This window comes from Aerosakkonema sp. BLCC-F183, from assembly GCF_041929145.1.
Classification (GTDB): domain Bacteria; phylum Cyanobacteriota; class Cyanobacteriia; order Cyanobacteriales; family Aerosakkonemataceae; genus Aerosakkonema.
In genome coordinates this window covers 1-57671 of the sequence record NZ_JBHFNU010000018.1, presented here as the reverse complement: position 1 = coordinate 57671, position 57671 = coordinate 1, and the positions used below count along the sequence as shown (strand labels likewise).

At 44.3% G+C, this 57671-nt stretch carries 52 protein-coding genes and 1 riboswitch; of the genes, 22 read left to right on the top strand and 30 right to left on the bottom strand.

The window, feature by feature from the left end; all coding sequences use genetic code 11:
• Positions 1-574: 574 nt before the first annotated feature.
• Both ACE1CD_RS05025 and ACE1CD_RS05020 read left to right on the top strand, forming a co-directional pair.
• The gene (locus ACE1CD_RS05025; RefSeq protein ID WP_374822045.1) at positions 575-1540 is read left to right on the top strand and encodes a glutathione S-transferase family protein; all 966 of its coding nucleotides are present in this window, start codon (positions 575-577) and stop codon (positions 1538-1540) included.
• Positions 1541-1824: 284 nt separating this feature from the next.
• On the top strand, positions 1825-2487 hold the full coding sequence (locus ACE1CD_RS05020; RefSeq protein WP_374800557.1) for a DUF3318 domain-containing protein: 663 nt from the start codon (positions 1825-1827) through the stop codon (positions 2485-2487).
• Between the two features lie 90 nt (positions 2488-2577).
• On the opposite strand, the gene ACE1CD_RS05015 is transcribed toward ACE1CD_RS05020, so the two are convergent.
• The 7 genes from ACE1CD_RS05015 to ACE1CD_RS04985 form a co-directional block, all read right to left on the bottom strand.
• Positions 2578-2727: a hypothetical protein gene (locus tag ACE1CD_RS05015; RefSeq protein ID WP_374822042.1), complete on the bottom strand. Its 150-nt coding sequence runs from the start codon at positions 2725-2727 to the stop codon at positions 2578-2580.
• A gap of 92 nt (positions 2728-2819) precedes the next feature.
• The gene (locus tag ACE1CD_RS05010; RefSeq protein ID WP_374822039.1) at positions 2820-3068 is read right to left on the bottom strand and encodes a type II toxin-antitoxin system Phd/YefM family antitoxin; all 249 of its coding nucleotides are present in this window, start codon (positions 3066-3068) and stop codon (positions 2820-2822) included.
• Positions 3046-3357 carry a type II toxin-antitoxin system RelE/ParE family toxin gene (locus ACE1CD_RS05005; RefSeq protein ID WP_374822036.1) on the bottom strand — a complete coding sequence of 104 codons (312 nt, stop codon included), beginning with the start codon at positions 3355-3357 and terminating at the stop codon, positions 3046-3048. Before ACE1CD_RS05005 ends, ACE1CD_RS05010 begins: the two co-directional genes overlap by 23 nt.
• A gap of 75 nt (positions 3358-3432) precedes the next feature.
• Entirely contained in the window at positions 3433-4215 is a 783-nt protein-coding gene (locus tag ACE1CD_RS05000; RefSeq protein ID WP_374822033.1) for a 7-carboxy-7-deazaguanine synthase QueE, read from the bottom strand.
• A gap of 11 nt (positions 4216-4226) precedes the next feature.
• Entirely contained in the window at positions 4227-5120 is an 894-nt protein-coding gene (locus ACE1CD_RS04995; protein ID WP_374822030.1) for a hypothetical protein, read from the bottom strand.
• Positions 5121-5297: 177 nt separating this feature from the next.
• On the bottom strand, positions 5298-6185 hold the full coding sequence (locus ACE1CD_RS04990) for a hypothetical protein (RefSeq protein ID WP_374822027.1): 888 nt from the start codon (positions 6183-6185) through the stop codon (positions 5298-5300).
• Between the two features lie 50 nt (positions 6186-6235).
• Positions 6236-6754 carry a hypothetical protein gene (locus ACE1CD_RS04985; protein ID WP_374822024.1) on the bottom strand — a complete coding sequence of 173 codons (519 nt, stop codon included), beginning with the start codon at positions 6752-6754 and terminating at the stop codon, positions 6236-6238.
• Between the two features lie 372 nt (positions 6755-7126).
• On the opposite strand from ACE1CD_RS04985, the gene ACE1CD_RS04980 reads away from it, so the two are divergent.
• Positions 7127-8083, top strand: a complete 957-nt coding sequence (locus ACE1CD_RS04980; protein WP_374822021.1) for an exopolysaccharide biosynthesis polyprenyl glycosylphosphotransferase — start codon at positions 7127-7129, stop codon at positions 8081-8083.
• Positions 8084-8217: 134 nt separating this feature from the next.
• Here ACE1CD_RS04980 and ACE1CD_RS04975 read toward each other — a convergent pair whose 3' ends face one another.
• Together ACE1CD_RS04975 and ppsA are read right to left on the bottom strand one after the other, a co-directional pair.
• Positions 8218-8805: a universal stress protein gene (locus tag ACE1CD_RS04975; RefSeq protein ID WP_374800543.1), complete on the bottom strand. Its 588-nt coding sequence runs from the start codon at positions 8803-8805 to the stop codon at positions 8218-8220.
• Positions 8806-9233: 428 nt separating this feature from the next.
• Entirely contained in the window at positions 9234-11735 is a 2502-nt protein-coding gene (gene ppsA, locus ACE1CD_RS04970) for a phosphoenolpyruvate synthase (protein WP_374822018.1), read from the bottom strand.
• Positions 11736-12924: 1189 nt separating this feature from the next.
• Between ppsA and ACE1CD_RS04965 the strand changes: the two genes are divergently transcribed.
• Positions 12925-13107, top strand: coding sequence for a hypothetical protein (locus ACE1CD_RS04965; RefSeq protein ID WP_190463883.1), 183 nt, complete (start codon positions 12925-12927; stop codon positions 13105-13107).
• Between the two features lie 233 nt (positions 13108-13340).
• Here ACE1CD_RS04965 and ACE1CD_RS04960 read toward each other — a convergent pair whose 3' ends face one another.
• Entirely contained in the window at positions 13341-13559 is a 219-nt protein-coding gene (locus ACE1CD_RS04960) for a hypothetical protein (RefSeq protein ID WP_374800539.1), read from the bottom strand.
• A 137-nt stretch (positions 13560-13696) separates the two neighbouring features.
• Positions 13697-13864 (bottom strand): hypothetical protein, encoded by a 168-nt coding sequence (locus tag ACE1CD_RS04955; protein WP_374800537.1) that lies wholly within the window; start codon positions 13862-13864, stop codon positions 13697-13699.
• 49 nt (positions 13865-13913) lie between these two features.
• Between ACE1CD_RS04955 and ACE1CD_RS04950 the strand changes: the two genes are divergently transcribed.
• Positions 13914-14354 carry a nucleoside deaminase gene (locus tag ACE1CD_RS04950; protein ID WP_374800535.1) on the top strand — a complete coding sequence of 147 codons (441 nt, stop codon included), beginning with the start codon at positions 13914-13916 and terminating at the stop codon, positions 14352-14354.
• 116 nt (positions 14355-14470) lie between these two features.
• On the opposite strand, the gene ACE1CD_RS04945 is transcribed toward ACE1CD_RS04950, so the two are convergent.
• Positions 14471-15061, bottom strand: coding sequence for an alpha-ketoglutarate-dependent dioxygenase AlkB (locus ACE1CD_RS04945; RefSeq protein WP_374800533.1), 591 nt, complete (start codon positions 15059-15061; stop codon positions 14471-14473).
• 436 nt (positions 15062-15497) lie between these two features.
• A riboswitch (cobalamin riboswitch) is annotated at positions 15498-15633 on the top strand.
• Between the two features lie 32 nt (positions 15634-15665).
• On the opposite strand from ACE1CD_RS04945, the gene ACE1CD_RS04940 reads away from it, so the two are divergent.
• Positions 15666-16769 carry a sirohydrochlorin chelatase gene (locus tag ACE1CD_RS04940; RefSeq protein WP_374822015.1) on the top strand — a complete coding sequence of 368 codons (1104 nt, stop codon included), beginning with the start codon at positions 15666-15668 and terminating at the stop codon, positions 16767-16769.
• Between the two features lie 106 nt (positions 16770-16875).
• Entirely contained in the window at positions 16876-17118 is a 243-nt protein-coding gene (sipA, locus tag ACE1CD_RS04935) for a regulatory protein SipA (RefSeq protein WP_374822013.1), read from the top strand.
• Here the strand turns inward: sipA and ACE1CD_RS04930 are convergent.
• Positions 17107-17865 (bottom strand): HEAT repeat domain-containing protein, encoded by a 759-nt coding sequence (locus tag ACE1CD_RS04930; RefSeq protein WP_374800527.1) that lies wholly within the window; start codon positions 17863-17865, stop codon positions 17107-17109. The two genes, sipA and ACE1CD_RS04930, sit on opposite strands and share 12 nt — an antisense overlap.
• Positions 17866-18082: 217 nt before the next feature.
• On the opposite strand from ACE1CD_RS04930, the gene ACE1CD_RS04925 reads away from it, so the two are divergent.
• A complete protein-coding gene (locus ACE1CD_RS04925) occupies positions 18083-19678 on the top strand; it encodes an IS1 family transposase (RefSeq protein ID WP_374822011.1) in 1596 nt (531 codons plus the stop codon).
• Between the two features lie 191 nt (positions 19679-19869).
• Here ACE1CD_RS04925 and ACE1CD_RS04920 read toward each other — a convergent pair whose 3' ends face one another.
• The 5 genes from ACE1CD_RS04920 to argF form a co-directional block, all read right to left on the bottom strand.
• Positions 19870-20427: a GNAT family N-acetyltransferase gene (locus ACE1CD_RS04920; RefSeq protein ID WP_374822008.1), complete on the bottom strand. Its 558-nt coding sequence runs from the start codon at positions 20425-20427 to the stop codon at positions 19870-19872.
• Positions 20428-20610: a hypothetical protein gene (locus ACE1CD_RS04915; RefSeq protein WP_374800521.1), complete on the bottom strand. Its 183-nt coding sequence runs from the start codon at positions 20608-20610 to the stop codon at positions 20428-20430.
• Positions 20611-20693: 83 nt separating this feature from the next.
• Positions 20694-21935, bottom strand: coding sequence for an AmpG family muropeptide MFS transporter (locus ACE1CD_RS04910; protein ID WP_374822005.1), 1242 nt, complete (start codon positions 21933-21935; stop codon positions 20694-20696).
• Positions 21936-22051: 116 nt separating this feature from the next.
• On the bottom strand, positions 22052-22687 hold the full coding sequence (gene lexA / locus ACE1CD_RS04905; protein WP_374800517.1) for a transcriptional repressor LexA: 636 nt from the start codon (positions 22685-22687) through the stop codon (positions 22052-22054).
• 305 nt (positions 22688-22992) lie between these two features.
• Positions 22993-23916, bottom strand: coding sequence for an ornithine carbamoyltransferase (argF, locus tag ACE1CD_RS04900; protein ID WP_374822054.1), 924 nt, complete (start codon positions 23914-23916; stop codon positions 22993-22995).
• Between the two features lie 77 nt (positions 23917-23993).
• Between argF and ACE1CD_RS04895 the strand changes: the two genes are divergently transcribed.
• Together ACE1CD_RS04895 and ACE1CD_RS04890 are read left to right on the top strand one after the other, a co-directional pair.
• On the top strand, positions 23994-24257 hold the full coding sequence (locus ACE1CD_RS04895; RefSeq protein ID WP_374822003.1) for a hypothetical protein: 264 nt from the start codon (positions 23994-23996) through the stop codon (positions 24255-24257).
• Between the two features lie 571 nt (positions 24258-24828).
• A complete protein-coding gene (locus ACE1CD_RS04890) occupies positions 24829-27177 on the top strand; it encodes an ATP-binding protein (RefSeq protein ID WP_374822001.1) in 2349 nt (782 codons plus the stop codon).
• A 175-nt stretch (positions 27178-27352) separates the two neighbouring features.
• Here the strand turns inward: ACE1CD_RS04890 and ACE1CD_RS04885 are convergent, their stop codons facing one another.
• Both ACE1CD_RS04885 and ACE1CD_RS04880 read right to left on the bottom strand, forming a co-directional pair.
• Positions 27353-27772, bottom strand: coding sequence for a hypothetical protein (locus ACE1CD_RS04885; protein WP_374821998.1), 420 nt, complete (start codon positions 27770-27772; stop codon positions 27353-27355).
• 268 nt (positions 27773-28040) lie between these two features.
• Positions 28041-28922 (bottom strand): FAD-binding domain-containing protein, encoded by an 882-nt coding sequence (locus tag ACE1CD_RS04880; RefSeq protein WP_374821995.1) that lies wholly within the window; start codon positions 28920-28922, stop codon positions 28041-28043.
• 94 nt (positions 28923-29016) lie between these two features.
• Here ACE1CD_RS04880 and ACE1CD_RS04875 point away from each other — a divergent pair, with 94 nt between their 5' ends.
• From ACE1CD_RS04875 to ACE1CD_RS04860, 4 genes are all read left to right on the top strand, one after another.
• A complete protein-coding gene (locus ACE1CD_RS04875; RefSeq protein ID WP_374821992.1) occupies positions 29017-30090 on the top strand; it encodes a WD40 repeat domain-containing protein in 1074 nt (357 codons plus the stop codon).
• A 489-nt stretch (positions 30091-30579) separates the two neighbouring features.
• The gene (locus ACE1CD_RS04870) at positions 30580-31749 is read left to right on the top strand and encodes an IscS subfamily cysteine desulfurase (protein WP_374821989.1); all 1170 of its coding nucleotides are present in this window, start codon (positions 30580-30582) and stop codon (positions 31747-31749) included.
• 400 nt (positions 31750-32149) lie between these two features.
• Positions 32150-32662: an ankyrin repeat domain-containing protein gene (locus tag ACE1CD_RS04865; RefSeq protein WP_374800502.1), complete on the top strand. Its 513-nt coding sequence runs from the start codon at positions 32150-32152 to the stop codon at positions 32660-32662.
• A 155-nt stretch (positions 32663-32817) separates the two neighbouring features.
• Entirely contained in the window at positions 32818-33132 is a 315-nt protein-coding gene (locus ACE1CD_RS04860; RefSeq protein WP_374800500.1) for a hypothetical protein, read from the top strand.
• Between the two features lie 248 nt (positions 33133-33380).
• Here the strand turns inward: ACE1CD_RS04860 and ACE1CD_RS04855 are convergent, their stop codons facing one another.
• Positions 33381-34571: a glycosyltransferase family 4 protein gene (locus tag ACE1CD_RS04855; RefSeq protein WP_374800498.1), complete on the bottom strand. Its 1191-nt coding sequence runs from the start codon at positions 34569-34571 to the stop codon at positions 33381-33383.
• 136 nt (positions 34572-34707) lie between these two features.
• Entirely contained in the window at positions 34708-36324 is a 1617-nt protein-coding gene (locus ACE1CD_RS04850) for a DUF2079 domain-containing protein (protein WP_374821986.1), read from the bottom strand.
• Between the two features lie 269 nt (positions 36325-36593).
• Here ACE1CD_RS04850 and ACE1CD_RS04845 point away from each other — a divergent pair, with 269 nt between their 5' ends.
• Positions 36594-37757 carry a histidine kinase gene (locus ACE1CD_RS04845; protein ID WP_374800712.1) on the top strand — a complete coding sequence of 388 codons (1164 nt, stop codon included), beginning with the start codon at positions 36594-36596 and terminating at the stop codon, positions 37755-37757.
• A gap of 74 nt (positions 37758-37831) precedes the next feature.
• On the opposite strand, the gene mutT is transcribed toward ACE1CD_RS04845, so the two are convergent.
• The 3 genes from mutT to ACE1CD_RS04830 form a co-directional block, all read right to left on the bottom strand.
• On the bottom strand, positions 37832-38236 hold the full coding sequence (gene mutT, locus ACE1CD_RS04840; RefSeq protein ID WP_374800494.1) for an 8-oxo-dGTP diphosphatase MutT: 405 nt from the start codon (positions 38234-38236) through the stop codon (positions 37832-37834).
• Between the two features lie 233 nt (positions 38237-38469).
• Positions 38470-38817: a DUF760 domain-containing protein gene (locus ACE1CD_RS04835; RefSeq protein WP_374800492.1), complete on the bottom strand. Its 348-nt coding sequence runs from the start codon at positions 38815-38817 to the stop codon at positions 38470-38472.
• A 237-nt stretch (positions 38818-39054) separates the two neighbouring features.
• Positions 39055-40011, bottom strand: coding sequence for an RNA polymerase sigma factor, RpoD/SigA family (locus ACE1CD_RS04830; protein ID WP_374821983.1), 957 nt, complete (start codon positions 40009-40011; stop codon positions 39055-39057).
• Between the two features lie 488 nt (positions 40012-40499).
• On the opposite strand from ACE1CD_RS04830, the gene ACE1CD_RS04825 reads away from it, so the two are divergent.
• The gene (locus tag ACE1CD_RS04825) at positions 40500-41249 is read left to right on the top strand and encodes a DUF561 domain-containing protein (RefSeq protein WP_374821980.1); all 750 of its coding nucleotides are present in this window, start codon (positions 40500-40502) and stop codon (positions 41247-41249) included.
• 80 nt (positions 41250-41329) lie between these two features.
• On the opposite strand, the gene ACE1CD_RS04820 is transcribed toward ACE1CD_RS04825, so the two are convergent.
• Entirely contained in the window at positions 41330-42565 is a 1236-nt protein-coding gene (locus tag ACE1CD_RS04820; protein WP_374821977.1) for a DegT/DnrJ/EryC1/StrS family aminotransferase, read from the bottom strand.
• Between the two features lie 311 nt (positions 42566-42876).
• On the opposite strand from ACE1CD_RS04820, the gene fetB reads away from it, so the two are divergent.
• Positions 42877-43650: an iron export ABC transporter permease subunit FetB gene (fetB, locus tag ACE1CD_RS04815; protein ID WP_374800485.1), complete on the top strand. Its 774-nt coding sequence runs from the start codon at positions 42877-42879 to the stop codon at positions 43648-43650.
• A 510-nt stretch (positions 43651-44160) separates the two neighbouring features.
• Here the strand turns inward: fetB and ACE1CD_RS04810 are convergent.
• The gene (locus tag ACE1CD_RS04810) at positions 44161-46341 is read right to left on the bottom strand and encodes a hypothetical protein (RefSeq protein ID WP_374800483.1); all 2181 of its coding nucleotides are present in this window, start codon (positions 46339-46341) and stop codon (positions 44161-44163) included.
• 589 nt (positions 46342-46930) lie between these two features.
• Between ACE1CD_RS04810 and ACE1CD_RS04805 the strand changes: the two genes are divergently transcribed.
• From ACE1CD_RS04805 to ACE1CD_RS04790, 4 genes are all read left to right on the top strand, one after another.
• Complete coding sequence (locus ACE1CD_RS04805; protein ID WP_374821974.1) at positions 46931-47848, top strand: SDR family oxidoreductase; 918 nt, start codon at positions 46931-46933, stop codon at positions 47846-47848.
• 113 nt (positions 47849-47961) lie between these two features.
• Positions 47962-49203: an ATP-grasp domain-containing protein gene (locus ACE1CD_RS04800; RefSeq protein WP_374800479.1), complete on the top strand. Its 1242-nt coding sequence runs from the start codon at positions 47962-47964 to the stop codon at positions 49201-49203.
• A 114-nt stretch (positions 49204-49317) separates the two neighbouring features.
• Positions 49318-49959, top strand: coding sequence for a Uma2 family endonuclease (locus ACE1CD_RS04795; RefSeq protein WP_374800477.1), 642 nt, complete (start codon positions 49318-49320; stop codon positions 49957-49959).
• Positions 49960-50327: 368 nt separating this feature from the next.
• Entirely contained in the window at positions 50328-51215 is an 888-nt protein-coding gene (locus ACE1CD_RS04790; protein ID WP_374800475.1) for a CoA-binding protein, read from the top strand.
• Between the two features lie 84 nt (positions 51216-51299).
• Here ACE1CD_RS04790 and ACE1CD_RS04785 read toward each other — a convergent pair whose 3' ends face one another.
• The 3 genes from ACE1CD_RS04785 to ACE1CD_RS04775 form a co-directional block, all read right to left on the bottom strand.
• Positions 51300-52934, bottom strand: a complete 1635-nt coding sequence (locus tag ACE1CD_RS04785; RefSeq protein ID WP_374800473.1) for a hypothetical protein — start codon at positions 52932-52934, stop codon at positions 51300-51302.
• Between the two features lie 221 nt (positions 52935-53155).
• The gene (locus ACE1CD_RS04780; RefSeq protein ID WP_374800471.1) at positions 53156-54862 is read right to left on the bottom strand and encodes a hypothetical protein; all 1707 of its coding nucleotides are present in this window, start codon (positions 54860-54862) and stop codon (positions 53156-53158) included.
• A gap of 172 nt (positions 54863-55034) precedes the next feature.
• Complete coding sequence (locus ACE1CD_RS04775; protein ID WP_374821971.1) at positions 55035-55985, bottom strand: ABC transporter ATP-binding protein; 951 nt, start codon at positions 55983-55985, stop codon at positions 55035-55037.
• A gap of 678 nt (positions 55986-56663) precedes the next feature.
• Between ACE1CD_RS04775 and ACE1CD_RS04770 the strand changes: the two genes are divergently transcribed.
• Positions 56664-57458, top strand: a complete 795-nt coding sequence (locus tag ACE1CD_RS04770; protein ID WP_374821968.1) for a DUF2993 domain-containing protein — start codon at positions 56664-56666, stop codon at positions 57456-57458.
• Positions 57459-57671 lie beyond the last annotated feature (213 nt).

Below are 57671 nucleotides of genomic sequence, written 5' to 3'. Positions count from 1 at the left end.
CACATACCTAAGTAGGTGCAGGTAAATAAAGTCAAAATAACTTAATGTTCAAACAAATATTATACTCCTTTAGGTAGGTGCTTTGGCAATAAAACTATGATAACCCTCGTCAAGCTTGTCCTTACGTACTTCCCAGGCAAGGGACGAAGCTGCCCATATATAAAATTTACTTAAAGAAAGAGTCGGATGGGGAAGATAGGGAAGTAAAATTTCATATTTTTCATATTTTGCAGCATTATCAACAAGACCTGAGAAACCGGGTTGCTTAACTAAAAATCTAGGCTCTTGACTTCAATTTGCAATAACCTCGGTGTATTGGCTTGCTGAAATATCTGAAATTTGCATCGTGTGCGAGTAATTATTAATTTTTTGGTGGCTACTATAAATTGTGTCTAAAATGAACAATACCGTGCGTAAAATTGATAGCCTATTGTAGAGGGCGTGAAATATTCAAGTTTTCCAAGCATTTTAAGCGTTCTGTGTGACTCACCGTACACCGATAATAAGTAGTTTAAATACCGAACAGCTTATCGCTACCAGTTATAATTATCCATAGCAACTCAAAGGAGTTATTATGGGTTTAGGTCTTCTTGCTGATGGCAGGTGGGTATCGGAACGGGAACAAGAAGATTCCCAAGGCAGATTTATTCGTCCAGTTACCAGTTTTCGTAACAAAATTACGGCTGATGGTTCTAGCGGTTTTAAAGCGGAAGCGGGGCGCTATCATCTTTATATTTCTTGGGCTTGTCCTTGGGCGCACCGCACCGCAATTATGCGAAAATTGAAGGGTTTAGAGGATGCGATCGGCCTTTCAGTTGTCCATCCCGTAATCGACCAAAACGGCTGGGAATTCTCCGACGAACCCGGTTGCATTCCCGATGCGGTTAATGGTGCGAATTATCTTTGGGAAACCTATCTCAAGGCAGATGCAAAATATGAAGGAAGGGTAACCGTTCCGGTACTTTGGGATAAAGAAACTGGGACGATCGTCAATAACGAATCCCGCGAAATTATCCGGATGTTGGATACCGAATTTCAGGATTTCGCGAAGTCAGATTGGCACTTTTTACCTGACGATTTAGTGGAAAAGGTTGACAAAACGATCGACCTCATTTATCAACCGATTAATAATGGTGTTTATCGAGCCGGATTCGCTACGACTCAGACAGCTTATGAAGAAGGCGTGACAGATTTATTCAACGCTTTGCAACATTGGAATGAAGTGTTAGGTAAACAGTGTTATTTATGTGGCGATCGCATCACCGAAGCAGATTGGTGTATGTTCACAACCCTCCTGCGTTTCGACCCAGTTTATTACGGTCATTTCAAATGCAACCTGCATCATATTTGGGATTATCCAAATCTTTGGAATTACCTCAAAGAACTTTATCAAATTCCCGGAGTTAAAGAAACCTGCAACCTCGACCACATCAAGCGGCATTACTATGTCAGCCATAACAAAATCAATCCCACTCGCATCGTTCCCAAAGGGCCAATAATGGACCTGGAATCACCGCCCGATCGCAAAATAGCCTCTTAGTTCACGGAGTCATTGACACTCTGCGGTCTCTCATACACGCAGATTCATTAAACCTCTCCTCCAAAAGAATAAAAAAGGCAGGCAAGATGCCTACCCCACAAGAATTTTTGGAGAGTTACGGGCAGCTGGAATTGAGCCAGAGGAATGATTGACCCACAGGGGAACCTTCGCGCCTGCATTTTATCCCCATTCACCACAGACCCTTGTGTTAAGCCGTACAATTGTCAATGTATACTCCAAAAAAGACGTTTTTTGTCTGCTGCTAACTTGCTGGGGCTGGAAATATGACATCCTATGCAACTTCCTCTGCTAGATCGGAAATGAGCGAACTGCGGCGTTTAAAAGGATTACTGCCGCCAGAAATGCAGAGTTGGGTCACGGTTGAAGGCACAACCGAGGTGAATCCACCCCTGATTCGCTGTGAAGAAATTGGCAAAGACCAGGTGGAAATCCAAATTGACCTGGTGAAATGGGATCAATTGGCAATGGATCAGCGCAATTTGCTGTTCTGGCACGAAGTCGCCCGCATTCAAAACGATACAATTCCCAGAGATGGTTGGGAAATGGCAGCGCTAGCGATCGGCTTGGGTGGCGCTGTGGGAGAATTGTGGGTGCAAGATGGTTTGTTGCTGCTGTTGGCGCTGGGACTTTGCGGCGTGTCAGGTTGGCGACTTTATCAAAAGAATAACGGCGAACGCACGCTCAAGGAAGCGATCGACGCCGACGAAAAAGCGATCGCACTCGCCACCCGTTTCGGTTATTCTCTCCCCAATGCCTACAAAAGTCTCGGTAGCGCTTTGAAAGCGATGATCGAATTATCCCCCGCCAAACGTCAGCGCAGCAAATACGAAGCGCGACTGCAAGCGCTCAAACGTAGTGCTAACAAGGCAAAAGCCAAAATGAAAGCTTCTCGCGAAGATTACCAATCGGAAGATATTTACGGTTAGGCGATCGGTTTTGCAAAAGAAACCCGGTTTCTTGAAGAAACCGGGTTTCTGAATTCAAATTAAAATTTAACCGCTTATTTTTAATCCCGTTTATTTATGACCGCTCTTACTCTTATCCTCAAACCTGTTAGCCAGATAAAATGGTTCTGCATCCGATTTGGGTATTATGCCGTTTTTGGAAATCGGCGCTCGATCGAAAACAAACTCATTCCCTGGTTTCATAAACACGAGGGAACTCATGTTCTTCCAGATGTTTGGAAATGGGTTCTTACTCCGGATAGTGGAGGAGACTTCGATGATTTCGGAAAGTCGTAAAATTTTTGCCAAACCTCCTATTCCCATTTAATATCTTCTAAACGAATTCCCTCGCCGGATCGCAGACGTTTTCTTGCTGCTGCAATTCGTTTCAAAAAGCGAGGGTCGTTTTCTAATTGATAGTCTGCTAAATCTTCTTCAGACTGCAAACCAAGTAATATTCCCACAGGTTTTCCTTGATGGGTAATGAGGATACCTTCTTGTTCTGCTATTTGTAAATATTCAAGTAGGCTCTCCTGTACCTCAGCCATCGTTACTTCCTTCATCAATTTCTCCCTCCTTTTCCAGCCAAGCCTCTGCTTCTGATTTTGCCACAACTGCTAAAACTTCAACGACTCCTTCCGCCACGTCGTAGAAGACTCGAATATCATCAACCCTAAGTCTATATTGAGGTCGTAAAAAGTCACGTAAGCGTTTAATGCGACTTTTACTGATTTTGGTCGGTTCGTATCGCAAGTAGGTTTCTATAGCATCTCGTATTGTACCTCGAAGATCTGCTCTGAAATTTTTTATATCTTTGACCGCCTCTGGATCGAAAATGATTTCATACCGCATATACATCCTAAGTTTTACTCAAAAGGCAAAAGCCCAAATAGAAGCTAGTCGCTCAGTTTTGCGATCGCAAGATGTTTACAATTGATTCATCATCTTGTGAGTCTGCGGTATTACTCGCACTTGCTTGACAAAACGCTTCATCAGTGCTTGCCATGACAAAACGCGATCGGGTGCAGGAACAACTACCGAATCTTCACCCGGTAGTGCCGTTACAGGTTGCAAAAATACTGGAATTGCGGGATTTACAGAAGCTACCAACTCACCAGCTTGTTCTAATTCGGCTGGATTGGTTTGACTGGAAATAATTATCTTGACAAATACTTCTACTTGTGAATTGCCACAAAGTTGCAAAAACTCCTGATGAGCTTGCCAGCGATTTTCGCCGCTAACACTGGGTAGTTTGATATCCATACCGATCGAATCCAAGTAAGGCAAAACCTGGGATAATTGCTCTGGACGATGACCGCCAGTTTCCAAGTATATTGGCAAACCAGAGATCGATCGCACTTCTGGTAAAAATTGCACCAAAAACGGCGCAGAAAGAAGCGGTTCGCCACCAGTTAAACTAATGCTATCGTGCAATCCCGGTTGATTTTGCCTCGCCACCCATGACAGCAAATCTGTTAGCATTACCGGATTGGTATGAGTTTCAAAATCGCGCCATCCCGGTGTTTTTTCGATTTTACAAACTTCTGGAACACTCCAAGTATGAGCGCTATCGCAAAAATGGCACCGCAAATCGCACAACGCAAAACGAATAAAAATTTGGCGCGTACCCACATTCAATCCTTCGCCTTGAATGGCGGAGAACACTTCAATTAAACGCGCTTTTCGTGGTGTGGCGATTTGCGTTGCCATAATTATCATCTCTAAATTTCAGAAGCAGCTCGTTCGATTAACCGTCGCGCCACAGTTTGAGTACCTGTGTGTTCAAAATAGTTGGTTGTCATGTCCAGAAATGCGGCGACATAATCCAGTTTATCATCAGCGATATCTACATATTTTTTGAGATTGCCAAGAAATATTTGTGGTGTCAGATGATGAGAACCTACAAAATTATTCATCCACCCTTGCACTGAGGCGAAACTTGCGCCAATAAAGCCTAATTTATCTCCCGTACTACCTCCCGGAATGAAGTTGCTCAAGCTTTGGAAGGTGGAATTTTGTTGTAAAAGAGATGGATTAAGACCACCTAAAGTTGATTGTACCCTGGAAACAAAATCCGGGCCAAGGGGAACCAGACCATCAACGCAAACTAAAGCAGCCATTCTAATGAGAGATTCATGATGATAACTGCTTAAGGCCGCTTTAAAATCATTAACTTCGATCGCAGGCGAGCCGTTCATCTTTGAAAAAGCGATTAGCTCTGCCACTAATTTTATCGCTAAATCGATAGTTTGTACTGTATCAGCCTTGGGAGTTAGCTTGTTTAAGAAAGACAAAAAACCGACTTTTTCGCCAATTTTGTTAGCCATTGCGGCTGCACCCAGCGCCGTATCCGCGTTATCTACAGTTTGGTATATCCACAAAGCTTGCTGGTATCCTTGAGAGCGATCGCTATACAAATCGATCGTGCGATCGCGTATTTTTTTCACTGTTTTATTATTGGTTTCCCCTGTCACAGCGCGAATAGTATTTTCAAACCCGACTAAATTTTGCCATTCACCTGGAACAACCGAATCCAAAGCTCGCAGCAAATAAACGGTTACATTGCTTGTCGGGAGATTATCGAGCAATTCATTAATAGGTTTAGTCTGACTCATCGCGATTTAGAATTTGTAATTTTAGATGGGAGATTGCTTGTGTATTTAGAATGAACCCTGCTTTTTTATGATTCCTTGTGGGTGCATCTCAGTTTGACACAACTACTATTATCTACAATTTTCAATAGCAGCTTTTCGGATTCTCACAAAGAGATGCACCCTGAAGACAACTTTTTTCTAAATTTCGGCAACAGCTCGTTCGATTAGCCGACGAGCTAAAGTTTGAATGCCAGTATGTTCGTAATAATTGGTTGACACATCCAGGAAAGCACCGAGATAATCCAGCTTATCATCGCTAAATTCGATAAAGTTGGATAGGTTATGGGCAACGTTTTGCGGTGTCAAACCGCGAGAGTTGACGAAATCACCCATCCATCCAGAAACAGAAGCAAAGCTTTCGTTAATGAAGCCGAGTTTACCAGAAGAACTACCGCCAGGAATTTGATCTTGAACGCCTTGGAAACTTTGATTTTGTTCCAATTCTTGCGGACTCATACTGTTGAATTTCGACAGAACCATTTGGATAAAGTCCGGGCCAAGGGGAATCAGACCATCAAAGCAAACTAGCGCCGCCATCCGCATCAAAGATTCGCCGCTGTAGTCCCCTAAAGATGCTAAGAAATCGCCAATGCTGTCGCCGGGAATACCGTTAATTTGACAGAAGGCAACCAATTCAACGACTAACTTAACAGCTAGGTCGATCGTTTGCGCTTTTTCTGCTTTGGGAGTAATGTTGCCGAGAAAACCCAGCAGAGGCACTTTCTCACCAACTTTGTTGGCTAAAGCAGCTGCACCCAACGCAGAAGAAGCTCGATCGACTGTTTGATACAGCCATAAAGCTGTTTGGTATCCCTGCGATTTGTCGTTGAACAAATAGACGGCGCGTTCGCCAATTTGTTTGATAAAATCTGGGTCTGTTTCGCCTGTGACGGCGCGAATTGTATTATCGAAACCAACCAAATTTTGCCACTCGCCCGGAACAACAAAATCGAGCGAGCGCAACGCCATTACAGTCATACCGCCAGTGGGCAGTTCATCAACTAATTGATAAATCGTTTTGCTCACAAAAAATCCTTGTTTGATGGTTGTTATCGGAAACGTTACTGCATGAAAATTTACTTGAGTTGGGCAATTCCGCTCAAGTTAAATTTTTGCAGCCAAGTGACGCGATCGTTCTTGGTAAAAGATTTATCGCGGGATGCCACTTTTACTTGGTAGCGATTATTGACGAGGACGCCTGTAGCGTTACCGGGAGCCTCCGCAGCTGGATAACCGCCAATTTTTTCGGTACTTTGCTGGTATTTCTTCTGAGCGTCTGGAGTGCTTACCGTATCGTTAATAGACATCACGGCAACATTCTTGCCATCTTTATTCAACTTATACTCAGCAAATCCTTTCTTTTCCTGTGCTGGTACTACTTGGTAGCCGTCAGCAGACTTAGGAAAGAATTTGTTAAAGCTGCTACCTTGTTCGGCATTCTTGGCAACTGCCGGAGTAGCGCCTCTTTGGGTGCTTTCCTTTTGTGCTTGGGCATATGGGGACTTATCCTGGGCCTGACAGGAGGTGGAAGTGACGAGCAGCAACACAGCCAGTAATAAGGCTGGTATAATTCTACGCAAACGATTGAAATTCATCGTATTCTCCAGATGACTGGGGTTACAGTTCCAATTTTGGCTTAAGGTTGGGCTGTTTGTGTGGGGAGTTCTCGATCGGGGGCTGGTGACTGCGGATATTCGATCGCTAATCCCTATAAGCATTAAAAATAGAATCTGTCAATATGTAGAAAGTTAGTTTCTTGTATAGTATGGCATGATTATTTTGGATGAATGCTGTCAGCCACTGTAAAGAAGTAGTTTTGGAAACAGCAGCATCATATTTTCACTATTGAGGTAAAATCTCAAGCTTGCTAAGACCGAGATATTTGTCTATCGTTTTAGTAGCTATGATGTTTTTATATTGTTTCCATAATTGGCTAAATTCCGGCGGTAGATTTTCGGGTTAAATTCTTGGAAGAGAGTCCTCAAATTCAAGCTCCCCCTCGTTTAAGCGTGCTGGAGGCAGTCGCCTTCAAGCAAAACTTTCAACAGCTTTGCCAGGGAAGTCCGCTTCCCAGCCAAATTATCGTTGATTTCAGCCAAACCACTTTTATGGATAGTAGTGGTTTGGGTGCCCTTGTCAGCAATCTAAAAACCGCCCAGCAGCAAGAAATTCAATTAGTACTCCGGAATGTGCGACCTCAAGTTATGGCAGTGCTGTCCCTGACGGGATTAAACCAAGTCTTTGCGATCGAGGAAATCAGCGAAATCAATCCTCCCACCGTAACCCGTCGCCAAGAATTTCAGCCACCAGTTACCCATCCTTCTGTCCGTTCCTGGGTAAAACGTGTCATAGACATTGTGGGGGCGTTGGTAGGTTTGCTAATTACTGCTCTTTTGTTTATTCCCATCGCTGTTGCTATTAAGCTGAATAGTCCAGGGCCAATTTTCTTCGGCCAAATTCGCTGCGGTTGGATGGGAAAGCGCTTTCGGATGTGGAAGTTTCGATCGATGTGCGTTAATGCAGAAGCACTCAAGTCAACCGTTAAAAACCAAATATCCGGCCCACTATTCAAAAATGATAATGACCCTCGCATTACAAAAGTTGGCCGCTTTTTACGGCGCACAAGTTTTGATGAATTACCTCAATTTTGGAATGTGCTAAAAGGCGAAATGAGTTTAGTTGGCACTCGTCCGCCCACACCAGATGAAGTGGAAAAGTACGAGGTTCCAGAATGGCAGCGTTTGGATGTCAAACCGGGTATGACTGGGGAATGGCAGGTGAGCGGGCGCTCTCAAATTCGCAGTTTTGAGGATGTGATTCTTTTGGATTTGAAATATCAAAAAAACTGGAGTCTCATGTATGATATGAAGCTCATTTTAAAAACTATTGTGGTTGTGTTTATAAAAAAAAGTGGCGCAGTTTAAGCAATTGAAATTTTTAGATTTTAAAATCTTTACGTAAAGAAACCGGGTTTCTTAAAAAAATCGTTGCTTTCTCAATTAGATATCGACTCAGAAACCCGGTTTCTGGCTTCGGCGTGCGTAACGTCCTGCTAAAATTACCCGTTATCTTGTACAATCAACACCGAGCAATGCGCGTTGTGGGTGACGTAGTTGCTGACGCTACCCAGTCCCATCTCTTTCAATCTAATCCGATCGCGATGCCCCATAACAATGAGGTCAGCATCCCAAGTCCGAGCTAAGTCGCAAATGCTCCACCTGGGGTTGCCCGTATTTTGGCAAAACTCGGCTTTTACCCCCGCTGTAGTGGCTTTGGCTGAGCGCGATCGCAATATTTCTATACCTCGCTCTTCAAACTCTTTCAGCCTCTTTAAATAACTATCGATCTGTTCGTGTCTGCCTGCATAATAACTCAAGCTAGGCTGCAATTCCATGTTTGGATAACCTTCATCTTCGGGAGATAAAACGTGCAGCAACATAAGATGAGCGTTGGTTAGTTTCGCCAAGGATAGAGCTTTCTCAAAAATATGCTTGCTGTCTTCAGAGTTATCCATTGCTACCAGTATTTTGCGGAACATATAAACTTTTTCTTCAAAGTAAGTTAAATGGCAGGACTTATCGCAAATCCGTTTTAATTGCTTTTTCTCATTGAAAGTTAATATCTGTAGAAAGGTTCGATCGAACATCTCTACCGCAGGGAAAAACGGAGGACTTGTACAAGCCGATCGCCTCTTGTCCCTAGTAGTTTACCGAATTAATTTTGACCTAGAAATAGAATTTTTCCTTTCTTTACAGTCCAAAAAAATTATCAAAATTAGTCTGGTGGACTACTAGCCAAACCTTTTTATATAACGGCTTGCCCTTGTCTGAGTACACCCCAGAAACCCGCTAAGTTCTGCGAAACCGGATTTCTTGTACCGCACTCGCCTGCAAGCTGCTGTATAGAAAATCTGCATAAGTCCTTAGTGATTTAAGCATAAATCAACTTTTGTCATTAGTCACGAGTTATAAACAAAAAAATATCAAAACAGCAAGATGAGTAGTTAGCGGTGTTTCCGCTAACTACTCACTCCTAACAGCTAACAGCCCAAATTAAACTCGCCCAACTGATGCTTCAGCTGACGCCTTCCACCTGCGCGATGTCTAGCAGAGTTTTCATCACTGAATCGGGGTTCAGACTGATCGAATCAATGCCCAGTTCGACTAAGAAACGAGCGAATTCGGGATAGTCAGAAGGTGCTTGACCGCAGATACCGATCTTGCGATTATTCTTCTTCGCTTTTTCGATCGCCAACCGCACCATTTCCTTCACGCCTTCGTTGCGTTCGTCGAAAATGTGGGCCACTAAAGCCGAGTCGCGATCGAGCCCCAAAGTCAGCTGCGTCAAGTCATTAGAACCGATCGAAAAGCCGTCAAACACTTCACTGAATCGATCGGCCATAATCACGTTATTGGGAATTTCGCACATCACGTAGACTTGCAGATCGTTTTCGCCGCGCTTGAGGCCATATTTTTCCATTTCCGCCAGCACCTTGCGACCTTCATCGGGAGTGCGGCAAAAAGGAATCATCGGGATAACATTAACCAAACCCATTTCATTCCGTACCCGCTTCAGCGCTTGACATTCCAAACCATACGCATCGCGATATTTTTCATCGTAGTAACGAGAAGCACCGCGCCAACCGATCATCGGGTTTTCTTCTTTCGGTTCAAACTGTTTGCCACCCAACAAGTTGGCGTATTCGTTGCTCTTGAAATCCGACATCCGCACTACTACCGGGTTGGGATAGAATGCAGCTGCGATCGTACCGATTCCGTGCGCCAACTTATCCACAAAGAAATCCGGCTTACTATTATATAGTGCAGTTAGCTCGCCAATTTCTCGCTTCACCGATTCATCTTCCAGTTTGTCGAAATGAATCAGCGCCAAAGGATGGCATTTAATATGGTTGGCAATGATAAATTCCAAGCGTGCCAATCCTACACCATCGCAAGGAATCGAAGCTAAACCGAAAGCTTCTTCTGGATTACCCACATTCATCAAAATCTTAGTGCGGGTGCGCGGTAAATTATCTAATTGGGTTTCTTGGACTTCAAACGGCAGCAGACCTTGATAAACCCGTCCTTCTTCCCCTTCCGCACAGCAGACGGTAACTTCTTGACCGTTAGTCAAAACACCCGTAGCATTACTGCAACCGACAATTGCCGGAATGCCCATTTCGCGAGCGATAATTGCGGCGTGGCAGGTACGTCCGCCTTGATTGGTGACGATCGCACTCGCTTTCTTCATGATCGGTTCCCAATCCGGGTCAGTCTTGTTTGTTACCAACACTTCACCGGCTTGGAATTGATCGATTTTGTGAACGTCAAGAATGACGCGAGCTTTGCCTTGACCGATCATTTCGCCCACAGCACGACCGGTTACCAGTACTTCGCTCTTGCCTTTGAGTTGATAGCTACGCAGAACGCTGCTGGATTTTTGAGATTGCACCGTTTCCGGACGCGCTTGCACAATGAACAATTCGCCGGTTAAGCCGTCTTTGGCCCACTCTATGTCCATCGGGCTGTAGCTACCCCGCAGTTCGGAATAGTGATCTTCAATGATGCAAGCCCATTTTGCTAATGTCAGAATTTCCTCGTCGTTGAGGGCGTATTTCCCCCGTTCTGATTCTGGTACGGATACGTTTTTGGTTTGTTTACCGCCGCCAACGTCATAAATCATTTTGATTTCTTTACTGCCGAGGCGTTTTTCCAGGATGGGGCGGTAGCCTTGTTTGAGAGTGGGTTTAAAGACGAAGTATTCGTCGGGGTTAACTGCGCCTTGGACTACGTTTTCGCCCAAACCATAAGCGGCGGTAACTAAGGCGGCGTTCTTGAAGCCGGTTTCTGTGTCGATCGAGAACATAACGCCGGAAGAAGCTAAGTCGGAACGTATCATTTTTTGCACGCCGACGGAAAGGGCGACTTCAAAGTGATCGAAGCCTTTGATGGTGCGATAGGAGATGGCGCGATCGGTAAAGATGGAGGCAAAGCATTTATGGCAAGCTTCCAACACTGCTTCTACGCCGTAAACGTTCAGGTAGGTTTCTTGTTGACCGGCAAAACTGGCATCGGGCAAATCTTCTGCTGTGGCGCTGGAACGAACGGCAACATCGAGATCGAGACTGTATTTTTCGCAGGCTTCTTTATCGTTGGGGTCAAGTTCTTGGCAAGATTCTCCTGTGCCGTATCGATCGCATAACTTTTTATATGCCTCAGCGATCGCTTCTTCTAAATCTTCCGGAAAAGGTGTGTTCAGAATTAAAGCACGAGCTTGCTTACCCTTCATCCGCAAGTTCTTTACATCATCTACATTTAGGTCGGAAAATAGCTGGCGCAGCGTTTTTTCTAAACCCGCTTGTTCGATGAAGTACCGATAAGCATAAGCTGTCGTGGCAAATCCAGTCGGAACTTGCACTCCTGTAGAAGATAGCTGTTGAATCATTTCTCCTAAAGAAGCATTTTTGCCGCCGACCAAAGGAACGTCGCTGAGGCGAATTTCTTCAAAAGTCAGCACTAAAGATTTTTCTCTTTCCAGCCGCGATTGTTCTTGTGAATATAGTTCTGTTTGCAACATTTATTTATCTCCCGTAATAAATCTCTTCAATCGTTACTGCTGTTTAGCAGAGGGAGCCTTTTGCAATGCTCGATTTTCTTTCTAATTGCATCCTATCGCTTTCTCTAGCCAACACAAAGAACATTCTTTTTGTTTCCTTACTTACCAAAAGTAAAAAATGTCTCTCTGCTTGTATTAGGGTATTTCTTAAGAAAAATAAATTGTTATGTTGCTAATTTCAAAAAAAACAGTTTATCCAACAATTGTTTCAATAAAAATATAAGTTTTTAAGGCAACGACAAGTGATAAAATATAAAAGCTATAAGTAGATTTTTTATGACTGAATGTTAAATTTCATTACTTGTAAAGCAAAGTTACATTTATAGAACTAACTGTCTTTGCCGCTCTTCCCGTCCCCCTGTCTCCGTTTTTTCGGCCATAGGGTATGGGGCGATGTAGTGTAGGGTGTTGGTAATGATTTTACGGCAAGCGTTTCATAAAATCGATCGGCTTTACTTATGGCATTATCTACCGGATAGCCAATCCAAAAAGGCACTTATACAATGTCGGCGTAAATAAGCGCATTTTTGTAATAATTCTTAATTTTAGCCAGCGATTAACTTGTTACACAGCGAAACAAAATCTACGCTCCAGAGTAACTGTTTGCCGATTTCGTCTAAACCTCAGCACTTCGATCGAACTTTTGGACGAGCAATTTTGTTTTTCAGATTTTTTTTAATAAATTGTGATCTTTTTAACAGAAAAATCTCAGCTAGCGTGGTTTGATATTTAATAGACAAAAAAAAGTTTCTGCGCGGGATCTCCACATTGTTGGTTTAATCTCAAAACAGGAGCGGCTCAATGGTTGGTTATACTTAATTTCACAAGTTAAACCAATAGAGCTGATTTTCTTTTAACCACAAGCAATTAAACCTGCTGATGTTTTAATCTACAACTTTTCACCAGAGTATAAAATACTAGGATTTATAACAAATGTTACCAATAAGCAAAAATTCTCTCTATTGTACTGGAGTTTCCTTTTTTTCCAGAAAGTTACTTAGGCGATCTGATTCCTTATAGGAGCCACTAAGTGGCAAAGTATTAGCATTTGTAGAACCTAGAGTAGAGCTACAAATTTGAATAAACAATGGTTTGCCAATAACGAGAAAGATTACAAACTATACAGTCTATATTTAGCTGGAGGAATGTTATGACTAAGTGTCTGTGTTGCTCGAATCAGTTACTGCGCCATATTAGACATAGCCGCGTTTACTGGTTTTGTTCCCACTGCTGGCAAGAAATGCCGGATCTCACAGAGGTTGTCGCATCTACTCAACCCTATAGACCGACAATTAAACAGCTGATCGATCGCTCTGCCTTAACTACTAGCTAGACAGTATTTAAGGTAAAAATTTTGAAATGTAAAATTTTTCACAATTTTGATATTGCCGATCGATCTCCAAAGTCTTTAGCGAAAAACAAAATTAAAGCCCCTGATAGAGTAATTCAAGGGCTTTAATTTGTATTTATTTTGAATAACAGAGCTTCCCTCTCGCAGCCCATTGAGAACTTTAGCGACTTTTATCAATCTTTTCCTTTGATGTCAACTGGATGAATTCATTTGATTTACTCCACATTAGAAATCTCATTCACCACTCGCAGCCGTCCCCGACGCACTCCGTACAGTACTCGATCGAGGATGCTTTGTTCTTCTTCGCTTAAACTATTTTGCAAAAGTGCTGCCATTAATCCGTAGCGATCCGCAAGAGTTATGCGTCCAGAACTGGTAGCTTCAGCAAATAACTCGAACAGGCCAGTTGGAAGAAGATTAATGTGATTAAACATCGCTTTTGCTTGAACTCGATGATTTTATTATGTTTCAAGCTTCTGAAGTGGAAAGCGATCGATCTGTAAAGAAATTGTGATATTTCCCTGTCCACTTTACCGATGCAGATCCATTATTTAAGCGATCTCGATCGCAATCACAGGAAAAATAGGGTTGGTAAGGGATGTCGATCGGAGATCGCGTCTGTTTTTTTACCGACCTTAAAAAAGTCAGCCATAAACGTAGTATATCTAGGAGACAAGCGAAGTAGCTTAAGGGAAAATACGGAAACTTGGCTGTCTTTTGCCTCTTTCAGCGTTACCATATCCGTATTTCTCCTGCACGAATCCTGAATTACCAGTAACTCTAACGATATGAATCACGAAGATTTGATGAAGATGGCGATCGAGCAAGCAAAGCAAGGCGACTTTCCCTTTGGTACGGTGATAGTCAAAGATGGCAAAATAGCGATCGCCGCCCATAACACCGTCAAGCGAGATAAAGACCCCTCCGCCCACGCAGAAATCAACGCCATTCGTCGTTTAACCGCCAAAATTGGCAATTACTCTCTCCAAGGCTATACCTTATATACCTCTTGCGAGCCTTGTCCTATGTGTGCCACAGCCTGTATTTGGACAGGCATATCAGAAATTGTTTACGGTGCTTCTATTCAAGATTTAATTGCCTGTGGCATTCCTCAAATTGATTTACCTTGCGAAGAAATCATTGCCAAAGGATTTAGGAAAATTCCCGTTACAAAAGGTATTTTAAAAGCCGAATCTCTAGAATTGTTTAAGAGTGGATCTGAAAAATAATTTTTGGGGAATTTTTACCACAGATGAATACAGATGAACACAGATGAACACAGATGAAGATGTAGATTTTTAGCGAGGCACAGATCGAAGCGATCGCAATTGCACTGAGCAAGTGCTTAAAGTAATTGCTTTTGCGTTCGATCGGTAATGCCTAAAACTTTTCTAAACGTCAGAGATATCCTTCTCGTTCTTACAAATTCCTTGCCTTCATACTTATCTTTCTTACGAGGTGCAATACTGTGTTGCCATTCGGATCTAGCCTGTTTCTGTAAGATAAGCAAACTTCCCGGCAATAGTAAAATTGGTATTTTTTGTTTCGTTTGGCTGTGAGTAAAGTCCATCACGCAAACACTCCCCAAACTTAATGAAATAATCGTTTCACCAAAACAGGGTACGCAGTCGATATGTGCAGCTATTCCCTGACCGGGTTCGTATTCGTTAATAATTAGTTGATCCGGTAAAGTTTCTGTTAAATTTTCTCGATAAAGTTGTTTGGCAATACTCAGTAACCAATCCGGTATATCGCCCAGATACAGCGATGATTCAATCGAGCGTTTTTGATAATTATATTTGTAACCGTAATGCTGAACTCTTCTTTTTAATTCAGTTGACCAGACTTGGCGATCGATCTTATCCAATAATTGACATTGTTCAGCCGCGCTAATGTAATCGCAAATGCACTTAAGGCCAGGAACTTCCAACATCATTACTCAATCTGAAAATACTACTCTGTTCTGTATGTCAATGGCATTCCTTTATATTCCGATAACCAAGCCGGAACAGGACTTAAGGAAATTGACATTGTACCATTTGGCGAGGCTTGATAAATCCATTGACTACCGGGACATACAGACGAATCCATACTTGAAATTGAGGCACAAAAAAAAGTTTTTCAATTTTGATGGCATTAATATGATTGTTGCATATGCTACACGAAAAGGTTCACTCCATTATCCCAGGTGAGAATTATACGAGCGTGGGGATTGAAATTTCCCTCTTTGGGAGATCTTGCCAGTAGTTGCTTGCCAGGAAAATTTTTTCTTCTCCCCCATATCCCCATCTTCTTTGCTTTTAACTTTTGACTTTTGACTTTTGACTTTTGACTTACTCCCCCTCCCCCGCATTTTGGGCAGCAGCGCGATCGGTTAATATATCAAAGCGTGTCTGAAAGTTAACACAGTAGGGAAACTTCGGTGTAACTCCGAGGCTGTGCGGCAGCTGTAAGCGAGCGTCAACTGCTTCGTAAGCCAGAATGCCTACCTGCAACTGTCCACCATAATTTCCTGCCTCGCACAGGAAGGGATTATATTAATGTTTGCTCCCAATTCATCCAATCCGACTTCTGTATCTAACTCCCAGTCCAAAGAATTGCCACCTCTGCCGCTGCAACGTCCTCTACTGGCGATCGGTCACGGCAGCAGAGATGATGATGGAAGGCAGAGTTTTCTAGAATTTGCCGCCGCCTATCAAGCTTTGGACACCTCTCGTCCCGTCGTACCCTGCTTTCTGGAACTGACCGGCCCTACAATCCAAGAGGGTATAGACAAGTGCGTCGAACAAGGCTATACCGAACTTTCAGCCTTGCCAATACTTTTATTTGCAGCTCGACACAACAAGTTTGACATCACCAACGAATTAGACCGGGCAAAACAAAGGCATCCCCAGCTAAAGATTCACTACGGGCGTCATTTTGGCGTGACCCCAGGAATATTAGAATTGTGGGGTCAGCGCCTTGCCGAACTCGATCGACCGGAGTGGAAGCGAGAAGATACCGTCCTCCTATTTGTCGGTCGAGGTTCCAGCGACCCGGATGCCAACGGCGACGTATACAAACTCGCCCGCATCCTTTGGGAAGGCAGCGGTTATCTGACAGTCGAAACTTGCTTTATCGGCATTACTCATCCCCGTTTGGAAGAAGGTTTCCGTCGCGCCAGACTCTACCAACCCAAACGGATTATAGTTTTACCGTACTTCCTCTTCACCGGACTTCTGGTTAAAAAGATTTTCGATATCACCGCCCAACAGCAAGAGCAATATCCCGATATTGCCATGACTTGCTTACCGGAAATGGGGCTTCATCCCCAACTTTTCAGGGTATTACGAGAACGGGAAATTGAAACTCAGCTAGGTCAAGTGCAGATGAACTGCGAAATGTGTAAGTTCCGCTTAGCATTTAATTCCTCCAGCAACGGACATTCTCACGCCCACGATCGTTTCCATGACGGACACGGACATGGCCATCACCATTCTCACGATCGCTCTCACGATGATTCTGCCCATAATCACGCCCACGAACATGACCACCATCACGGACACCACAGTCATCATAACCACAGCCATGACCATGACCACCCCGCCGTTGACCCTTATGCAGATTTAGAACAATATCATCAAAAAATTTGGCAAGCACCCTAAGAGATTTTGGATTTTGGATTTTGGATTTTGGATTGTATTTAAATCTGAAATTTGAAATCTAAAATTTGAAATTTGCTACTGACCACTGACCACTGACCGCTGACCGATGACTAAAGAATTTACTGTTGGTGAAAAAGTCCGAGTGGTGGCATTACCACCTTACGTCAAAACAGCCGAACCAATGCCAATGCTGCGTCCTCGCGACGTGATTCGCCTTGGCGAAGAAGGGATAGTGATCGATCGCCGTCCGGGGGGTTATTGGGGCGTTCGCTTTGCTAGAGGAGCGTTCCTAATGGATAGCCAGTACATTGAGTCGATCGAATCAGAAATCACCGACTCAACCTACTAATCCTTCCTGTTGCAGCCCTTCAATCACTTGCAGTCCGCGAGGATCGCCAACTCTCAACAGAGAAGCTTTGGCATCTTCTCTGACTCCCATATCGACATCTTCTTCTAGCGCCATAATGAGAGCGTCGATCGCACCAGCATAAACAACATTAGAAGGCAGTTCCCGGCAAAGTTGTCCCAACGCCCAGGCACAGTTACTGCGTACAGCAGCGACCGGATCTTGAATTAAAGCTTCAATCAGCGGCGGTACTCCCGCTATTACTGATTCGTAGCTTACCTCAGCCATTTGTGCCAAACCGCTAGCAGCCCACAAACGCACCGCAGAAATATCTGTTTTGAGGGCGTCGATCAGAGGTGGCAAAGAACGGCGATCGCGACAATTTCCCAAGGCCCAGACAATGCCTTTACGAACATAGCCATTCCAATCCCGATTTAGCTGGGAGATTAAAGGCTCAACCGCATCTGGACTGGGGTTTCTTCCCAGTGCATAAGCTGCACTCACCCGCACCAAAGGACACGGATCTGTCAGTAAGCAAATCAAATGCGGGATAGCGCGATCGTCCTGAAGTTCGCAGAAAGCCCGCGTCGCGATCATCCGTTGCTGCGTATCTTGTGCCGTCAGCAGCGCCAGCATTGCCTCTGGATCTGGCTTGGCAACTTCTGTTTCTTCCAGAGGTTCCAGTCGATCGAGGGGACTTTCTAAGTCAATCTCTGGATCTAGTAGGGTTAGGTCGTCATCGTCATACATAACTGTAAACTACCTTAATCAGAGCCAATCCCACCAGTTTTTTCGCGGTGGGGATTGGGTGTGGGGTGTAGGGTGCCGTCAGGCAGGCTCAGCATCTCAGAAAAGTTAAGAAACTTAAAATTATAACGCAGTTTTTTAATATACAAAACTTAAATTTGGTATATTACACCACATAAAGGGCTCATTCAATTAAGACCCTCAAGCGCAGGAGTGTAATGTGACAGATCACTTAGAACCCTATCGGCAGCTAGCTCGTGCGATCCGATTCGCTCCCCCGCAGGGGCAACATGAGCGATTCAATCGATTGGTGCATCAGCCGCTTCCCGTACCGTCAGTGCCTAATGTCAATACAGCACAGGTGGCACAGTCATCTTTTGTTACACCCGATCCAGGGCCAAGCCCAGATCCGTCAGAACACGCGGCGGCGCTAGTGCGTGCAGCGGTTTCTAAGCATACCGTCCTGCCACCGACCTATAACATTCAAGAAAATATAGGCGATCGCATCAGCCGCTTAGCAAACCACAAAATAACCGCACCGCTTATTATAGCGCCTAAAATTCCCGAACCTGACCCCAACTGGACGCCACCTCCTCCTCCCGTCACTCAAAATTTAGTTACTCAAGCACCAACGCTGACAGAGGTAAGTGTTGAAAATAAGTCAGCTGTCCCTCACCCAGAAACCCCTGTTAACTTAAGTGAAGTTCCGACAACAACATTTGTCCCAACTGAGGATGTCTCTCCCCCAGAAACTCAGTCAATAGACTTAAGTCAAATCGAAACAATCGTTATCGAAACTGAGGATGTCTCTCCCCCAGAAACTCAGTCAATAGACTTAAGTCAAATCGAAACAATCGTTGTCGAAACTGAGGATGTCTCTCCCCCAGAAACTCAGTCAATAGACTTAAGTCAAATCGAAACAATCGTTGTCGAAGCGGAAGATTTAGTTCTGCCAGAAACGCAACCAGTAGAATCTAATCAAACTGACACAACAGTTGTTGAAACTGATGATGAATCTGCCCCAGAAACTCAGTCAGTAGACTTAAGTCAAATCGAAACAATCGTTGTCGAAGCGGAAGATTTAGTTCTGCCAGAAACGCAACCAGTAGAATCTAATCAAACTGACACAACAGTTGTTGAAACTGATGATGTCTCTGCCCCAGAAACTCAGTCAGTAGAATCAAATCAAATCGAAACAACAGTTGTCAAAACAGAGGATTTAGTTGCGCCAGAAACGCAACCAGTAGAATCAAATCAAACTGACACAACAGTTGTTGAAACTGATGATGTCTCTGCCTCAGAAACTCAGCAAGCAGATTTAAGCTTAGCTACTGCACCTGTGGAAAATGAAGCAGCCATCACCGCAGCGGTAACGGCAGCAGCAGAAATTCAAGATGCCGTACCTGTTGTCGAAAAAGAAGATTTAGCTGGACAAGAAGAACAAGGAGAAGAACAAGGAGAAGAGTTAAATCAAACAGCCACAAATGATGGGTCAGAATTGGCAGTTTCTGAAGTAAAAACATTGCCAAAATCAGAGAGCGAAGCATCGGAAAGCAACAACCTTACAGTTACTTGTCCGAAATGTGACTCTACTGATGTTCGCAAAAATGGCCGTCAAAAGGACAAACAAAAGTACCTTTGCAAAAACTGCGGCAGACAATTTGTTTGGACTGCTTCTGTGGAGGAAAAAGTTCAGCCGAAGTCTGAGACAGAAGAACCAAAGCCTGTTGATGAAATCTTCACCCCTAAATCAAAAGGTTCCAAGAGCAAACTTAAGAAACCATCTAAAGGCTTTGGACGTGGCAAAAAAAGGTAAGACTGTTGTCGGTGTCGTAGTTGATAGTTCATAGTTTAAAGAGAATGGCTAATAGTTAATCGCCACGAACAATTAGCCATTAGCGATCGACTATGAAATATAGCAACCGCTCATGTTAGGATGTTCTTAATTCCTGAAACATTTGATTGTAGACACTTCTTCCCCGACACCCTACCCCCTAGCTATATGAACTATAAGATAGGTTTAACCATCGAAAGGGAGTGTGTTTGGTAGCCCAACTTGCTGTATAAATTCACAGCAGGTTGGTTGACAAGAAATACCTGAAGACCAATTTGGCGATCGCCCCTTGCTTTGGCCCACTCCTCACCCAGGCGCATCAGAGCTGTAGCGATACCCTGACGGCGATGTTTTGGCAGCACGTAAAGCAAAAAAATATGGGCATGACGATCGCCAGAAACCTGATCGATCGCATTACCCATCCACAAGCAAGCTACCCGATGCGAGTATCCTCGCTTCTCCTTACCCCCCTCAATCCCCCCGCTACGGGGGGAAGACAACGAAAAATTTTGATGACTGGGAAGTTGGTCGGGATTGTCTTCCCCCTTATCTAAAAATTCCACTAACCAAAGCGGCGTATCTTTGGAAAAATATCGATCGACAGTATCAGCCAAATGGGAAATATTGCCACCAGGAAAAAGCTCCTGGTAAGTTTGCTGCATAAACTTTACCAGCACCGCTCGATCCAAACTTGACCCAACATAAAGCTGATAGTCTGGGAGGATTAGCATTTATAGCTCAGCCAATCGGGTAGGCATGGCCCACCCCAGTGTATCAACAGCACCCACCTCCTCAATCGGTGCCGGTGCAGCCATATCGGAGGGCAAAAAGATCCGAGCGCTGACGGCTACCAAAGCCACTAAAAATACCAGCAAAATCAAAAACGGAGTTACGTATGCACGGAAGAAAGCCATGTTTGGGATTGGATAAACCTAGCTAAAGGTAAATTGCTGAGAGATTTTTCAAGAATTGTAACGCTCTCTCTTTTAGTTTACAGCTAAGCATCGAAATCAGGCTTATCATCCAGTCCGGGTCTTGGCATTGCCACAGGCTCAGGATTCCAGGGTGCGAACACCGGCAGCAACAGCAAACCGGGTAAAGACGCTGCAATGGTGATGAGGAAAAATACAGACCAACCAGTGCTTTGTGCGATCGAACCGGCTGGTGCCACTAAGATATCGCGACTGAAAGCCATAAAGCTAGAAAGCAAAGCATACTGAGTAGCAGAAAAGCGCTGGTTGCAAAGAGTGGTCAAAAAGCCCAGAAAAGCTGCTGTTCCCAATCCCCCACAGAAGTTTTCGATATTAATAGTCAGCACTAACATCTGATAATTTTGGCCTAGCTGCGATATGCCAAAATAACCCAAGTTACTTAATGCTTGCAAGCCACCGAATAACCAAAGCGATCGATTAATTCCGATTTTGCTGAGAATTGCGCCACCTGCTAGAGTTCCCACAATCGTCGCCACCAGACCCATACCACCCTGTATTGCGCCAATGTCGGTTTTGGTAAAGCCAACATCGAGCAAAAACAGCCTGGACATATTACTAAGTAAAGAATCGCCGAATTTGTAGAAAACGATGAATAACAGAATTAATGCACCTTGCAACCAACCGTTACGCTGGAAAAATTCTAAAAATGGCAATATTACCGCTTCTTCTAATGATGGCGGTCGGATGTTGTCCGAGACGGGTTCTGGTGCGAAAATCGAAGCAGCCAAACCGATCGCCATAAAAGCAGCCATCAATAAATAAACTACAGGCCAAGGCAGACGATCGGCAAGGATAAATGCCAGCGAACCTGTGACTAGCAGCGCAATGCGATAACCTAAAACGTAAACTCCTACACCAGCTCCGAGTTCTAGTTTTTCCAGAACGTCCGTGCGATATGCGTCAATAGCGATATCTTGCGTGGCGCTGAAGAAAGCAATCAATACAGCGTTGAGAGCTACGAATTGTAGCGCTTGGGCCGGTTTTTGGATAGCGAGAGTTGCGATCGCCAATACTAGAAGCAATTGCGTTAAAAACATCCAGCCGCGACGCCTTCCCAAAAATGGGGGCACAAACCGATCGAGTAAAGGCGACCACAGAAACTTCAACGAGTAGGGCAAACCCACTAAACTAAAGAACCCAATGGTACTGAGATCTACGCCTTGTTCCTTCATCCAAGGTTGCAGAGTAGTGCCTGTCATGAACAAGGGCATTCCCGCCGAAAATCCCAATAATAAAAGAGCCGCCATTTTGCGGCTCCCAAAAACTTTTAGAAAAGAGAGAGTTGATTTCACGAGCGATTACACAACACTTGTAGACTTTGTGTTATCTTCCCACAAGAAAGAACATCTGTCCGGAGAGATACCTATCTTCGCCTGCTTGATGATTTGGCGGGTGGATCGTAACCGCGCCAGACACCAACCAATACGCCTTGTACCTGCACTTGATCGGCTTGAGCTTCAATGGGGGTGTATTTGGGATTGGCAGGTTTGAGGGTGATGCGATCGCCCCTCTTGTAGAAGCGTTTCAGGGTAGTACCCTTTCCTTCTACCCTTGCCGCTACAATTGTGCCGTTTTTGACCAGATTTGGATCTGATATCGGTCGCATCATCACCACATCCCCTTCTGCAATCAGCTCTTCGATCATGCTGTCGCCGACTACCCGCAGTGCAAAAGTTTTGTCTGGCAGTAACACAGTGGAAATATCCAGTCTTTCTACTGCATCGGTGAACGGTTCCACCAAACCGCCAGCTGCGATCGTACCCAAAATCGGCACACCTTCCGAACGCTGTTGCAGTATCTTAATCGTGCGGGCTTTTCCATCAGACCATTCAATGTATCCTTTTTTTCGCAAATGTTCCAGACGACTTTGTACCGGTGCGGGCGACTTTAGGTTCATCGCCAGCATCATTTGTCGAATCGAAGGAGCATATTGATGCTGGCGAATGTACTCCACCAGCCAGTCGTACAGTTCCTTTTGAGCTTCTGTGAGAGTTTCCATAATACGCTAGGGACAGAGTTACAAGTTATCAGTTATGAGTTATGAGTTTTAATTTCATAACTCATAACTTTTCCTCTTAGAACATTCGTACTATTAAAACCCCCAATCTGTCCAGTCTCTTTTTAAAGAGGGTGTCCTTTCGCAACAAGGATTGAGAAACCGGGTTTGAGGACGAATTTATCCTGAAAGCCAAAAGCCAAAAGTCAATCATTCCAAATAACTCAAGCGTGAATCGCCACAACTCTGTCTTGGTGCTAAATCATCTTCTTTTTTTTGACTTTTGACTTTTGACTTTTGACTTTTCCTTAATCGTCAGCCCCTAGTAAACTAGCAAGCAGCGCCTTTTGCGCGTGCATTCGATTTTCTGCCTGATCCCAAACCATTGACTGGGAACCTTCGATTACTTCATCGGTAATTTCCTCACCACGGTGAGCGGGTAGACAGTGAAGAACGATCGCGTGTTTGTCAGCAATGCTCAACAATTCTTGATTGACCTGATAAGGTTGAAAAATCGGTATGCGGCTACTAGCGGAATCCTCCTGACCCATGCTAGCCCAGACATCGGTGTAAAGCACGCAAGCACCTTTTGCCGCCGCAATGGGGTCATCTGTCAGCATCACTTCCGTGCGATCGCCCGCAATAGCTCGTGCCTGTTCTACAATGGCAATATCTGGCTGGTATTCCGGCGGTGTAGCAACCCTTACATTCATCCCCATCATCGCGCAACCCAAAATCAGGGAATTTGCCATGTTATTGCCATCGCCTAAATAAGCCAAAGTCACACCCTTGACTGAGCCATAGGATTCTTGAACGGTTAATAGATCTGCTAAAACTTGACAGGGATGTTCTGTGTCGCTGAGAGCGTTGATCACGGGAATCTTGGCACAGTCAGCAAATAGTTGCAGATCCTTCTGGTCAAATGTCCTCACCGCCAAAATGTCCAGATAGCGATCGAGAACTCGCGCCGTATCCGCCAAAGGTTCTCCCCGACTCACTTGGGTGACATTGGGATTGAGGTCGATTACCTGACCTCCCAATTGGTACATCGCCACTGAAAAACTCACCCGCGTTCGAGTGGAAGCTTTGTAGAACAGCAACCCTAAAACTTTGTTACACCGCCAGTTTACCTTTCCTGCTTTCATCTGCGCTGCCAGTTGCAGGAGTTCGTGTAACTCGTCTGCACTCAGGTCTGCCAGACTCAGTAAATCTCGTCCTTTCAATGTTTCCATGTTCATATCCGATCGTTAAGATCAAATTGGCCTTTCGAGTATATTGGTAAAATTTTCAACCACAAAGGCACAAAAATATGCGCTGTTTCACCGGATTGGTACGCCTATTCGCGACGCCTTTCCCAGGCAGATTCGCTCTTGCGGAAGCAGAATGGCTTTACAGGCAAGACAAAATAGGCTGGAACCGATTGCCGTCAAAAGCGATCGCATATTTTGCCATTAGCCTGGAATGTGTCTGCAAACCTCACAACAGGAGTACGCAGCTAGCGACCTATGGTGAGCGATCGATCTCTTTTGGTGGAGACCGCTTTCCGGGAGATGGCGAGGTAATTTACGCTTGAGATTATTATTTGATATACTTTTGGCTCTTTTACCCTGCTTCTAAAAAAATCGTACTCTAGCACAACCGTGCAACTAAATTTGGTATTATACTTAACACAGCAGTTATTTAAAAGGGTAATCGGGATTAAGGAACAGCCAGAAACTGAAAAAAGGAATTTTCGCTTTTGACTTTTCACGCTTGTCTTTCCCACCCGGTAGCATGTTTACCATATGGGCGATAAGTTGTCCATTTTACAAAAAATTTTTTCACGTAACGGTACTGCCCATAGCCGCTCCTGTTTCATAATGCCGATCGCCAATCACATTTTTACATAAAAAGATGCTCAAAAAGATGCTCAAATTTTACTTCAATAAACAAGTAAACGAAGAAATAAACATCCATTACAAAGCTAGGGAATGGACGACAAGCTTTTCCAGTTCCTAGCCTTAAATAAATCTGTCTAAAGACAGAGAACAGAATAAATACCTATAGCTTAAGACATAAAAAGAATCTTTTTAAAGATGGGGTGCATTTTATTTGGTTCAAAACCCAAATAGAAAATCCATTTACCAATCTCCAAAGATAACATCATGACTTATAAAGCGCTAACAAAGCAGGAGACTGAATATCATAAGATCCGGCTACCTTATGAAGAACTGTTTGAGCAAGTTATAGAAAATGCACCAGCGGCAATTGCCATCCTTGACTCGCAGATGCGCTATGTCAAAGTCAGCAAACGTTGGTTAAAAGATTACCAACTTAAAGAGGGAAATATTATTGGCGAATCTCACTATCAAGTTTATGGAGGCGACCCGGAACACTGGCAAGAAATTTATCAGCGTTGCCAGACAGGAATAGTCCATATATGGGAGGAAGAATTACCGCAGGAAAAATCAGACAGCCGCTATAAAATCAAGTGGGAAGCTCAACCTTGGTATGTGAAAAGTTACTCCGATATTCAGGATGATTACGGCAAAAATCCTTTAAAAAAAGGTGACTTTGGAGGACTGATATTATTTGCCGAAAAAAATCTTATTGTTGAAAATAAAAATAATAATTTTCACAAAAATGCGGATTTTTTTCCTAGTAAAGAGGAAGAAGTAGAGGCTTTAATAGCTAACATTTACGAGTGCAGGCAAAGCGAAATAGCTCTGAGAGAAAGTCAAGAACATTTAAAAGCACTAATAACGAATACTCCGATAATTTTGTATGCGATCGATAACAACGGAGTTTTTATCGTCTCGGAAGGTAAAGGGTTAGAAGCAATAGGCAAAAAGCCAGGAGAGGTAGTCGGACAATCGGTGTTTGACTTGTATGCCGATCGACCGGATATTTTAGAGCAAATTAACCATGTTTTGGCTGGTGCGGAAGGAAGCTGGATAACCGATTTTGGCAGTGTAATTTTTGAAAATAAAGCAACGCCTTTGCGAGATATAAACGGACAGAATATCGGTCTAATCGGTACAGCGACTGATATTACTTGTCGCGTCAAGGCAGAAGTTGAATTAACCCAACAAGTTCAGCGAGAAAAACTGTTAAATCGCCTGACTAGCCAAATCCGTAATTCTTTAGATTTCAATACCGTAATCGAAACGGCAGTACAAGAAATCCAGGAATTTTTACTGCTCGATCGCTGCCAATTTGTTTGGTATTTACACGAGACATCAGAACCTTATTGGGATGTAGAGAAAGAAGCTCGCCATTCAGAATTACCTGACTTAAGAGGACGCTATAAGGCACGCAAAATAGGTGCTTTGGCAGAGCAGCTATTACGCTTGGAAATATTGCAAATTGATGATGTAGAAAATGTCAGTGAGCCTGAATGGAAACATCTGCTTTCTTCTCTCGGTTTTAGTTCAATTTTAGCAATGCCGACCCGCTCTCTCAATGGTGCGATCGCCGTGATTAATTGCGTTCGTACCGAAGTGGCTCGACCTTGGAATAATAGTGAAGTAGAACTGCTTTCTGCTGTAATGAATCAATTGGCGATCGCTATTAACCAAGCCGAACTCTACGCCGAAGCAAAAGAAAAAGCAGAAGAATTAGAACGCAGTTTGCACAAACTCAAAACCACCCAATCTCAACTCATTCACACAGAAAAAATTTCCAATTTAGGACAACTTGTGGCTGGGATCGCTCATGAAGTTAATAATCCTGTTGCCTTCATCTGCGGCAATTTACATATCGGTATTCGTTACACCAACGATTTGCTCAAACATCTCGAACTTTATCGTAGCATCTATCCTAATCCCCCAGTTGAAATTGAAGAACACGCCGCTCAAATAGACATCGATTTTATAAGTGAAGATTTGCCCAAAATGCTCTCGTCTATGGTATTTGGAACCGATCGCATCCGGGATATCATGCAGTCGCTACGCAACTTTTCGCGGGTAGAAGAAACATATGCAAAGCCTGTGAATATTCATGAAGGTTTAGATAGCACTTTGACAATTTTGCAACATCGTTTGAAAAAACAATGCAAACGTCCTGCTATTAAAGTGATTAAAGAATATGGGGACTTACCGCTTATTGAGTGCTATTCCGGACAATTGAATCAAGTATTTATGAATATTTTAGCTAATGCGATCGATGCCTTCGATGAATATAACTCGACGCGGAAATATGCCGATATCGAACGCAATCCCAACATGATTTTAATTCGGACTGAAATGTTAGATGACTTTCATATCGTCATTCGTATTAAAGATAATGGCCCAGGTATACCGGAGAGCGTAGTATCTCGCTTGTTCGACCCATTTTTTACAACTAAAGCAGCAGGTAAAGGCACAGGTTTGGGATTGTCTATTAGCCATCAAATTGTGACTGAAATTCACAAAGGTCAAATCCGATGTATTTCTGTATCGGGACAAGGAACAGAGTTTGCGATCGAAATTCCCATCGAGCAACAGCCTACTCTCCACCAGTGTACAGCTTGTTGAATTATATCTCTCCTATTTCTCGTTCCCAGGTAGAATCTGGGAACGAGGAACAAGCAAATTTAACCACTGAGTCAAGAGAACTTTCAAAGTCCAAATTTATTTTGTAAACTGTAGTAACTACAGGTACGTTTTTGAGATTAAAATGTTCATCTTCGCCAATTTATGATAAGATGGCTTATTCAAAAACATACTGTTCGGCTACTTTCCAGTAGCGGGAAAAGCGTTTCAAATCAATGTAGCCATCGTAGTCGAAAAATGGCTCGATCGCCAAGACTTCGATCGCCACAGAACGCTCAATTTCTTTGCAAATAGTATCAAACCGAGGACTGGGACTTTCTGCCGTCACAACCAAATCCGCGTTATGTTCCTTCGCAAAAGCGACTACTTCATCTGCCACATTACCGCGACGGATAACCACCGGCAATTCTAGCAAACATTCATAGATAAATGCGATGCGTTTGAGACGGATTTGCCATTCTGCCAATAGCTTATCATCCCAAACCCAAATCGCCGCTACATCGGGGCATTGTTTTAGTGCTGGGCCATAGGGACTCAGACAATCACCATGCACCCAGACGATCGATTTATTGCTCATTGTTAATTGTTAGTTGCGAATAGTTAATTGTTGATTTTTCATCAGACTTATCCTCCAAATAAATTATCACCAATGGTGTATTTGGATTGGTAGGTGAAACATTTGGACATAAAATCTAGGCGATCCAACATAAATTGTCGCCCAAATGCTTCACACCTACGAATGTAAAAGAAATTGAGATTATTTGGTGAAGATATCTATCAGTCATTTTAACCTGAGTGCCTTTTTTCTTCTAACTTTTGAACTTTGACTTTTAACTTTTGACTTTCTAACCCCGACCTCCTTTTTTCCCTCGCTGCCAACTTTGGCTACCGCTGCGATTTTCAAAAGGTTGGGCTTTTGGGAACAAGCGCTTTTCCAGTTCTTCGTAACTACCTTCAAAATCGCAATGACCGTAAAAAGGACATTGGCGACAATAAACTCCTTCCGTGTAACGTTCCAAATTCTCGCGGTTGAAAAAGTAAGGTTTGTGGCTAAAAGTGCTGGCTACCCACTGCCAAGAAAGATTATTGCTGGCAGGGTCGCCATCTAGCAAATGTTCTAGAAACCATTTTGCACCAACTTGCCAAGCAACGCGCCGCCAATGCACTATGTAAGCAGCCATCCACATCCGTGCGTGATTGTGTAAGTAGCCAGTTTCCCGCAAGTCGCGGCTGAAACTATCCATACAAACTAAACCTGTAGTTCCGGCGGCGACCTCATCAGGTATAGTGTTGGCGTACTCTTTGACAGAGTAGCCGGTTTTGTATGATTCTCGGTCTTTCCAGATTTCATCCCCTAATTGAGCGTACAACCGTTGCCAATAATCGCGCCAGCCGAGTTCGTTAATCAATTTGGTGGCTTCGTCTCGATTTTTGACCTTATCTAACACGAAATCGCGCACTTCTGCTAAAGTGAGAACGCCGTAGCGAAGGTAGGGAGATAGGCGCGTTACCGCACCAGTCAGAAAATTGCGCGATTTGGCATAACGTGGGGGGTCTACTTTTTGCAGCACTTTCTCGGCGGCTTTGCGTCCGCCTGCTGTCTCGCTGATGCGGTTATCCCGTGCTGCTGCTGCGGGAAATTGCTCTCGCAGGTAAACAAGCAACTCATCGCGGCTGCTAAATTCGCGTCGCATATCTTTAGTTTTTGGTAATTTTTCGCTGTTCATTGTTGCTTGTTGGTTGTTATTTGTTCGCTTGTCCTTTTGCTTCTGTTCGCAAAAGTGATTAAACTGCTTTGTGTTGATTGTTTGGAGACAGATTATGCCTCTTCTTCCCAGATGTGCAGGATCGATCGGCTTGAAAAAACTTCAAAATCATCTGCGTGTTAGTATTCCTCTGCTGGTGTTGGCAGTAGTCGGAACTCAAATTTATGGGCGGACAGTGGCGCTGGAATTTCACCCCAAACAGGGGACTCTGGTAGCGCAAAACACTTCCTCAGCAAATTTTACCTTAGCCAAAACCTTGGCTGAACATACAGGGGGAGTGGCAGCGATCGCCATTAGTCCGGACGGTCAAACTATTGCTAGCGGCAGTAGCGACACCACAATCAAACTTTGGAATTTGGATAACGGTGAACTCAAAAGCACTCTTTCCGGACATAAAGCTCCCGTTTTATCAGTTGCTTTCAGTCCGGACGGTCAAACTCTGGTAAGTGGCAGTAGCGACAAAACAATCAAAATTTGGAATCTTCGCACCGGCAGACTGCGCCGCAGTCTTTACGGACATTCTGGGGGAATTTATTCTGTAGCGATCGACTCTCAAGGTAGAACTTTGGTGAGCGGCAGTGGAGATGGTACAATCAAAATTTGGAATCTCAGAACGGGACAATTAGAGCGCACTCTATCGCCGCGATCGGGCATGATTTTATCTGTTGCTATTAGTCCTGATGGAGAAACTCTCGCCACTGGCAATCAAGACTTAACAATTAAACTTTGGCATCTTCGCACTGGCAATCTGCTGCGGAGTTTTTCCGGACATACTTACTATGCTGTTTGGTCGGTTGCTTTTACTCCGGATGGCAAAACTCTAGTTAGCGGTTCCGAAGATACGACTATAAAAGTTTGGGATGTGGCAAGTGGAGAAATTCTGCGCGATATTACCGATAGAAGCCCGGTTTTTTCTGTTGCGATCGGTCCGGATGGTAAGACTATTGCCAGTGGCGATAAATCCAATGAAGTGAAACTTTGGAATATTAACACTGGCGATTTGTTGCAAACGCTTTCCGGTCATGCAGGTCAAGTGCGATCGGTCGCTTTTAGTCCGGATGGAAAAACGCTAATCAGTGGTGCTAGTGGTGCTGGAGATAAGACAATCAAAATTTGGCAATTGCCGTAAGCAAAAACTTCTCAATCTAGGGCGATCGCATCTTATTCGAGATATTTTTGCTGGCGATTGCCCTGGAAATATGGGGATTAAAAATAAACAACATTTGAATTTTTTTTAGAATAAAATTTGCCTTATTAGTATTGTAATTTTTTGGTAATTATAAAACTTTTTATTTGGGTACTATATCATCGGTTTCCTAAAAAAATGCGTTCTTATCTGCGTACCCTACGGTCAGGCTATCGCCTACATCTGCGGTAAAAATTTAACCCCGGATCTCCCATAGATAATCTTGACCATCAGTTATGTAGTACCGATGCAAGCGGACACGATATTATAGTAAATTTTTGTGAAGATAATTTTCAAAAATGTTATGATAAATTTAATCAAAATTTCACTGTTTTGAGCGAGATTTATTTACACGTTTTAAATCAAGAAAACTACTATAAAATAGTGAAGCTGAATCTTTGTAGAAACAAGTTTAAATTTGAGTCGATCGCTATGTCTCGCAGGCCCATTTATCTCGATAACCACGCTACCACACCCCTCGACGAAAGAGTGTTAGCTGCGATGCTTCCGTACTTTACGGAAAATTTTGGCAATCCCGCCAGTAACAGCCACGTTTATGGCTGGGAAGCCGAAGCCGCTGTTAAGCAAGCAAGGCAAATTTTAGCAGATGCAATTCAGGCAACGCCAGAGGAAATTGTTTTTACCAGCGGTGCTACAGAAGCGAATAATTTAGCGCTCAAAGGTATTGCGGAAGCTTATTTCCAAAAAGGGCGTCATATCATTACCGTGCAAACAGAACACAATGCCGTTCTCGACCCTTGCCAGTATTTAGAATCCCTCGGATTTGAAGTGACATACTTGCCAGTACAAAAAGATGGATTAATCGATTTAACCGAATTGGAAAATTCTTTCCGTCCGGATACAATTTTAGTTTCCGTGATGGCTGCTAATAACGAAATAGGTGTATTGCAACCAATAGCAGAAATTGGCGCAATGTGTCGCGATCGCCAGATACTTTTCCACACAGATGCCGCCCAAGCTATTGGCAAAATTCCGCTCGATGTCGAGGCGATGAAAATTGATTTGATGTCTCTAACAGCCCATAAAATTTATGGCCCGAAAGGTATCGGCGCACTCTACGTCAGACGCCGCAATCCCAGAGTGAAGTTAGCACCTCAACAACATGGCGGCGGACACGAACGGGGAATGCGTTCGGGTACATTGTACGTGCCTCAAATTGCTGGATTTGCGAAAGCTGTAGAATTGGCAATCGCGGAAATGCCTTCGGAAACGGAACGCCTCACCGCTTTGCGTCAGCGCCTGTGGGAAAATTTGTCGCCCTTGGGCGACATTTTTCTGAACGGACATCTCACAAAGCGATTACCGGGAAACCTGAATATCAGTGTAGAAGATGTAGACGGCTCGGCGCTATCATTGGGATTGCAACCGATAGTCGCGGTATCTTCCGGGTCAGCTTGCACTTCTGCTAAAACTGCTCCCTCCCATGTTCTCACGGCTTTGGGACGATCGGAAGAACTCGCATATGCTTCAATTCGATTTGGCATTGGCAGATTTAATACGGCAGATGATCTAGATAAAGTAGTCAATCATGCGATCGCTACTATTCGCAGTCTTCGCAAACAAGCTTCCCTTGTCGGCTAAGTAAATCGGTAATCGGAAATTTGCAATTTGCGATCGTTTCAGCTATCCCCGCAAGGAAACTCACACCTACCCGATAGGGAGGTGTTGAGAGGAATTGCAGGTTAAAAACGAAACGTCTCCCGAATAATAACAACTGCGCTTTGTTGAAAGAGTGGCGGCGGTCAACCAGCCCTTCAGGTATCAGTTTAAAGCTCAAGACGCCGAGGGAGACGCGATTACATTCCACTTAGATAGTTTAAATCCTTTACCAATCCCAACATTGCCCCCGTTTCTTACACTTACGACCCGGTAACATCTCAAGTGCTAACGGTAACAGATGGTCGTGGCGAAACTAAATCACCTCGACCACATAAGCTCTCCAAACATATGGAACGATTGCTGCAAATAGATAGGAGATAAAATGGCAGAAAAAACGCTTGTTAAGGAATTTTGTGACTTAATCCGCCAAGGAGATTTAGAGCGACTTGTCGCATTAATAAAAGAAGATAAATCTCGTTTATACATGACGACTGTGTTTGGTACATGGCTACATTTTGCTGCAAGTGAAGGGAAATTAGAAATTGTGGAATATCTTATTGCACAAGGACTGGATGTTAACACCCACTGTGAAAGTGTTAGTAGTTTATTCACCCCTATACAGGCAGCCGTCTATTCTGGCAAAGCAAATATTGTTCGTTATTTACTTTCTTGTGGGGCAATAATTGATACCAATAGAGGTTCCATAGAAAATATTCTATTTTTAGCTTCTCATCGAGGCTATACAGAAATAATTCAACTATTAATTGAAAGTGGAATTGATGCCAAGGTCAAGTATAATAGCGATACCATGAAAAATATGGATGCTCTAGCATTAGCCTATGAATATGGTCAAGAGGCTGCTGTTAATATACTCCGACCTTATTCACTTGGGTAACCTGTATTTTGGCATGATAAACGTGGAGAAAAATATTACAGTATGCCTGTTATTAATAATAATTATGTTCAGCAGGGATGGAGAAGATTTGATTTTCAAGGGAATCGAATCGGTACATATGATTTACATAATCAAAAGCGAATTGGAGATTAACAATGTTTCATATTAAATTCATTCAAAGCTCATCTTCTGATTACCAAGTAAGTAATACAAAAAGTGGGGAATTTGCCATCGGAGAATTTAGAGACTTTTTCCACTCTTCATTATCTTATTGGACTCAACAGCAATATTCAAATCAATGGAAAGAAGGACTTCGGAGAATATGTAGGGATGGATTAAATACATCTCTAATAACAGATATGTACGACCCAAATTCATCTAATATTATTCAATGGTGGATATTGCGCCCCAAGGAAAATTTAGTTTATATCCGCAACGAGCTATTATTTTTGGAAAAGGCGTTTTGGTAGCAATCGTGCAGAAACTTACGCTAAGCCTGAAAGCCTCTGCGGATAAGCATTATGGCTATCAACTTTTTTAGCTTCTCTCCAAGCCTACCCATCTCAACAGCGGTGTACCAATTGAATTAAGACAAACAAAGAGCGATCGCACTTGAAAACACACCCTCTAAAATCGCCTGTCAGCCGTTTGGAAAAGATGGGTGGGGTTAAAACTTCTTCAGAGCAAGAGAGCCTCTTATAGGGCGAGTGTAGGTAGTTTAATCCCACACAACTTGCGATCGCTCCTCCACCACCTGCTTGTAAACCGCTTCTGTTTGCTGCGCTAACTTAGGCCAGCTAAAGCGCCGTTCTAAGTCTACATAAGCATTTTCCACCAACCACTGAGAATAACTTGGATTTTTGAGAACTTCCAGAATTCCCCACGCCAAAGAATCAGAATTGTTAGTCCAAGTCACTACACCAGTTTTGGTATGTCGCACCACCTCCGGCAAACCGCCAGTATCGGAAACCACCACCGGCACGCGAGCGGCAAAGCTTTCTAAAGCTACAATCCCAAAAGGTTCGTATAAACTCGGAAAAACAGCGCAATTAGCAACTGTCTGGAATTTATCCAGATCCGCATCTGACATAAAGCCGGTGAAACAACATTTATCCCAAATCCCCAAATTCCAAGCTTGAGTTTTCAAATGGTTGGTATTTCCGCCACCGATAATCACAAATCTAACATTACCTCCCATTTCCCAAATTACCTTTGGGGCGGCATTCAGCAACACTGGAACGCCTTTTTCATAAGACATTCTACCTACGTAGTAAACAATTTTTTCTTCATCCCTGGCAAAGTGGCGACGAAAATCCCAAGCGTTAAATTCGTGCAAGCGGGGTTTCTTTTCGGCTCTAATGCCGTTGTAAATTACATCTATCTTGTCAGCAGGACTTTGTAGCGCTCTTTCTACTTCCTGGCGCATATAGTTGCTGCAAACAATCACCCGCCAAGCGTTATAGACGAGAAGCTTTTCTTTGCCGCTCACGTAGCGCTGATCGTTATTGTGGATACCGTTGTAACGACCGTACTCCGTAGCGTGAATAGTTGCAATCAGCGGTACTTTGAAAATATGCTTGAGTGCGATCGCCGCATCTCCAACTAACCAATCGTGAGCGTGGATCAGATCGAACGGCCCGTCTTCCAACATCAGCTTACCGCCGTGACTGCCCATACTATTGTTCAAATTCGCTACCCAGTGGAAGAAATCGTTACTCCAACCTACCGGCACCCTATGGACGTGTATACCTTCCACAATTTCATAGAGAGGTGCTTCCCCAAATTCTGATGTAATTAGGTGGATTTCGTGCCCCAGTTTGACAACTTCTGGATACAGCTCCGCTACATGACGAGCAATTCCCCCGACAATCCGAGGCGGAAATTCCCAAGTCAACACCAGAATTTTCATTACTGCCCATCCCGAAGACTTAATTTATGTTTACTAATTTTCACATTTCTCAATACTTATTAGCATGACAATTGTAGCTAATACATCTATTTATATGTCAAAAATGTCATAGACATATAACTAGCACTTACACCGCTTACTTTAAAATCGCTTCTATCTCTCGGCGGAACGTAAGCCACGCCGCAACTGCATCTGGATTGTCCGTCGCTCCTCTGTGCAATAGAATAACTCCATCTTTAAAATCGGTAATTCCGTATAGATGGTTACCAGATACCCCATCGATCGCGACAATGCTATCTTTTAATATTTGACGATCGGTCTTGAAGGCAACTTGATACTCGCGTAACTGCCACAGATCTGCGATCGCATATTCCACATTCACAACTTCCCGTTTATCGTTCCGTAACTGCAATCCTGGAAAGCGAATAATTTCGCGGCGGCCAGAAAGATGCGGCACAATATAAGTCGTGGCTGCCACACTTGCATTTGGGGGGATTTTTGCCAATAATGAGTAAATTTCACCAGCGTGCTGCCATTGGCGAGGCAAAGATACATATACCCAAGGCTTAAATGAATCCGGCACCAGAAAAGATATAGTTCGATTCGGATTAGAAGTAATGGTAAAAAATAATGAAATACATATACAGATTACCCAAAAGCGGCGAAAAGACAACTTTTTAAACTTTTCTGGATGCTGAGACCACCAAAGAATCGCTCCGTAAAATAATCCCGGAACTACAGTCATAGCATAGCGAATATTAATTGCCAAAACAGACTCCCCCCGACCCAAAAAAAGTTTGAGCAGAGGAAATCCTGCGATCGCCCAAGCTGCTGGGGAAACAGCTGGCACAAAAGCTAAAGGCAACCACTGGGCCAACAGATATTTAATCGTCTCAGGAAAAGGCGAAAACAGTTCTACCAGCAAGCGCCAAGGATTCTTCACCATTCCCCAGATAATTTCTAAAGTAGAAGCCGAATCACCATCAGCATATTGACCGAAGCGTTCGATCATAAACCGCTCGGAAATATCCGCAGAAAACAGCGGCATAATTAAATTGGTGAGCAGAATCGTGTACCCAAAGCTGAGAGCGCAGACGGCAAGACCGATGCGGGGATATCGCTTACTGAGTATCATGTATACTCCCACACCAAACAACCCTACACCAGAATCTTCCCGTACTGCTAAAATTAAAACTGCGAGAACCGCAAATAGCCACCACCAGCGTTTTTCCATTGCCAGCAGCAATCCGAACACGAACAGCGGAATTTGGCAAATGTCGTGAAAGTTACATAAAGTCGGACCGACGACCGCATTAGCCGTGTAAAAACTACCAGCGATCGCAGCAGCTATAGGCCCTTGAACATAAAGTCGGGCAAGTACGTACAAAACCAGACCGGCAGCAGTAACTAAAGTTACTAGCAATACCGTCAGAGTTGCTGGGGAGGGAAACAAAGCGTATAGGGGTATCCACAGCAAAAGAGCGGGTGTAAAATGTTGGCCTAAACGATGGTAATATACATTCGGGACATCGTTACTGTGAACGACATTTGTAGATAATTGCGAAGAGAGAGAGCTTTGAAAGAAGCGACCGTGAATGCCGTTCCAGAAAACTTGATTGAAAATGCCTTGGTCGTAGGAGGAATAAAAGGTGTAGTGTCGATGCAGGGTTAAGGTTAGGGCCAACACAAAGAATGCGATCGCACTACCGAGTGCAACCAAGAGCCACGGATACTTCCGCCAGTTTAACAGCATTCCTCACCCACTCTCTGCGAGACTCCGCACTTAGTATAAGCCGCCAGAGTGCATTCTACCCCCTCGAACAGATCGCTCGTTAAATAACTTCTATCTCTTGATAGAGGTGAAAAAGAGAATAACAAAAATTTGGTACGAAAATCGCCAGAACACGGTAGCTTATAAGTAGGAGTCAAAGGGCAACCAGTGTGCCTGGAAGCAAGCAGTTCGATCGTCCTTACCGTTGGAAAAGCTTTACCAGTTTGTCCATCATGCTCAAAAGAGATTACATGGCAGCGAATGCTGAAAAGTCTACTCATACACAGACGCCTCTACAGTTGCTATTATTTGTAGACCAGCGTCCCAGTTCTCAGGAACAAATCCAGCGACTGCACAAGTATCTCGAAGATTTAAAGAACGACTATCCTTTTGAGCTAGAGGTTGTTGATGTCGGCGAACAACCATATTTAGCCGAACACTTTAAACTGGTAGCAACCCCAGCTTTAATCAAAATTCATCCTCCCCCTCGACATATCATCGCTGGCACTAATTTGGTCGCTCAACTGGCAGACTGGTGGCCGCGCTGGAAACAGTCGATGGATGAATATCAAAACCTAGATGGGGAATCTTGGCCAGCAGGTACAGATCGCGCCGATACACGTTCCTTTGCTCACGTTGCAGAACTGATCCGCATTTCCGAAGAAATTTTTCGCCTCAAACAGGAAAAAGAAGAACTGCAACAGCAATTGCAGTTCAAAGATCGAATCATCGCTATGCTGGCCCACGATCTCCGCAATCCCCTCACAGCCGCTTCGATCGCACTAGAAACCCTAGAAACCAACTCCGATCTAAATAACCGCAACTCGCCTCGACTGACACCAGCCTTAGTAAATCAGTTAATTAAACAAGCCAGGAACCAAACTCGCGCGATCGAGCGCCTAATCGTCGATATTCTGCAAGGATCGCAAGGAAATAACGGTTCTCTGAAGATAGTGCCTCAAAAGGTAGATTTAGGAGAACTTTGTCAGGAAGTGCTAGAGTGCCTCAAACACAGGTTTGCAATGAAATCCCACCAGATCGAAACAGATATTCCCAAAGATCTGCCTTATGTTTATGCCGATCCAGAACGAGTGCGTCAGGTGCTGGTAAACTTATTGGACAACGCCAATAAATATACACCCCCTGGTGGAACCATTCAAGTTTCCGTTCTCCACCGCACAGCGCAGAAAGTACATTTGACTGTATGCGACACTGGGCCCGGAATTCCAGAGGAAAATCGCGATCGCATTTTTGAAGAACGCTATCGACTCAAACGCGACGAAGCTTTAGATGGATATGGCATCGGTCTATCCCTGTGTCAAAGAATTATTCGATCTCATTACGGTCGTATTTGGGTAGACTCCGTTCCCGACAAAGGAAGCTGCTTTCACTTCACGTTGCCGGTTTACCGATAATGAAAGTCAAAACTCAAAATTTCTCCTCTTCCCTAATCCCTAATCCCTAATCCCTAACCCCTAATCCCTAACCCCTATCCCCTAACTATATTTCTGAGAGCATTGATAATCTGAAAGTTAGCTTCGGGAAAAGTATATAAGTCTAACTCATCTAATGTGACCCAACGAACTTCATCGCATTCCAAAGGCTGCGGTTCGCCGTTGGTGTGGCGGCAGTGATGTACCGTAAGAGTGACGGCAAATTGACTGTAAATGTGATCGATCGCCATCAAGCGATCGCCTACCTGAATTTCAATACCTAACTCTTCCCAAATTTCCCTTTTGATACACTCTTCCACAGTTTCACCAGGCTCTATTTTGCCACCCGGAAATTCCCATAAACCTCCCATTAAACCACCCTGACGGCGTTTGTCAATTAAAATTTGTCCTCGGTCGTTCCAAATGACAGCAACACCAATAAACTTATGGGGTAAAGACATACAGATTGGGGATTGGGTTTAGGGCTTCGGGCTTGGAAAAGAAGGAAAGAGCGAGAGTTTCAGTAATTAATAACGTCCTAACTGACTTTCATAGGTTGCTATAAACTTAATTGTATTTTCTGTTAAAAATTAGTTTCCAAATCACAATAATCGGCAGAGCTATTTTACAGCCCGCCGATCGGTTGATGATGGCCAGATCGCGAATATCCGCGTGCCAATCTGAAGCCAACTTACTACTCAGCTTCTGAAGCATTGGCTTCAGCCGCCGAGAAAGATCTTTCAAAAGCCATACGCTGTTCTGCATTGCGGAGAAAATATCCACTAATCATCGCCGAAGCCAACAGCCGACCGAGATGTTCCCGACTCGTAGTAATCGTCACCCCAAAATGTTCTGACGGTAAGTTACCCAACAGACCGATAATATTCCGTTCCATCACTTGATAGACATCTCCGGAAGATGGTCTGGAAAGCTGTGCCATAGTTTCTGGGCTCATAGACTGGACATACTGCCAGAGCCAATTGTTACCTGACTCCGACTCATTGCCAAACAACTCTGGGCCTTGACTGGATGATTTGTTCACTTTTTACCTCTGTAGCAGTTGGGAGCTTTTGATTTGACTAGCTAACAGCAGCTTGTTATTCAAAAAATCGGATGCAGATTATTAATTGCTTCTGAAGACTAATTTAGCAGTTCGCTCTTGACAGTGAAGTCGCTTTAACCGAACCACAAATTCCGGATTTTCCACCCCTACCTAACATTGGCGATCGACAAACAGCTATATCTCTGTTTACCTCTTCTGATTGTGAATGACAAGTTCCTAACTGGCGATAAATTCATCTATATCTCCTTTGCGCTTGCGAAGCTTACTCAATGCTTCTCTTTCGATTTGCCGTACTCTTTCCCGGCTAATGTTGAGGAGATCGCCAATCTTTGCCAAGGTTAAAGCTTGTCCGTCTTCCAGACCAAACCGCATCGCCAACACCTGCCTTTGTTGAGGTGTTAGATCCGCCATCAGCTTTTCTAAATCTGTCTGAAGAGCAGACTGGATGGCAAATTCCTCCGGAGAAGCACCCGTATCCTCCAACAGTTCTCCCAGCTCCGTATCCTGATTATCTCCCACCCGCAAATCTAGGGACAAAGGCTGACGTGCCTTTTCCAAGTACTCCCGGACGTGCTTCGGGTCTAATTCCAACTCCTTGGCCAATTCCGCAGCAGTCGCAGCGCGTCCTAACTGTTGAGACAGTTGGCGCTGAACTTTTTTAATTTTATTTAGCTTCTCCGTGATGTGGATAGGCAGCCTAATCGTGCGCCCTTTTTCAGCTATAGCGCGAGTGATTGCCTGACGAATCCACCAATAGGCATAAGTAGAAAACCGATATCCTTTAGTCGGGTCAAATTTTTCAACCCCTCGCTGCATACCGATGCTGCCTTCCTGAATTAGATCCAACAAGTCAACATTGCGCTTGATGTACTTCTTGGCTACCGACACTACCAGTCGCAAATTAGCTTCAACCATTTTGCGCTTAGCGTTTTCACCTTCTTTAATCTGTCGATCGAGTTCTGCTTGGGACAGCCCACATTGTTGCGCCCACTCAGCTAGAGTAGGTTCTTGGCCCAACTCAGCTGCTAGCGCCTCTCTCTGAGCTTGCAATGCTGCCCAGCGCTGTACTTGTTTGCCATACAAGATCTCCTGCTCGTGGGTGAGTAGGGGAACCCGACCTATTTCACGCAGGTAGGTACGCACAAGATCTGTAGAAGTCTGAGCGGTCTTCATGGCGCTTTCTGGGTAGAAATATTAATAATTGTAACGTTTATTAGCAAGATTTGTACACTTCTCCAAACATATTGCTGGTGTCCTTTAGCTCCACAAACAGAGAACAGTACTTAGAGATTAACCATATAATGCAGTTAAGAATTGCATTCTGCTACACCAGGACGACGCCAAGAAAGTAAAATTTTTTAACAATCGGCACCATATCCTTCAGGGAGCGGGGGAGCAGGGGGGCAGGGGGGCTTTCGGAGCGGGAGATTTCAAATTTCAGATTTATCAAAATTTGAAATCTGAAATCTAAAATCTGAAATTCTCTTCCCTCTCCCTCTTCCCTCTCCCTTTCCCTCTTCCCTCTTCCCGACGCCCTAGACCCGACGCCCTAGCCCCTAATCCCTTTCTTTTGACTTTTGACTTTTTCTAGCCTCTGGTTTCTGACCTCGGTGAGTGCAAAAATAATCCTGACTTATTTTTGAGTGGGAGTTACATACAGCATGACAATTCATACCACACTACAGCGTGCTTTTGAACAAGGCCGTGCCCTCAAAATTATTAGCGGCTTGAATAATTTCGATCCAGCACGAGTAGCAGCGACCGTGAAAGCAGCAGACAAAGGTGGCGCGACCTTTGTGGATATTGCTGCCGATGCAAACTTGGTGAAGATGTGCCGCGAACTCACCGAGTTGCCCATCTGCGTTTCCGCAGTCGAACCCCAGCTATTTGTCCCAGCTGTAGCAGCTGGTGCCGACCTCATCGAAATTGGTAACTTCGATAGTTTCTACGCGCAAGGGCGTCGATTTGAAGCAGCTGAAGTATTGGAAATTACACAAACTACGCGATCGCTCCTTCCCCAGATTACCTTATCAGTGACCGTTCCTCATATTCTCCAACTGTCCGAACAAGTGCAATTGGCAGAAGCCCTAGTCAAAGCCGGTGCCGATATCATCCAGACAGAAGGTGGAGTAAGTGCCACCCCAACTCATGCCGGAACATTGGGTACGATCGAAAAAGCAGCTCCCACCCTAGCCGCAGCCTATGAAATTTCCCGTGCCGTTTCCGTGCCGGTGCTTTGCGCCTCTGGAATATCCAGCGTCACAGCACCCCTAGCCATTGCCGCCGGTGCTGCCGGTGTCGGCGTTGGCTCAGCTGTCAACCGCTTGAACAGCGAAATCGCTATGGTAGCTGCTGTCCGCAGTTTAGTAGAAGCATTGGCGACCGTCAATCGTTCCCGCCTTTGGGTCTAGTAGTCTCTAATCCCTAGTTTTGAGGAGTTCGCGAAACCCGGTTTTTGTCAAAAACCGGGTTTCTCGTCAACAACAACGCATCAGTTTTCTCTCGCCGATGCCATCGCCCATAAGCTTTGAGCAGTCTCAGCAAACATTGTTTCGGCTAAAACATCTTTCAAAGCGTAAACCACCTGTTCTTGCTGCGTCAAAGACAATTCTGGGAAAATCGGCAAAGACAAAACTTCAGCACACGCCTGCTCGACAGCTGGCAATTGACCGGCTTTGTAGCCCAAACTTTCGTACACAGGCTGGAGATGCAGTGGTAGGGGATAGTAAACCATTGTATTGATTCCCCGCTTCTGCAACTGGCTGCGTACTGAGTCGCGTAAGGAACTTTGAATTTTCAGGTATAAGTTTTCAGTTGAACTGGTAGATGGGAAATCTTCTTTTCCTTTAGCTATTACCCGAATGGTGTATTGATTCCAGACACTTTCACCTCCATTGAGTGCTTGAGGTAAAGAAATTCCCGAAATCGGTGCAAGTAAATTGTGGTAATTAGCCGCCGTTTGAGTGCGTTGAGCGTTCCAAGTATCGAGATAGCGCAATTTAACTAGGAGAATAGCAGCTTGGATAGTATCTAAACGACTGTTAACGCCGATCGCTTCGTGGTAATATCGACTGCTGCTACCATGCTCTCGCAGCATTCGGATTTTTGCCGCTACGTTCGGATCGTTGGTAGTTACTGCACCACCATCGCCACAAGCCCCCAAATTTTTAGTGGGGAAGAAACTAAAACAGCCGATATGTCCGATGCTACCGATTTTGCGACCCGCCCACCCTGCGCCCGTAGCTTGAGCGCAGTCTTCTATTACTGCCAAACCGCGAGATTCTGCTATTTCCATCAAGCGCGTCATATTGACTGGTTGCCCAAACAAATGCACTGGCAGAATGGCCTTAGTTTTGTTGGTAATAGCAGCTTCCAACTTCTCGACATCTAAATTGAAAGTTTGGGGGTCAATATCTACAAATACTGGCGTTGCGCCAACTGTACTGATTGCCTCCGCTGTGGCTATAAACGTAAAAGGCGTCGTAATCACTTCATCGCCAGCGCCAATATCCAAAGCTCGTAATGCGAGGTAGAGGGCGTCGCTGCCAGAATTGCACGCTACGCAATGGGAAACGCCTATGTAATTGGCAAACTGTTGCTCAAAACTCTCCACCGGAGAACCGCCGATGTATCGGCCAGAAGCCAGCACTTCCAATACAGCTGCGTTTATTTCTTTCTCAAGGTTTTTGTACTGACGTGCCAAGTCAACAGGGGGAATGTTATTCACTCGCCTACCACGAAGTTTTAGTTTTTACTACTACAAGTCCCGGATAGCCCGTCAGCCCCGCAGTTGTCTCTGCAAGGTGAATGGTTTTCTCGGTGTATATTTTCCAACGGTTATGGTAGATTATCTTAGGCGAGAAAAGTGTCTTGTCAACTGGTTGTGACAATCTGCCCCAGGCGCAGCTAAATATAAGCCTTTAAATGCTTGATTTGGTGCGGTTTTAAATATTACTGCGCCGAATGACGTTGTAAAATAGGAAGTCATCGCAAATAGTTCTCGCAAATAGTTCGATCGCACCTCAAACCCCCAAGCCAGTGGATTTAGCTAAATTCGACCCCACAAACTTCACTTGGGCATTAGGACTCATCGCCTTTGCCATCGGTTTATCTGCTTGGGAAAAGTTGGGCTTGGAATGGCCTCTGGCGATCGCGACAGGTCGCACTATCCTACAATTGCTGGGAGTTGGGTTTGTACTGGAGGTGGTTTTCGCTCAGCCAAACCCCATACTGGTTATCGCAGTTTTGTTTGTAATGCTGATAATTGCTACTAGGGTAGCTAAAAGTCGCATTGGTGACAAAATTCCCCAAATGTTACCCGTCGTGGGAGGTTCGCTTTTACTCAGTACTGCCCTGACGCTAGTCTACGTCAATTTTTTGGTGATTAAACCGCAAATTTGGTACGAACCGCAGTTTCTGATTCCGTTTGCAGGTATAGTACTGGGAAATGCTATGAACGGCGCTGCTTTAGCCGGTGAACGTCTCGTCAGTAGCCTCAAAAGCACGCGCCTGGAAATTGAAACTCACCTCAGTTTGGGTGCTACTCCTCAACAAGCAGTAGCGCAGTACCGCCAAGAAGCGATTAAAGCCGCAATGATTCCCAACCTGAATACCATGACGGTTGTGGGTTTAGTGACATTGCCAGGAACTTTCACAGGTCAGATATTGGGCGGTGTCAGTCCCTTCATTGCGGCATTTTACCAGATGTTGATTTTGGTGATGCAGGCCAGCGCTACCCTGATTACTGCTTTTTTGATTACGCAGGGAATTTGTCGGCAAGTTTTTAACTCCGATGCACAACTAAAAATTTAAGAACACCGCAATTCATCTGTGTTTATCTGTTTGCATCTGTGCTTAAGAATATGCAATATTTTTTTTATTTTTGCCATTTGGCGCAGCAATATTTAAAGCATCGCCAAATGAATTTTTAGATTGTGTCCGGTTGCATCGGTAGTCTAAGACTGATGCTCTCATATTATCTGTGCGAGAGCGGGGGTAAAATTTTTACCGCAGATGAAGACAGATAAGAAATCAGATACGAACACATTTTTTTCAACCGATGCGACTGGATATGATATGAAAGTCAAAAGCCAAAAGGCAAAGAGAGAGGGAGGAGGGAGACGAAAAAGGAAAAGGGAAAAGTCAATAGACATCTCCAGAAAAGAATCTCTCTCGGCAGGCAGGATGCCTACCCCACAAGAATTTGTGGAGATGTCTAATATATTAATTCTCGCACTCCCCCTTTCCTCCCCACTCCCCGTCCCTCTTGTTTTTGACTTTTGACTTTTGACTTTTGACTTTTTTAGCCTCTAGCTATAATTTTTATCTCGGTTTGGGAACATACCTACCAATCAAAGCACGATTGTGATCGTAAATTTCTAGAGGTACGCGAGCATTTTCGCTAATTGCTTCCAATGCAGCTTGTAAGGTTTTTAAATGATCGTCTACACCAGCAAGAGTATTAGCGTCGCCATTCAAACCGGCAGTCATAGCAGTCCTTCTCACGCTGTTGACATAAGCAGGCGTTAGATAAACCTTGATTCCTTGAAGATTAATGGTATGGTCGCAAATTTTGGGTACGCCAGCACAAGTTTTATTGAGATCGCCTGTAGCTTTTTGCACAATTAAAGCTACCTGCAATTTAGCTTGTGCTTGTCTTAAAGAATTGATGTAACTTTCACTCAGCGGCTGAGCTTGTGAGTAGTAATAAGTACCAGTAGGTACTTGTTGGGCGTAGGTGGAAGCTCTGCGCCAAGTCGCGACAGCTTGGGTCAATTGGTTCTGTTGCTCCAAATTTTTGGCAAGGTCACCAATTGTAATGGCTTGATTGTAAATTTTAGCGGCATTCTCTTCTTGGTTTTTGCGATCGCGCACTGCGGTAAAATTTGGCTGATAGCTGGCAATTAATTGCTGCGCCTCCTGGTAAAATGTTGTGGTTTTGGGAATGGAAGAAAGAGAAGCGATCGCTGCTTGCCAAGTTGACTCAACTTGTCGCCAGTGACCTAAAGTTTTGGCTACGCCTTGACGCACTTCCGCTAATTGAGCCGTTTCTTTGCCATTTGCCAGTTTGATTTCAGCTTGTTGCTCTTGCTTAACTCGTCCATCGATAGCGGCTAAATTGTCTTGATATTCGGTTAATTTTTGTTGAGCTAGAGGATAAATCAAGCTATTTTTGGGAATTTGTTTAACGGCAGCGATCGCTTCTTTCCAAACAGACTGTATTTCTTGCCACTTTTGGACTGAATGAGGAGGGTTTTGGCTTGTTTGAGAGGCAAATTTTGCCTTATCCATAGCCTTTAAAATTATGTCTATTTTAGTAACAACTCCTTTGTAAATTTGCAACTGTAACTGCGCTGAAGAGCGATCGCCAGACCAAGGGGGAATGCTTTCCAACTCCTGAATCGCTTTCGAGAGTTTTTCTTTTCCCAGATTGATATCTTGCTCGTTTTTTGCATCTCTGAGGGTTTGTGCTGACTCTCGACTGAGCTGCTTGGCGGTTTGGATGGGTGTACATTCTCCGAATACGCAAGGACGAGTTAAGGCGTAAATAAAACCTACAATCGCTACTGCTGCTACTCCAACCCCAATTTTGGATGCGGACTGGGGCAGTTTAAATTGCCGTCTGCGGCGACGCAAAACTCGATTGCGTTTCGGCATTTCGGGGTCGGGTCTGGAATCGATCGCAGCTTCTTCTAAAGGTAAATCTTCTATGGCATCGGATCTGTTCGATCTTAAGGTAGATGCGGCAGTTGCTTCGCTGTGATTAGGTGTAGTTTCATCATGAAAAATCGAGCTATCGGGCGATCGAGATGATTGCGGAGCGGATTTTTGCGATTTTAAGCTGGATGCTGGTGCAGTTTCGGTGCGCGGGTCTGGACTTTCTTCGTCAAAAATCGAGTTCCAGGACGATCGAGATGGTTGCGGAGCGAATTTTTCCGATCTTAAGCTGGATGCGGCTGCTTCGGTGGACGAGTCTGCGGTTTCTTCATCAAAAATCGAGTTCCAGGGCGATCGAGAATCATCTCGATCCGATGTTAAGGTCGATGCAGCAGTTGCTTCGGTGCGATCGTCTGGTGTTTCTTCATCAAAAATCGATTTCCAGGGGGATGGCGATACGGGAGGATCGTCGCTTTCCTCTTCCCATCCAAACATATTGCGATCGGCATCCTCCCAAGAGGGCAATTTTTCCAATTTAAACTCGTGGGCGGCAAAAGGTTGCCTTTGTCCCGCCGCTCTCAAGAAAAGCCGTACTTGCTGAATTTGTTCCCACACTGGGTTCGGGAATGCTACCTGTAGCGCTTCAATAGTTTCCTGTAGCACTCTGAAAATGGGCTGCGCTTCGGTAATCACCGGATTGGGGTCTTGAGCCAATGTTACCAAAGTGCGATCCTGAAGAACGCACTTAACCTGAATGGGAACTTCTATTGCTAACTCTGAGTTCAAGCTGTCTTGCAAAAGTTGCCCCAGTGTTTGTAAATCATTTTTCCGATCGGTTGTTTCCATTTGCTATCACCCTTTGATTTGAGATTTTGGATGCGAGGATTTTCACTTTGAAGTTGGGACTTGGGATAGATGATTTTTTCTGATTTTAGAAGTTTCACAAAAATATCTCCGGAATTACGTACCTAAAAATACTAAAAAATCTCCACATTTTAGGTGGGCATAAATGGCGATCGACTAATAAATCAATATTTACAAATACGCTCATCCCTCTAATTCCTTGGGTGTAGGTAATCTTCGCTCCATCCCTCTATGATTTGTTTGACCGTCTTTTTTTTGTTTGCTGCTTATGAGTAGATTTGATGCAATCTTCGTTCGCTTATCCTGATATGTAATACCTTAGTTTTCACGATCGTAATATCTACACAACATCTAAAGCAGTATGTTACCATGAACATGGTTGCTGACCCACCCGAAGGACTGAGAGGCTACCTAGATAAATAAGTATCAAAAGTATGTACTCGGCAGAAATCGGGAAAGAACCAAGCCTAGCCGATCGCCAGTAGGAAGCTCCAACTATAACGCAGTTTAGCTGGAGTACTTCACAGTAGAGGATAAGGCATATTTCGTTTTGTGCAACTCCCCGATCCTGATGTCTGCAAACACTCCCCTATCTGAACAAGTTGTACTGATTACCGGCGCTTCTGCTGGTATTGGCGCTGCTTTGGCGCAAGTTTTAGCCAAAAAGTTTCCTGGCATTCGATTGGTGCTGGCGGCGCGTAACCGGGCAAAGCTGGATACGGCTGCCACATACTGTAGCAAAGCTGGGGCAGAAGTTTTGGTTGTTCCCACGGATATGTCGTCGATCGAGCAGGTGGAAGCTTTGGCTAGATCTGCTATCCTGCGATTCGGTAGGGTGGATGCTTTGGTGAATAATGCAGGTTACGGTCAAATGGGGCCGATCGAATTGATTCCATCTGAATTGGCGCGGCGGCAATTTGAGGTGAATTTGCTTGGGCCATTAGCTTTGACTCGTGCTTTGATACCTGGGATGCGCGATCGCGGCGGTGGCAGAATCGTCAATATTAGTTCTTTAGGAGGAAAACTGGCGTTTCCTTTTGGGGGTATGTACAGTTCCTCGAAATTTGCTTTGGAAGGGCTCAGCGACGCTCTCCGTATGGAACTGGAACCTTTCAATATCAAGGTCAGCGTCATCGAACCCGGGCCGGTGACTACCGATTTTTTTGATGTTGTTGCTCAAGGAGTTGAGGAGACAATTCGCGATCCCGAACAGACTCCCTATCGCGCTGCTTTTAAGAATTTAGAAGGACTACAGCAACAAACTAGCAGTCGCGCTTGGACTTCCGAACGGGTGGCTGAAGTAATTGTGCGATCGCTTACAGATCCGCGTCCCCGTCCGCGCTATATCGCTGCTACGGGCGGCGATTTCTTGCTGTTTATTATGACCAAAGTGTTTCCGACTTGGGCTGTAGACCGCTTCTGGCAAAGATTTTATGGCATCGATTTAGTAGCTCGTGAGTGGCAGGAACAGATGAAAAATAAAAATTAAAAATTAAAGAGGAAGGAAAAAATTAACTAATTTACATCAAAGATGTGGAAAAAGTGGTAAAGTAAAAGTGAAGAAGATTTCTTTCCTCTGTGATTTTTAATTAATATTTTGATATGGACTTATTAGAGTATCAGGCAAAAGAATTATTTCGCGAAATCGGTATTCCCGTTTTGCCTTCCCAAAGAATTGACAGGCCCAGAGATTTAAAGGGATTGAAAATACCCTATCCGGTGGTACTGAAGTCTCAAGTGCCAGCAGGGGGAAGGGGAAGAGCAGGCGGAATTAAGTTTGTAGAAAATACGATCGATGCCATCGCAGCCGCGCAAACCATTTTCCATCTGCCGATTATGGGACAATACCCAGAGGTGTTGCTAGCAGAAGCCAGATACGATGCAGAAAGGGAATTTTATCTAGCTGTGGCTCTAGATTGTACGCTTCGCCGCCCCGTGCTTTTGGGTTCTCCTAAAGGAGGCATAGATGTGGAAGCGGTGATGGAACAAATGCAGCAGGTGGTAGTAGAGCAAGAATTTTCCCCATTTTACGCTCGGCGGTTAGCCCTGAAGATGGGATTGCAAGGCAATTTGATTCAGTCGGTCAGCGATATCCTCCAAGCTATGTACAATTTGTTTATCCAGAAAGACTTGGATTTAGTGGAAATCAATCCTCTAGGTGTGAGTCCGAATGGAGAAGTGATGGCTTTGGACGGTAAGGTGACTGCCAACGATTGTGCTTTGCAACGCCATCCGGATTTAGCTATACTGGCGACCAAAGTAAGGCGGGGGAAACCGCATCTGTGCGGTCATTGTGGAGAAACGCCTGCACCGGTTAGCGAAGATTTATGGCAACTGGAAGGAAATATCGGTATAGTCTGCAATGGCACCGGTTTGGCGATGGCAACTTTGGATTCAGTTTACCAAGCGGGAGGAAAGCCAGCTAGCTGCTTGAATGTGGGTGAAGAAGTTCCCAGTAATGTAGCGACAACGCTGTGCGATCGCTTGGAAAGGGGTTTGGAAACGATCGCACACGAAAATAATATCAAAGTCTTGCTCGTGAATATTTTGGGTGGCGTGACTTCCTGCGATGAACTTGCTGGGGCTATTTCCAACTTCGTACAACGAAATTACGGTGAGGGGCTGGTTTCGCCTTTACCCAGCGGACGTGTGCGCCGTCCCCGCCAAGATAGCACAGAAACGGGCAACGGTTACAACCCCTATTTTGTCGTGCGTTTGGCCGGTAGCGAGATCGATGCAGCAAAAGAGCGTTTGGGGGCGCTGGGAGTGTCTGTAGTTGATAATTTGGATGAAGCAGTATCGCAAGCAGTAGCTTTGACAAAGCCTTCTGGTAAGCGTTCTTGATGTAGGGGTTAGGGGTTAGGGGTTAGGGGTTAGGGGTTAGGGGTTAGTGGTTAGGGGTTAGGGGAAAGAGGGAGGAGGAAAAAGGGAAAAGGGAAAAGAAGAAAGGAGAAAAGAATGCAATTAGTTCTGGAACAAATTATCGTGCAACCAGGGCAACAATTGTTGCTGAAAGATATTAGCTGGCAACAATTTGAAACTATTTTAGAGGAATTGGGAGAAAGTCGCGCTGCAAGACTTTCTTATAGTGATGGGTGGTTAGAAATTATGGTGCCTCTACCAGAACATGAAAAAGATAAAGAAATTATCGGCGATTTGGTTAAAATTTTGTTAGAAGAGATGGCGATCGATTTTGAAGTTTTGGGTTCGACAACTTTTAAAAGCGATCGCATGAGGGAGGCAGTGGAAGCAGACACTTGTTTTTATATACAAAATTATGCGGCTGTTATCGGTAAAAATAGTTTGGATTTGACTGTCGATCCGCCGCCAGATTTAGCCATCGAAATTGATATAACTTCTCGAAGTAAGTTTGATAACTATCGGCGTTTGGGCGTGCCGGAATTGTGGCGATATACGAGACGCGGATTGTCAATTAACTTGTTGCAAGAAGGCAATTATGTAGTTGCCGATCGCAGTCCAAATTTTCCCGATATTCTTATTATAGAATTGATTAACGAATACGTACAAAAAAATCTAACTGTGGGGAGAAGCGCAACTATTAGAGCTTTTAGGAATTGGGTAAGGGAAAATTTGGGGTAAATAAATATGAGATATTTGGAGACCGGGTTTGTATGTACTTGACTCATATGAAAACTGTTGTATATAGAATGCGATCGAACTTTTGATATCCAGCAGCAACTTAACGGTGAATTATCGAATAATGATAGAATTATTCCAGACTAAAACTCGGCAAATCGTATTGTCGATGAAGTTGAACAAAGCAACAATAATTTAGATGCTTTGGTCGGTGCAGTCAACTACCCAGTTAAGTAGGTGCAACAGGAAATACCAGTGATTGAAGCGGGACAAGAGGAAACAGCTAAAATTCAAGCTGAAAATCTGGGAAAATTAGTTAAATTTATTAATAAGCCGAAATCTGAATAAGTGTAACCGTTAGGCGTTTTGTAATGAATGTAAAGCCAGACAGCAAAGTTTTAATCCAAGGTATCACCGAACCGCTTGCTGCTATCCACGCTGCTAAGATGAAAGCTTACGGCACTAATGTCGTTGCTGGGGTAAGTCCGGGACAGGGGGGACAAACGGTACAGGATATCCCTGTGTTCGATTTGGTGGAACAAGCACTGCCGATAACTGGCTCGATCGACACTAGCATAATCTTCACTCCACCATACCTGGTATTGGATGCCGCACTAGAAGCGATCGCTGCTAATATTACGCAACTGATTATCGTCACCAGCGGTATTCCACCTCTGGATATAGTTTATCTGCTGAGAATTGCCGATGCTAACAAAACTCTAGTTGTTGGCCCTAACAGTATGGGCATTATAGTACCGGGAAAAATTTTGTTGGGCACTCATCCAAGTGAATTTTACACTCCCGGTACGGTGGGACTGATCAGCCGTTGCGGCAGTCTGACTTGCGAAGTTGCTTTGCAACTAAGCCAAGCGGGATTTGGACAATCGATCGGCGTTAATATTGGTAGTGATGCGATCGTTGGTTCTTCTCTTCGCCATTGGTTGCCAGTTTTAAATAAAGATGACAATACCAAAGCGATCGTTTTAGTCGAACAAATGGATGGCGATAGCGAAGAAACGATCGCTCCCTTTATTGCTGACGAAATTACTAAACCTGTAGTTGCTTACATTGCCGGACGCTACGCACCAACAGTAAAACGACAGCGCCGCGCCAGCGACTTGATTGTTTCTCAGCCAGTTATAGAGGATGAAATTAGCACGGCAGAAGCGAAAATAGCTGCTTTTGAAAAAGTCAAAATTCCCGTAGCGCAGCGCCCTTCTCAGATTCCCGAATTGGTGAAGAAAGCGCTTAAAAAATAGCCAAAAGGGAGCGGGGGAGCTAAAAGTCAAAAGTCAAAAGTCAAAAGTCAAAATTCCTCTCTCTCCCTCTTCCTGACGCACTAGCTATAAAGAAGAAGGTGCTGAAAAAAGCGATTTGGAAGCAGATTCACCTGCTTTTCGCAGTTTTTTCGTCAGCTGTAATGTTAACAATCCCAGGATACTCCACTGACCTAACAAGGATAGAAAAATTGTGGTAGCGCTGGCGTATTGCATACCAAGCCAGGGGAACCCAGAAAGCAGCCACAAACCAGGCATTTCATTGGGTGATATTCCCAGAAAAGCAAAACCTAACGGAGGCAATACAATCAATCCATTTATCGTAATAAGAGCCCACCAGAGGCGTTTTGGTGTTTTCATTAACATAATTTGTTGAGCGATCGCCGCACAAATTAAAATCGAATTCGCGCTCAAAATCAAAACTATCAGTGCTTGAATTTTGTACGGGCTTGGGATAACAAATATAATCCAACTGCCCCAAATTGCTGTTTTGATTGCCAAATTGAGTGCGATCGCTACCAGCACGGGACTTTTTTCTCCCCAAATCAAATCCTGCCATAAGGGATTAAAAATACCTGATGAAAAACTTGACCTCACAGATGCCGAATTCAGTTTTAATTTTTCATTTTTTATTCTTAATTGTTCGTAGCGAGCCCAATCTTGCAATTCCTGACGCTGCGGCGATAAAAGACCGATTAAATACACAAAGCAGAATAGATTTAAGCATTCCACAAATGCTATCAACTCAAACCAACGCCAATAATCGCTAGAATGTACCGAGTTTAAGTTTTCTCCTAGAAAAAACCCTAAAATGCAGAGTTCCAAACAAGCCATTAACCAGTAACTTTGACCTTTGCTTATCAAGGTAGCGCTTGGTTGGCGAAAGCGCCGATTTAATGCTTGCCACGACCAATAACCCCAGAATCCCAAATTCAGCAGTAAAAAGCCCATTAAAAGAGATATGTTAGTACCGATCGGTAAATAAAACCATTGGAAATTGCTGTTATAAATATCTTGTCTTTTTGCAGCATAGATAACAGCGCTGAGAATTTGCAACCAAGGCGATATAAATATCAAGGTGAAAAAGGTGAACGGCCAAGTAAAAAATCCCACCTGGAAAGACTGAAGCAGCATCATACTGTATAATAAGAAGCAACTTCCGCCTATGAGTAGATAAAAGCCAACAAGTAATCCGAAAGAAAATCCCGCTCCGATCGCAGATGCTAAATGTAAAGGAATAGCTAGCAGAATTCCTATATAAAGTAAAATAGGAGCGCCAAGGAGCTTACCAATTAAGATATTTTCGCTAGATTCGGGGCTCAATTTAATAAAGTTAAGTGTGCCGCGACGCTGTTCTTTGCCCACATCGCCGATCAGCATATGGACGCCACCGACTAATAGCACAAATGCGAAAATTAAACTCAGTTGATTAAATAAATCGAGCCACCAATTCTGCCAATCAATAAGAACGAACCCGGCAGGATTGACAAGGCATTGGAATTGTTTATCTTTTAGGCAATAATTGCTATAATTTTTGCTGCCAAAAACTTGTAGGTAGAAAGGCATAAAAATTAAGCACTGCGTCACCACAGATACAGCACCTGTTACTGCTAAATTGCGAAATTTGAGCCGTCCTTTTATTTCTCGGTATAGTTGCGGATTCCCATCACCTAATCTGTCTAACAAACGTAGGTTTTTCATGCTATTTTTTCTCAAATTATGTAAACTTAAAAATGGAGGTTTGCTGTTTTTTTGTAATTAACACAATGGCTCTTTGGCTTGATTGGGAAAAATGTTTTTTCTGTCCCAAATGTGGTAATGGTGGGTGACGGCACGGCAAATTAATTATCGGTTTTAACGCTGAAATTATTGCCGGTGCCTAACCCCCCTACGGTTAAATAACTGATGGCTGAAGGCTTTTTTTAAGCGCGACGATCGGCTAACAGCGCTTTGGTAGCAGATTCACCAGCTTGTTGCAATTGTCGGGACAATCGCATATTCAACAGTGCTAGGATGGCGAACTGTCCGAGAATTGCCATACATACAGTTGTAATTGCTGTATTTTCCATGATGGCAACCCAAGGGAAAGCGGAGAACAACCAAAGTGCAAAGGGTGGTTTTGCAGAACCGATCGACAAAACGGCAAAAACCAGAGGTGGCAAGACTATTGCCGCACCCAAAGCACCTGCTGCCCACACAGCTTGTTTCTGTATTCTCATGAATAGCATGAGTTGGGCGATCGCTCCATAAATGGCGATCGTACTCACCATCAGCGCTAAACTGAAAAGAGCTTCGCCTTTTTCTGCATCTTGAGGCCAAACGATAATCCAACAAATTAGGGGCAGACAGGCGACGATCGAATTAAGTACGATCGCCATTACGTTCGGGCTTTTTTCACCCCAGATCAAATCCTTCATTAAAGAAGGATTCCAGAACAACTTGCGATTCGCTGCTTTTTCCCGGCGATATCGCGCCCAATCTTGCAATGCTTGTCGGTGAGGTGAAAGTGCCACTATCAAACACAAAAACAGCAGCAAATTGAATACAAGTAGGCTATTCAAGTTATAAGATAACCAATTTGGAAAAGACTGCCATCGCGGCATTTTTTGGATCGCCAATCCCAAAATTACGGTTTCAAAACAAGCTGTCAGCAAGTAACTTTGTCCTTTGCTCAACATTGTTTTGGTGGGATTGGGAAAGCGGCGCATCAAAGATTGCCAAATCCAATAAGTCAACAACCCGCAATTCAATACAGTAAAAGCAACCGCACTGATAATGTTGCTACCTAAAGGCATAGAGAACCATTGCCAAGTTCCTATTTCTTCTGCTAAATAGGAAAATGTAGAGCGATAATCTCCAGAAATGCCTGAAACTAGATGCCAAAGCATCCAGCATGGAGACAACAAATTTAACAAATCTATCGGGTCGTGAGTGATGGGTTTAAAATTAGCAATCCACAGGAAAATGAATACACCTCCACTTGCCAACCAAGGTTGAAACCCGCTAAATGCGGAACTGAATAAACCGAATAGCATTGCGCCACTGTAGAATAACAGGCAGCTAACAGCGATAACTCCGTAGAAGGTTAAAATTAAACCTAAAGAGATGCCGCCGGAAATACCAGCCCACAGATGCAGAGGCACAGCTAAAGCAGCTACTGTATACAGTAAAACTGGAGATCCCAGTAGTTTACCCCCTAAAATGCTTTGGGTAGATTGGGGACTCAAGCGGATAAAGTTGAGCGTACCGCGACGATCTTCCTGTGCTAGATCGGCAACTATCATATAAGTGCCAATTACTAACAAACCGAAGATGGCGAACAAACTCAACCAGACAAAAACGTCTAGCCACCAAACTTGCCAATTAATGACGAAATTACCGGCAAAATCTTGGAAACATTGGTATGCCTGATAATATTCTTCCTTACCAGTGCAGTATCGGTTAGCGATCGGACCTGCGTAAGGTTTTTCTGTAGGAAGCTGGCCGTAGAAAGACATTAGCAGTAGCAGCTGACCTAGTAGGGAAATTCCGGCTGAGATCGCTATATTTCTCGTTTTTAGGCGACCCTTGATTTCCCGCAATAACTGCGGGTTTAAATCGCCGATTCTCTCTATCAAGTTAAGTTTCACGATCGAAATTCTCCCAAGACAATTTGATTGTTTTTTTCATTTCAAATCTACAATTTTCTATTTTAAGTTTCCGCACCTCCTGGCAGCAAAGCTCATTCCGAATTCTTTCTCCTTTTCCCCGACGCCCGACGCCTTTTTTTGACTTTTGACTTTTGACTTTCGCGTAGCGGCGTTAGGATGCTTGTTTGTGACCGAGTTTAAGGAAAATGGTTTCTAAATCTTCTTGGGTGCAGTGGAATTCGGTGAGGGGAATGCCAGCTTCAACGAGCGATCGCAATAACTTAGCCGAATCTTCCGGATTTCCAGAGAAATGAACTTGTACTTGCTTCGTTGCTGGCAATACCTCCCAATCTTCCACAAAAGAATAATTTTTCAGTTCCGCTACAAGTGCATCTGGGCTACCCAAGCTAGACATGACAATTTGCTGGCGACTGAGGCGGCGATAAAGTTCCTGTAGGGAACAACTTTCTACCAAATAACCCAGTTCCATGATTCCCACCGAGGTGCAGAGTTCGGCTAAGTCGCTGAGGACGTGGGAGGAAATCAAAATCGTCATCCCAGCTTCCCGCAGCGCCTTGATGATGTCCCGAAACTGCATTCTGGCAATGGGGTCCAATCCGGAAACAGGTTCGTCCAGCAGCAGTACGATCGGCTCGTGAATAATAGTTCTAGCAAGACTGAGCCGCTGTTTCATCCCTCTCGATAGGGTAGAAATTTGACTGTTGCGTTTATTAGTGAGTTGCACCAGTTCCAGAACATCGTACAGGCGCTGACTGCGGCGCGGTTCCCGCAAGCGATAAAGTCGGGCAAAATAGTCCAGATAATCCCAGACTGTGAGGTCGTCGTAGAGGGGAAAGTCATCCGGAAGGTAGCCCAGACGACGTTTGAGGGTAGGATTGCTTCGATCGCGCAACAAGCGATCGCCATTAATATAAATTTCCCCTATAGTTGGTTCCTCAGCAGCCGCCAACATCCGGATCAGCGTTGTTTTGCCAGCTCCGTTTGGCCCGATCAATCCGTAGACTTCTCCCGCTTCTATCTCTAAATCGATATCGTTGACGGCTATATGCCGGTCAAATTGCTTGGTCAGTCCACGGGTAGAAATCGCCAATTCCTTTGCCATAGGTTCTCCAATTTTAAGAGGGGTTAGAGGAGTGGGGGAGTGGGGGAGTGGGGGAGTGGGGAAGTCAAAAGTCAAAAGTCAAAAGTCAAAATTCCTCCCTCTTCCCTCTTCCCTCTCCCTCTCCTTCTTCCCGACGCCCGACGCCCGACGCCCTAGTCCCTTTTTTGACTTTTGACTTTTGCCTTTCTTAAATGTATTTCCGGACAAGTTGCATCCATGCACTCAATCCCCAGAAACCAGCAATCGTTCGTCAGGAATAATGTGGAAAATGACGACAATCGCGGAAAACATGGTATGCTCTGAGTCGAATCCGATTACGGTGTTGCCTTAACCGGTTCGCACAGGTCCTGTCCTCATCCTGATGAGGGATTAAAAGATGAGAGATTGAAAGATTAAAAATTGAAATATTACCGCTAATTTAACGTTTACTTACACCTTTTGACAGGCTCGTTGTCAAAATTGAAACCAAAATAGCCACAAATGGCATTTGTACCGATCGCTAAAATCTTTCCCAGGTAAGACTTACAGGCTGGTATCCTCCCAGGCCGATCGACTATCGAGCATTAAGTATAAGTATTTGGGAATACATACCATAATTTTTGCTAATTCGGCAATGGATTGCTGAGTTATTCACATTTTGTTACAACGGAGGAAGACTTTCTATAGACACAAAACTTTATGTTAGGTGGTCTGACTGGTTTTACTAATCCTGGTGGTGGCGATTGGGGCGAGCGGATGCTCAACACTGTCGCCAGCCAATCCATCCGCCACTTGTTCACTAAGAGCGAGTCTGTGGAGGTCTCTGTGCGCTGCTCTCCCTCCAGCAAACTGTTGCAAGGGAGCATCGACAGCTTTAAAATGAGCGGTCGCGGTTTGGTAATTCGCAGGGATTTCCCGGTTGAGGAGATGTCGTTTGAAACGGATGCGGTATCCCTGGACTTCAGCTCGATTTTGAAAGGTAAGATTACCCTGAAGCAACCCACGCAAGCGATCGCTTTAGTTACCTTATCGGAAGAAGGTATAAATCAAGCCTTTAAAGCGGAATTGGTGAGAAAGCGCCTCCAAAATCTTTCTCTGGACTCCTTAAACGAGCTGACGGGGGGAGAAGACGTTTCTTTTACAGAAGTGCAGCTGCAACTGGAGAACGGTAATCGCATTCGGCTGTTTGCCAAAGCGGAGCTACCCTCTAGCGGTACAGTACCGATTAGCATGACCATGACGCTGGGCGTCGAACGTCGTCGCCGCATTACTTTTAAAGACCCCCAGTTTCACCCAGATGGCGTACCGGAAGAGTTGCGAGAAACTTCTCAAACTTTGGCAAAGGCGCTGGCTGAGGTGTTGGATAACATGGTAGATCTCGATCGCTTCGACCTCGACGGCGTAACGATGCGAATCAACCGCTTGGAAACTCAAGGCAAAAAGTTGCTCTTCAGCGGCTACGCTCAAATCGAACATTTCCCCGGCGTCGGTTAAATAGACATCTCCAAAAATTCTTGTGGGGTAGGCATCCTGCCCTTTGAGATGTCTAATATAGTTAATTAAATTTTTGACATCCTCGCCGCCGTGAACGGACGGCGATTCCAGAAATCACTTTCTGGGTTTCCTCTTTCCACGACTCGGCTTACATTGAGGAGTTTCCTCACCAATGTAGAGGTCGATGTCTCCAGAGGCGTTTAACGTTCCCGT

Bases quoted from the DNA above. Each gene is read 5' to 3' on its own strand.
- ACE1CD_RS04890 (WP_374822001.1), top strand. From the start codon at position 24,829: ATGACTTATAAAGCGCTAACAAAGCAGGAGACTGAATATCATAAGATC.
- ACE1CD_RS05005 (WP_374822036.1), bottom strand. From the start codon at position 3,357: ATGCGGTATGAAATCATTTTCGATCCAGAGGCGGTCAAAGATATAAAA.
- ACE1CD_RS04950 (WP_374800535.1), top strand. From the start codon at position 13,914: ATGAATCACGAAGATTTGATGAAGATGGCGATCGAGCAAGCAAAGCAA.
- ACE1CD_RS04825 (WP_374821980.1), top strand. From the start codon at position 40,500: ATGACAATTCATACCACACTACAGCGTGCTTTTGAACAAGGCCGTGCC.
- ACE1CD_RS04995 (WP_374822030.1), bottom strand. From the start codon at position 5,120: ATGAGTCAGACTAAACCTATTAATGAATTGCTCGATAATCTCCCGACA.
- ACE1CD_RS04810 (WP_374800483.1), bottom strand. From the start codon at position 46,341: ATGGAAACAACCGATCGGAAAAATGATTTACAAACACTGGGGCAACTT.
- ACE1CD_RS05020 (WP_374800557.1), top strand. From the start codon at position 1,825: ATGACATCCTATGCAACTTCCTCTGCTAGATCGGAAATGAGCGAACTG.
- ACE1CD_RS04920 (WP_374822008.1), bottom strand. From the start codon at position 20,427: ATGCTAATCCTCCCAGACTATCAGCTTTATGTTGGGTCAAGTTTGGAT.
- ACE1CD_RS04875 (WP_374821992.1), top strand. From the start codon at position 29,017: ATGCCTCTTCTTCCCAGATGTGCAGGATCGATCGGCTTGAAAAAACTT.
- ACE1CD_RS04800 (WP_374800479.1), top strand. From the start codon at position 47,962: ATGGACTTATTAGAGTATCAGGCAAAAGAATTATTTCGCGAAATCGGT.
- ppsA (WP_374822018.1), bottom strand. From the start codon at position 11,735: ATGTTGCAAACAGAACTATATTCACAAGAACAATCGCGGCTGGAAAGA.
- ACE1CD_RS04775 (WP_374821971.1), bottom strand. From the start codon at position 55,985: ATGGCAAAGGAATTGGCGATTTCTACCCGTGGACTGACCAAGCAATTT.
- ACE1CD_RS04895 (WP_374822003.1), top strand. From the start codon at position 23,994: ATGCGCTGTTTCACCGGATTGGTACGCCTATTCGCGACGCCTTTCCCA.
- ACE1CD_RS04960 (WP_374800539.1), bottom strand. From the start codon at position 13,559: ATGTTTAATCACATTAATCTTCTTCCAACTGGCCTGTTCGAGTTATTT.
- ACE1CD_RS05015 (WP_374822042.1), bottom strand. From the start codon at position 2,727: ATGAGTTCCCTCGTGTTTATGAAACCAGGGAATGAGTTTGTTTTCGAT.
- ACE1CD_RS04805 (WP_374821974.1), top strand. From the start codon at position 46,931: ATGTCTGCAAACACTCCCCTATCTGAACAAGTTGTACTGATTACCGGC.
- ACE1CD_RS04850 (WP_374821986.1), bottom strand. From the start codon at position 36,324: ATGCTGTTAAACTGGCGGAAGTATCCGTGGCTCTTGGTTGCACTCGGT.
- ACE1CD_RS04855 (WP_374800498.1), bottom strand. From the start codon at position 34,571: ATGAAAATTCTGGTGTTGACTTGGGAATTTCCGCCTCGGATTGTCGGG.
- sipA (WP_374822013.1), top strand. From the start codon at position 16,876: ATGACTAAAGAATTTACTGTTGGTGAAAAAGTCCGAGTGGTGGCATTA.
- ACE1CD_RS05025 (WP_374822045.1), top strand. From the start codon at position 575: ATGGGTTTAGGTCTTCTTGCTGATGGCAGGTGGGTATCGGAACGGGAA.
- ACE1CD_RS04770 (WP_374821968.1), top strand. From the start codon at position 56,664: ATGTTAGGTGGTCTGACTGGTTTTACTAATCCTGGTGGTGGCGATTGG.
- lexA (WP_374800517.1), bottom strand. From the start codon at position 22,687: ATGGAAACTCTCACAGAAGCTCAAAAGGAACTGTACGACTGGCTGGTG.
- ACE1CD_RS04870 (WP_374821989.1), top strand. From the start codon at position 30,580: ATGTCTCGCAGGCCCATTTATCTCGATAACCACGCTACCACACCCCTC.
- ACE1CD_RS04965 (WP_190463883.1), top strand. From the start codon at position 12,925: ATGACTAAGTGTCTGTGTTGCTCGAATCAGTTACTGCGCCATATTAGA.
- ACE1CD_RS04845 (WP_374800712.1), top strand. From the start codon at position 36,594: ATGGCAGCGAATGCTGAAAAGTCTACTCATACACAGACGCCTCTACAG.
- ACE1CD_RS04795 (WP_374800477.1), top strand. From the start codon at position 49,318: ATGCAATTAGTTCTGGAACAAATTATCGTGCAACCAGGGCAACAATTG.
- mutT (WP_374800494.1), bottom strand. From the start codon at position 38,236: ATGTCTTTACCCCATAAGTTTATTGGTGTTGCTGTCATTTGGAACGAC.
- ACE1CD_RS04915 (WP_374800521.1), bottom strand. From the start codon at position 20,610: ATGGCTTTCTTCCGTGCATACGTAACTCCGTTTTTGATTTTGCTGGTA.
- ACE1CD_RS04785 (WP_374800473.1), bottom strand. From the start codon at position 52,934: ATGAAAAACCTACGTTTGTTAGACAGATTAGGTGATGGGAATCCGCAA.
- ACE1CD_RS04955 (WP_374800537.1), bottom strand. From the start codon at position 13,864: ATGGTAACGCTGAAAGAGGCAAAAGACAGCCAAGTTTCCGTATTTTCC.
- ACE1CD_RS05000 (WP_374822033.1), bottom strand. From the start codon at position 4,215: ATGGCAACGCAAATCGCCACACCACGAAAAGCGCGTTTAATTGAAGTG.
- ACE1CD_RS04830 (WP_374821983.1), bottom strand. From the start codon at position 40,011: ATGAAGACCGCTCAGACTTCTACAGATCTTGTGCGTACCTACCTGCGT.
- ACE1CD_RS04985 (WP_374822024.1), bottom strand. From the start codon at position 6,754: ATGAATTTCAATCGTTTGCGTAGAATTATACCAGCCTTATTACTGGCT.
- ACE1CD_RS04940 (WP_374822015.1), top strand. From the start codon at position 15,666: ATGTTTGCTCCCAATTCATCCAATCCGACTTCTGTATCTAACTCCCAG.
- ACE1CD_RS04910 (WP_374822005.1), bottom strand. From the start codon at position 21,935: ATGGCGGCTCTTTTATTATTGGGATTTTCGGCGGGAATGCCCTTGTTC.
- argF (WP_374822054.1), bottom strand. From the start codon at position 23,916: ATGGAAACATTGAAAGGACGAGATTTACTGAGTCTGGCAGACCTGAGT.
- ACE1CD_RS04930 (WP_374800527.1), bottom strand. From the start codon at position 17,865: ATGTATGACGATGACGACCTAACCCTACTAGATCCAGAGATTGACTTA.
- ACE1CD_RS04885 (WP_374821998.1), bottom strand. From the start codon at position 27,772: ATGAGCAATAAATCGATCGTCTGGGTGCATGGTGATTGTCTGAGTCCC.
- ACE1CD_RS04865 (WP_374800502.1), top strand. From the start codon at position 32,150: ATGGCAGAAAAAACGCTTGTTAAGGAATTTTGTGACTTAATCCGCCAA.
- ACE1CD_RS04880 (WP_374821995.1), bottom strand. From the start codon at position 28,922: ATGAACAGCGAAAAATTACCAAAAACTAAAGATATGCGACGCGAATTT.
- ACE1CD_RS04945 (WP_374800533.1), bottom strand. From the start codon at position 15,061: ATGATGTTGGAAGTTCCTGGCCTTAAGTGCATTTGCGATTACATTAGC.
- ACE1CD_RS04790 (WP_374800475.1), top strand. From the start codon at position 50,328: ATGAATGTAAAGCCAGACAGCAAAGTTTTAATCCAAGGTATCACCGAA.
- ACE1CD_RS04860 (WP_374800500.1), top strand. From the start codon at position 32,818: ATGTTTCATATTAAATTCATTCAAAGCTCATCTTCTGATTACCAAGTA.
- ACE1CD_RS05010 (WP_374822039.1), bottom strand. From the start codon at position 3,068: ATGAAGGAAGTAACGATGGCTGAGGTACAGGAGAGCCTACTTGAATAT.
- ACE1CD_RS04975 (WP_374800543.1), bottom strand. From the start codon at position 8,805: ATGTTCGATCGAACCTTTCTACAGATATTAACTTTCAATGAGAAAAAG.